Here is a 55,224-nt window from a genome sequence, read left to right on the forward strand (position 1 = left end):
ATCATTAATTGGAACGAAAGCGGGGACAGACCACATTTATCGAGGGGCTGGATAATGCTCCTTCAATTTAATCGTGGTCTGTCCCCGTTTTCCCAAACAAAATTCCTGATGGTCAGCATGGATTTAATGACATTATTGATAATTATGCTGGTGATGCTACTAAATTTGTAATACCCACCAAAGGCCCTGGTGGTGTGGTGATTAGAGAGTCTGAACTCAGTCAAATTGAAGGTAGTAATAATGGTGTTGAAGGGGTTTTCGAATGGATTGTTGATGAAGGAGATGTCACTCATCGACGTTTTATTCCGGGCGGAAAAGTCACTGGATTTCCTAACCAAATTCCGAAGAAGTAGGAGGGGATAATGAATCCATTAAAGTGCTTGATCAGTTTAGGTTTGATGGAGTGGTCAACCATTTTGTTAGGGTTTGGTAAAGGTTGGGTTGGGCGAGAAGATATTATTGAATATGCTTTCAGTCAGCTTCTGAACGGTAGTGAGAGTGAGGATGTTGCTGTTCTCGCAGGAGGAAGGTATCTAAGTGATGATGAGTTGCTTGGGGTTGTCTCAAAACAAATAAAAATATCAGATGATGTCGCTGATATGGATAAGTGGCGTTTGGCTTTTTTACTGTGTATTGATTTGTCAGGCGATAGTGATGAGCGCAAGATTGATAGACTTCAGGAGGTTTATGCGGATTTTGGTTATCCAGAAGATATGGCTTTATGTAGCATCTATTCTCAAGGTAGTGCTTGTCCGCTTGTCGTTATGCGTGAAGTTGTAGGGAAGTTGAAGGCGGAATTTTTTATTGATTAGTTTGCAGAGGTTGTAAAAAAGGGGGCACCCATTAGCCTTGAGTCGAGATCGGCTAGTGGACGTCCCCTTTTTTGTTCTGGCTCCTTTTTTGTTCCTATGAGTTCTCAAAGTGGTCGTGAAGTAAACTATATGATCTACAAAACATCCGAGGCGGCGATGAGTCGCGCACCAAGCATGGTGATTCCAAAATGACTAGTGTTTACGATTTATATGGTACAGAGACTCTAGATCTAAAATTTCTTAGGAGTAGGTTGGAGGTGGCTATAGTGGAAAACGTGGTCTGTCCCCGTTTATAAAAGAAAGCGGAGTTAGAATGGTTTGATAGTATTAAATGGGACTGATGAGATGATTGACTCAAAAACTGGTGAGCGAATTTTGGTCCAGTTGGATGAGATTTATGGTCCATATATTCGCGTGTCAACATTTCAAGATGGCGGCGCCTTGGAAGAAGTTTTGGATGATGTTTATTATGTGCTTTATTGGAAGGGAATTTCCGAGGACCTCAAGGGTTTTGGCGGTAATGAATACTACTTTGGTGGTGCTGCTGATCCGGTGAAGTTGCAAGTTATTCTGGATGCCATTGAACTTCGTTGGCGGTAGTGAGAAAAAAGGGTGGATATATTTATTTCCAAGAGAAAAGGAGGCGGATTTATTTGTCTGGTTTGTCCCATCCTGAACAAGGTTCACACCTTCCGATCTATTTTTCAGGGGAGCGTACTGGAATCAGGACCAGACACACTTGTGTGGCCGCAGTATGGCCTTGCCAGCCTGGACGTTGCATGAGCCTGTGTGAGGGTTTTTCGATGATTTCGGTGCCGTAATATTCCGGATTGCCACGATTGACAGTCCTCACAACTTGTAGGAATTTAGCCGCCCGCAGGTAAGGGATATCTGCTGATGGCCAAAAGATGGCCGTTGTTCACCACACAAAGGATTGTCTATGCAAGGTTCAAACACCGTTGCTCAACAGGTGTGCGGTCAGCTGGTGCACGAGCATCAGAACACCCCACACATGAACATTGCCGAGCAAATCCTTGAATGCCTGTTTCGCCGTCGTAGCCTCGCCCCGGGGCAGGATCACGAACTGTCGTCGCAGGTGCTGGAACCCCATCTGACCAAGGTCATGCAGGCGGTCGAGAGCGGTCGCAAGATTGAAATGGTCTTGCCAGCCTTTCCCGGCAAGTCGCCCAGCCGCAAGAAAACCCTCAGCCATCTGCCTGATCTTGCGGAACATCATGCCATCGACGAGTTACATCGCCTGTGCAAGGAGATCCAGGAGATCTACGCACCGGGCGCGCTGATTCATATCTGCTCCGATGGCTATGTGTTCTCTGACTTGGTGCATGTTCCCGATGCGGACGTTAAGGCCTACACCGACGCTATCCAGGACTACGCCGAACAGCACTATCCCGGCACGTTCGCCCATTTCGACCTCCAGGATGCCTACCCACAGCTGGATTGTCTGGACGCCATGCGTGAAGAGATGATGATCGAGCACGGTCAGTCATTGATCTTGTTGCAGCAGCGCTTCAAGGATGATCCGCACATGATGTTGATGTACTGCGGCATCCATCGCTTTCTTTCCGAGGATTACTCGGGACTGAAAGTATTCGCTGGCATGAGCCTCAACGCGGTGAAGAAGGTCGCCAAACCGGCCTCGCAGCGGGTGATCCAGCGCAGTGAAGCCTGGGGGGCGCTGTTGCAGGCGCGTTACCCGCATTGCCTGCGCTTGTCGATTCACCCGCAGTTGGCGGTCTCGACGAAGATCGGTATCCGGTTGGTGCCAACCAGTGACCTGTGGCGTACGCCCTGGCATTCGGTGGCCATCAAGCGACGGGGTGTGGTCACCCTCGAAAAACGCAGCAATGTCGATGAGCGCTATCACCGCCTGGTGTTCCGCAAGGGGCGTCCTTGTCACTACGCCAGTGCTCAATGATGACGTCTCGGTTACGGGTCGAAGCCGTACTCTTCGATTTGGACGGGACTCTGGTCGACACCTTGCCCGACATCACCTGGTGCTTGAACCAAGTGCTGCTCGAACACGGTTGCCCGGCGCTGACCACGGAAATAGTGTGCGGGTATATCGGCGGCGGCACCACGGCGATGATCGAGCGAGTTGCCACGCAGTTTGGTGTCGCTGATGCGCTCGCCATGCACCAGCGCTATGTAGCGCTCTACCAAAACAACCTGGTTCAATTTTCCCGGCCATTCAGCGGCGTATTGGAATTGCTCGAAGGCTGTCGCCGGTTGGAAGTGCCGCTAGCTATCGTCACCAACAAGGCTGACAAAATGGCCCGGCAAGTCGCCGATGCACTGCTTCCACAGAATACCTTCGGGACGATTCTGGGGCATCGCGCGGGCAGGGCGCTCAAGCCTCAGCCGGATGTGGCATGGGAAGCCGCCCGGCGGTTGTCGGTTGATCCGCACCACTGCTTGTTCGTCGGTGACACGGAGATCGATCTGCAAACCGCGCGTGCCGCAGGCATGCACTCGGCGGCGGTCACTTGGGGCTATGGCCTGACACCTGACTTGCAGGCCCAGGCCCCGAACCTGTGCTGTGAACACCCGGCCGAATTGCTGCGCAGTTTGCGGCAAGCCTGCGGGGCTGCGCATGCGTTCACCGAGCATGGCGACACCGTCAAATCCTATTGATACACACACCCTCAAGGAAGTTGTTCTATGGAACATAGAGACGTCTGGATCGCTGCCGTCAGCGATTTGCTGGCCGGTTATCTGCTCAAAGGCACGGATGATTGTTTCGACACACAAGGCAGGGCACACCTGGCGCTTCGATTGGGGCACTGCTTCGATCAGGGCTTGCCAGTGCGTCTGGTTTTGCCAGGCTTTCCCTGCAAGTCGCCAAACGCCAGCGACCAGACTTTCGGCGTGCTGCCGGACTACGGCGAGGTCATGGCCATCGAGCGCCTCGACCAACTCGGCCAAGCCATCGCCGCGTTGCACGCACCGGGCTGCGTGGTGTCGATCCTCAGCGACGGCACGACCTTCAATGACATCGTCGGCGTGGCCGACGACGTTCGCGCCGCCTACAACCGGGCGTTGCGTGAACTGTGCACCACCCACACGATTGAGTGGGTCAGCATGGAAGACCTGTTTCCCCAGGCCCAAAGTGCCGAGTCGGTTCGCGCCAGCCTGATCAAGCAGGCCCGTTTGCCGTGGAAAAACCTTGGCGAACTGATCGAGCAGAGCCGCGACGATGAATCCCTCAGCCGGGCGCATGACGACCTCTGCAGTCACCTCTACAACGACCTGCGTCTGTGCCGCGAAGAAGGGCAGAGCGAGGACGAGTACCTGCAACAAATCAACTTCAAAGCCTATCAAATGATGTATCGCGGGCAGGCATTGAACGCGGCAGTGGACCGTTTCTTCGGCGATGACATTCGCTTGTCGGTCCATCAATATAACAATGCCGGCCCCAAATTCACCTTCGGCCTGGCCGAAGGGCTGACCCGCGCGGACAGCCCTTGGCATGCCGTGCCGGTGTGCAACCTGGATGGCGGCCAAACCCTTCGCGCCCGCGCTCAGGTCGACCTCGACCACCATGTGCTGGTCACCTATGAGGGGCGGCCATGGCTCTACCATCAAGCAGAAAACCTGCAGGCCCAAGGCTTCGAGTACGAACTGCAAAAACTTCCGCTGTTTGGCCTGGTGGTGCGAGACCCGTTGGGGCTGGGTTTTGAACGACTGTCCACCGGCCTGCTGGAAGCCCTGGTGGAAACCTTCGGTTTCGTCTGCCTCAAAGGTTGCCGTTTCGACGACCAGGATAGCTTTGCTCGCAGCTGCGAACGCTTCGGCACGCTCTACGAATGGGCCTTCGGTGCCGTCCACGTGGTCAAGCCTGCGGACAAACCCCAAGGCGTGGTGCATTCGCTGGAGAAAACACCGTTGCACTGGGACCTGAACATGCTGCCCGACAGCGACGCACAAGTTCAACGCAACCCGAAATTCTGCGCCAGCAAATTCATGCTGTACTGCAAGACCGCGCCGCAGCCGGGCGAGGGCCAGACCACCATCGTCGACAGCCGCAACGTACTGCGCAAAGTCGGGCAGCAAGTCGCCCGACAATGGCAGGGCGTGAACATCACCTACTACACCAAAATGACCTACTTCGGCGGCTCGCCGCGCATGTACAGCCTGGTGGACCACCACCCCCGCAGCGGCGAGCTCATCCTGCGCTACCAAGAGGGCACCGACTCGACATTGCAGACCTTGAGCCAGTCAGTGCAGGACCATGACGAGCAGGCTCAACAGGCGTTGCTGGAACAGGTCAATGCGCTGGTTTATGACCCGGAGTGTTTGATTGCTCATCAATGGAGTGAGGGGGATCTGGTGCTGATTGATAACTATCGGACGTTGCATGGGCGGCTGCCGATGTCGGCGGGTTCTTCGTCGCGGGAGTTGTGGCGGGTACAGGTTTACTGATTGTTGTTGTCAGAGTCGGAGCAGGAAGCAGAAAAACCGCAGTAATGCGGTTTTTCTACGACTGAAATTTAATCACTGCCCCTTGGGCGTATCGAACCCACGCTGCTCAATCACCCGAAACACATCACTCACATCCTGGACCATGATCCGCGCGATGTTGGTGACGGTGTTGATGTCGTGTTCGGCGTAGTCGGGGAGGCTGGTGCAGGCCATGAGGTTGAGGTATTTGAGGACGGCGTTGAGGCGTTCGCTGAGGCAACTGTGGAGTTCGCGTATCGGAGCGTCGGCGTCGATGAGGAGGACGGGGTGGTCGGTGGCGAAGTGGGACATTGGGCTGTAGTGGCGGAGCGGGTTTTGCGTCGTCATGGTGTTAATCCTAATAAAAGTAGAATTGCCACCGTTCTGCTGCGAAACAAAATGGGTGGCAGCTATGCGCGGGTTCGCAGACCGGAGGATTAACACCAGGACCCGGCAGACCCGAAGGTCTCCCACGCACAACCGCCATAAAACGATACGCAGCCGGGAGTCGGCCGTGCCTGACGGAACAAGGTGTCAATCTTAAGGGCTGCGAAACCCTATCGCCAACTGATGTCAGCGACAGCCCCACTCTAGGCAGCGATTTTGGTAGCCGCAACCGGAGTGTAGGACGCTCGGACGGTCATTTCGCAAAGTGGTTTTCCCCCACTCTATGGCGCAAACGCAGTAAAGCCGGGTGGTGTGGTGTGTCTGAGGAAACGGGCTATCAGGGTTTGGGGTTGCTTCGCAGCCCAGCGGGAGCAAGCTCCCTCGCCACAAAGGGCAGATTCCTACATATTTTGCAGACTTCAAAATCCTGGCCGCGCCGTTACGGCATTTAACCCGAGGAGAATCCCATGAGTCAGTCACTGGAACGCGCCATTGCCATCGCCGCCGCGGCGCATGAAGGGCAGGTGGACAAGGGCGGGGCGCCTTACATCCTGCATCCGCTGAAAGTCATGCTGCGGGTGAACACGCTGGAAGAGCGCATCGTCGCGGTACTGCATGACGTGGTCGAGGACTGCGGCGTCAGCCTTGACGATCTGCGCAAGGAAGGCTTCAGCGAAGCGGTGCTGACGGCGATTGCGTCGGTGACCAAGGTGCCGGGCGAGTCCTACGAGGCGTTCGTCGAGCGCGCGGCGAAGAACCCGATCGGGCGGGTGGTGAAGCTGGCTGATCTGGAAGAGAACAGCGACTTGTCGCGGATTGCGCAGCCGTCCTGGGACGATCTGGAGCGCGTGGAGAAGTATCGGCGGGCGATGGGGGTGTTGCGTTCGTAGTGAATGCCGACCATTCCGGGACTTGGCGACAGGATCAAAAGATCGCAGCCATCGGCAGCTCCTACGCGGATCGAGTTTGCATTTGAATTTTGGACAGTCCACGATTTTTCCATTCAGGGGTTTCTGAAATCATGGTCTGCCTCATAATTTTTCATAAATCACTTCATACTCAGGTCCAAGTTCGGTTTGGATAATCGTGAGCAGAGCGTTCGCGGCAGAATCAAACCGTTCGTACTCTTCCATTTCCCAAGGGCCGGGATCTGGTGGGTAGTCCCAATTCAGGGACGTGTCATGCCAATGTGTCATTTCGTCCAGACACGTTCGGGTTTTGTCAGTAAGCGCCAGTCGATCTTCAATTGGGCCTACCGAAAACTGTTCGCGTGCGGCTTCGTTCCCGCACCACAGAACCCCGCCACCCCATTCGAACATCAAACGTATAAGGAATCGTTGTCTCATCAAGCTTTTCCAGTGGGGGGGATGTCCAAATTGTAGCCTTGATCGGACCACGGTCTTTCCGGTCAACGGTTTCTGAAATTGTGGTCTGCCCCAGTATTTCGGTGTTAGCTGATTTGGGCATCTACGACAGCAATTTCTGTCTCAGATAAACTCCGCCAGTCTCCTGGGCCAATCCCATAATCTGAACGGGTCGACTCGAACGCTTCTTCAAGTGAATGATAAATGTGATCACCCTCTACCACGCCTGTCTCGTAGTCGACGTATCTGATAAGCAGGTAGAGCGCATCACCCTCGGTGCTGACCAATCCAATCAAAACGACAGATGTCACACCAAACTCGCCCGGCTCTTTGCACCGTGCGAACGAATATTCAGGTTTACTCGCGCTGATCACATTACTTCTCCGAACGTGCGGTCCGCATACTTAAAGCTACGAGCTAGCTGAGCCCTGTCGATAAAACGATAACCGATGATGCCTGAATCCGGGGGGCGAGTATTCACGCTTTGCCCATCTGTTGGGCTGAGTCCGGCTTTCGGCGCTGAAGATCAAAAAATCGCAGCCTTCGGCAGCTCCAGAGGAATGGCTTGCCGGCGATGGCGTATTTGAGGATGTCTTCGCCGGCAAGCCTGGCTCCTACAGGGTTAGAGGCTGTTGGCCAGTTTTCCGGTAGACAGCCGACGTCTGTAAGCCGTGTCACGATTCGCCAACCACCAGTACAACGGCGAAGTCACCAACAACCCCACCACCCAGGACAAATCCGCCCCATTGATGTGCGCCGAGATCGGCCCGACGTACAGCGGTGTGTTCATGAACGGAATCTGCACCGCAATCCCTATCGCATACGCCAACAACGCCTGCGGGTTGTATCGGCCATAGATCCCGCCATCGACCTGGAAGATCGAATCAATGTCGTACTGACCTTTATGAATGGCATAGAAGTCGATCAGGTTGATCGCGGTCCAGGGCACCAGCACCACGAGCAACACCAACACCATGTCGACGAAGTGGCCGATGAAGTCGGCGGAGGCGCCGACGGCGGCGAAGCAGCAGCCGGCGAGGACGATGACCGAGAGGACGGCGCGGCTCTTGGCGGTGGGGATCCAGCGGTAGACGAAGGTTTGTACCAGGGTGATCAGCGACAGCACGGCGCCGTAGAGGTTGAGGGCGTTGTGGCTGATGACGCTGAGCAGGAACAGCACGAGCATCAATGGGCCGATGGAGCCGGTGGCGAGTTTGACCGCGTCCATGGTGTCCATGCCGACGGGAGTGGCGAGGACTGCGACGGCGCCGAAGATGAACGACAGGCTGGAGCCGAGTGCCGAGCCGAGGTAAGTGGTCCAGAACGTGGCGGCGACGGGCACGTCTTTCGGCAGGTAGCGCGAGTAGTCGGACACGTAAGGGGCGAAGGCGATTTGCCAGAGCGCGGCCAACGATACGGTGGCCAGCCAACCGGAGATGTTGAAGCTGCCACGGGTGAGGAAGTCGGCGGTCTGTACGTGGGTGAGGATGTAGCCGAAGCCCAGCACGATGCCGATGCCCAGCACCCAGGTGCCGATGCGGTTGAGCACGTGGATGAAGCGGTAGCCGATGATGCCGATGATGCCCGACCCGAGCGCGCCGATGACGATGCCCACTGGCACCGGCACGCTGTCGACCACGCCGTGCAGGGACTTGCCGGCGAGGACGATGTTGGAGGCGAAGAAGCCGATGTACATGATGCCGGCGATCAGCACCACCAGCAGGGCGCCGAGGGAGCCGAACTGGGCGCGGCTCTGGATCATTTGTGGAATGCCCATCTGCGGGCCTTGCGCCGAGTGCAGGGCCATCAGCACGCCGCCGACCAGGTGGCCGACCAGAATGGCGACGATGCCCCACACCAGGTTCAGTTGGAACAGCTGCACGCCGAGGGCGCCGGTGACGATGGGCAGCGGCGCGATGTTGCCGCCGAACCAGAGGGTGAACAGGTCTCTTACCTTTCCGTGGCGATCTTCCGGGGGGACGTATCCAATCGTGTGTTTTTCGATGAGCGGAGCGGAGGGTGTTGCTGCGGTGGACATGGTGAACTCCAAGGCAAGGATGAGTACGTGGACGTACTTCGGTGAGCGCCGCGCGAGCGACGCTTTTCTTGTTGGAGCGATGATGTGCAATGCGTCGGGATAGATAAATTAGTAAGTTTGTTGCTTCAAACCTTAAAAAATATATGCCCGGGGTTTGGGTGTGTCGGGTATGTTCAGCCTTGATCGTGTGCCCGGTTTTACGGCGGCTGCGCCGCCACAGAATCGCGCGTCGACCCGATACCTGTAGGAGCGAGGCTTGCCCGCGAAGGCGGCGTATCAGCCGACAACGATGTTGAATGTCAGCGCGTCTTCGCGGGCAAGCCTCGCTCCTACAATGTTGTGTTCTCTGGAGGTCTGCATGGCCGCTTACAACCTGCGACAGCTCAAGTATTTCGTCACCACCGCCGATTGCGGCAGCGTGGCGGAGGCTTCGCGCAAGCTTTATATCGCGCAGCCGTCGGTGTCGACGGCGATCAAGCACCTTGAAGAAAGTTTTGGCGTGCAGCTGTTTATCCGGCATCACGCCCAGGGTGTTTCGCTGACGCCGAGTGGGTCGCGGTTTTATCGCAAGGCGCTGGAGCTGCTGCGGGTCGCGCATGAGTTCGAGCAGAACGCGCTGGCGGACAACGACGTGGTCGCGGGGCAGATCGATATTGGCTGTTTTGAAACGGTGGCGCCGCTGTACCTGCCGCGTTTGATCGCTGGTTTCAAGGAGCGTTGGCCAGGTGTGGAGATCCGCATTCGCGATGGCGAACAGCAGGAACTGGTGCAGGCACTGACCGCCGGCAGCATCGACCTGGCGATGCTGTTCGAACACGATCTGGACAGCACGATTGAGACAGTGCCGCTGATGCCGCCGCAACAGCCTTACGCCTTGTTGCCGGCGGATCACCGCTTCGCGCAACAGGCGAAAGTGTCGCTGAATGACCTGGTGCTGGAGCCGATGATATTGCTGGACGTGGTGCCGAGCCGGACCTACTTCGTGAGCATTTTTGAAGAGCGCGGACTGACGCCACACATCGTGTTCAGCTCGCCTTCGATCGAGATGGTGCGAGGGATGGTCGGGCGCGGTTTTGGTTTTTCGATTCTGGTCACCAAACCGTTTTCCGAATACACCTATGACGGGCAGAAAGTCGTGTGCATACCGCTGGCCGAAACCGTGACCGGTTCGGGTCTGTCGGCGGCATGGTTGAGAAGGTCGCAGCTGACCAAACCGGTACAGCTGTTCGTGGATTACTGCCAGGAAGAACTGGCCCGACTGTATACCTGAGCGTCGGGCCAACCATCAGCGGCTGATTGATAACAGCATTCGTTGCAGCATTTGGTCGCAGCCGTTTAGTTGTTCGAGGCTGACAAATTCGTCCGGCTTATGACCCTGATCCATGCTGCCCGGACCGCACACCACTGTCGCAATTCCCGCCGCGTCAAACAGACCGCCCTCGGTGCCAAATGCCACCGTACCGAACTCCCCAGAACCGGAAAATGCCGTGATCAGCTCAGCGGCTTCGCTGTGCGCATCGGTCGCCAAACCGGGATAGGCCGACAATTCACTGAAGCGGATTTCACTCTGATCACTCACGGCGCGCATGCGCGGTAGCACTTGTTGCTCGGCGTAGGTCTGCAATTCCTGCGCAACGAGGCCAGGGTCTTGTGAGGGCAGGGCGCGGATTTCAAAGTCAAAGCGGCAATCGGCGGGGACGATGTTCAAGGCTTTGCCGCCGGAAATCATGCCGGTTTGCACGGTGCTGAACGGCGGATCGAAACGGGCGTCGTGATGCTCCGGTGCCTTGAGCCTGTGGCCAATCCGCCCCAGTTCGCCGATCAGTTCGGCGGCGTATTCAATCGCATTGACCCCGAGCGGCGCGTACGCCGAATGGCAGGCTTCGCCATGAATGTCGCAGCGCATCGCCAGCTTGCCCTTGTGGCCGAGCACCGGTTTGAGCTCGGTCGGTTCGCCAATGATGCAGAGCATCGGTTTGACCGGGCGCTGTTCGAGGGCTTTCAAAAGCGAACGAACGCCGAGACAGCCGACTTCCTCATCGTAGGACAGCGCGATGTGCACCGGCAGTCGCAACGAGGCCTTCACCAGTGACGGCACCAGGGCGAGTACACAGGCGATGTAGCCTTTCATGTCCGCGGTGCCGCGACCGTACAGGTTGCCGTCGCGTTCGGTGAGCTGGAATGGCGCGACGGTCCACGGCTGGCCGTCGACGGGCACCACATCGGTGTGCCCCGACAACACGATGCCCGGCTGATCCGCCGGGCCAATGGTGGCGAACAGATTGGCCTTGCTGCGCTCGTCGTTGTAGATCAGTTCGCAAGGCACCTCGAAGCGGGCGAGGTAGTCGCGGACGAACTCGATCAGCTGCAGATTTGATTCGCGGCTGGTGGTGTCGAACGCCACCAAGGCTTCAAGCAAATCGCGGCTGCTGCTCATCGGTCGTCTCCGGCGACACCGTAGCCAGGGGATTTGTCGGGGGTGAGGGCGCGGTCGATGTAGTCCTTGACCTGTGGGCGATAGGCGTCCCACAACTGCTCCAATTTACCTATCGGATCTTCATCGGCCCAATCGACCCGCAGGTTGATGATCGGCCAGGTCAGTTCGCCGACCACTATAACGGCAGCCGAATGCACCGGCCCGGCTTCACCGCCTGCGACCACCGCCGCTTTCATCGCGGTGAGCAAGCGGTCGGTCAGTTGGCCCTCGCCATGTTCGTACGCCTCGACCATGGCCTCGATCACGGCTCGGTCCGCGAGCATGTTGCCGGCGGCCACGCATTGCTCGCCCGACACGGCATTGTGGTTGCCCAGGGTTTCTGAACCGCTGAAATACGCGGTGCGGCCGAGGTGGTCAATCGCCGTGATTTGTCGGTATTGGCTGTAGCCGTTGCGGGTCAATGCCTTGTCCAGAGCCTCGGCAGGTGCGAGGCCTTGTTCCATGAGGGCGAGGGTTTCCGGGCCGAGGGATGGCAGGGTGATGTTTTGTGTGGAGACCGCGCCGACACCGGGCAATAGCCAGGGGCAGCGGGCGCCGACGGCGATGCTTGAGGAACTGATGGCAATGCCGAACTGACCGGTTTCGGGGCAACGGGCGGCGATGGAGAAGGTCATGGTTTTGCTCCTTGGTTGGCCTTGGCAAAGTTGTTGTCTGTGCGGGCGTCTTCGCGAGCAAGCTTCGCTCCTACAGATGATCAGGGTCGTTCATGAAACAGCGATCTACTGTAGGAGCGAAGCTTGCTCGCGAAAGCCGCGACTCGGTCTACCTGCTTACTCAGGAATCACCGCAATCACATCAATCTCCATCAGCCACTGCGGCTGCCCCAGTGCCGACACCACCAACCCGGTGGAAATCGGAAACACCCCTTTGAGCCACTTGCCCACTTCCCGATAAACCGGCTCGCGGTAACGCGGGTCAATCAAGTAAGTGGTGGTTTTGACGATGTGGCTGAGGTCGCTGCCAGCTTCTTCCAGCAACTGTTTGACGTTGCGCATGGCTTGCTCGGTTTGCGCGCGCGGGTCGCCGAGGCCCACCAGGTTGCCTTCGAAATCGGTGCCGACCTGACCGCGAACATAAACGGTGTTGCCGGCCCGCACGGCCTGGCACAGGTCATTGTCCAGGCTCTGGTTCGGGTAGGTTTCCTTGGTGTTGAACATGCGAATACGGGTATGGGTTGGCGTGGACATCTGAGGCTCCTGAAGAACTATTCGTTAAGCGCTGACGGTGGTTTTATGCGCGACGGGGGCGGTTTCAGCTTCGCGTTGCAGGGCATCGCGGTAGTCGTGGTATGAGCGCTGAATGGCGATCTGATCAGCCACGTACTTGGCGTCGTGCCAAACACCCCAGATGAACGAAGAGCCGCGACGGGACTGCCACGGCAGGCCGAGGAAATACACCCCAGGCTCGCTCGACACTCCGCGCTGATGCTGCGGCTTGCCGTTGTCGTCGAACGCGTTGACCTTCAGCCAGCTGTAATCCGTGGCAAACCCGGTGGCCCAGATGATCGACGTCACGCCAGCCTTGGCCAGGTCGAGTTCAAGAATCGGGTTAGTGACGCAATCCGGATCCGGGAAGGTATGCCGCGCCTCAGGTTCTTCCGGCAGGTCCAGGCCATTGCGCTCGACGTAGGCGTCGGCGGCATTGAGCAGCGCCAGATAGTTCTCATCGCCGCGTGCCAGGTTGTCGGCAAGGTTGGGCTGGAACGTCGCCACGCTGCCATTGAACGATTGGGTCAGACCCACCAGCGTCATTCCGCGATGGGCCAGCCCACGGAAGTCCACCGTGCGGCCGCCATGCGCGCCGCTCACCGCGATGGTCACGTGTTCCCGGCCGGGTTTCATCGCGGCCTGATCCCACTCGCCGAGCACGCCCAGCCACCAGCAGAAATCACGGTTGCGATAGGCGCGAGGAGGGCGATCGTGCGCACCCACCGAGAGGTAAACCTGCTTGCCGGCACTCTGTAATTCATCGGCGATCTGCACCCCGGACGAGCCGGCGCCCACCACCAGCACAGCGCCCTCTGGCAATTGCTGCGGGTTGCGGTATTCGGCGGAGTGGATCTGGGTGAATGGCTGATCTTTCGGCGCGATCGGCGGAATAACCGGGCGCTGGAAAGGTCCGGTGGCGGCCACTACGCGGTTGGCCTCGATCACGCCTTCGGAGGTTTCAATGGTGAAGCCTGGACGACCGACATTGCGCTCGACTTTCTTCACGTCCACGCCGGTGCGGATGGGGGCGTTGAACTTCTTCGCGTAGGCTTCGAAGTAATCCGCTACCCGTTCTTTCGGGGCAAAGCTGTCGGGGCTGAGATCGTCGAACTCAAGGCCCGGAAACCGATCGTGCCAGGCCGGGCCGTTGGCCACCAGCGAATCCCAACGACCGCTGCGCCAGCGCTCGGCGATGCGGCTGCGCTCCAGTACGAGGTGAGGCACGCCGAGTTTGCTCAGGTGTTCACTCATGGCCACGCCAGCCTGACCGGCGCCCACAATCAGCGTATCTATTTTTGTTTTTTCAGTGGTCATCTCTATACCCATCGAAGTTGGAATCAGGTCGGTTGTGGCCTGCCATTTCTTGGGTCAAGACTAGGGATCACCCCTGGATCGGTAAAATATTATAAAGCTGGCATTTGAATACAAATTACCGATGTAGCGCCTGCGAGTGTTTATGCCTTTGAGCTGCCACGACGCACTCCCGTAGCAGCTGCTACAAGAGCAATCGATGACCGGATTTAACAGAGCATGCCCTGAGCCAATGGGTGATATAAATCTGAATCGTTAAATGTTTACGTTCAGGAAAATTCACCTATGAGTCAGAAAATCCCCCTCAGCCAGGTCAGTGACTTTGACCTCAGATTGTTACGACTCTTCAAAACCGTGGTGCAGTGCGGGAGTTTCTCGGCGGCGGAAACCTCGCTCGGGATCAGCCGCTCTGCAATCAGCGTGCATATGGCCGATCTGGAAAAACGTCTGGGAGTCCGCTTGTGCCAGCGTGGACGTGCCGGCTTCGCGTTGACGGATGAGGGACGTGAGGTGCTTCGTTCCAGCGAGGCGGTGCTGGTGGCCATCGAGGGGTTTCGAACCGAGGTGAACCAGTTGCACAGCCAACTGCGGGGGGACTTGAATATCGGGATCATCAATAATTTGGTCACCCAGCCGAAGATGCGCATCACCCGGGCCTTGAAATCACTGCGCAGCCAAGGCGAGGGGGTGACGGTGAATTTGAGCATGAGCACGCCGGCCGAGATCGAACGCGGGGTATTGGACGGTCGTCTGCATGTCGGGGTAGTCCCTTTGATTACGCCGCTTTCAGGCCTTGAGTACAACCTGCTTTATGAAGAGCGGTCGTACTTGTATTGCAGCCATGAGCATCCGTTGTTCGCCTGCGCCGACACGGTGTCCACCGATGATTTGCGCCATGTGGATGCCGTGGTGCCGAGTTTTCGCATGACCGCCGAAGCCATCGGTTTGCACCACTTGCTCGATTGCGCCGCCACTGCCACCGACCGTGAAGGCATCGCTTTTTTGATCCTCACCGGGAGTTACATCGGCTTCCTCCCCGACCATTATGCGGCCGCGTGGGTGGAGAAGGGCATGATGAAAGCCATCGCGCCGCAACGGTTCCATTTCGATGCGCCCCTGGCCATTGTGACCGCCAAAAGCCGCCGCCAAAGCCTGATCCTCGATCACTTCCTGCAAGCCGTACAGCAAACCGCCTGACGGTTTCGACACTTCGAGCGGTCGTCCGACCGCTCAGTCACTTTCCTGAAAAAATCCGCGCAAGTCTGTTGACAGCTCAATTCGTTCAAAACTAATCTGCATACAGCGCTGCACACATGATGGCGCACATTGCTACACGCTTGTACCTTTCTGCCCAAGAACAACTACATAACGGTGAGGTTCAAAATGGCTCGGTTATTCTCTCGCTCCGCCCGCAACATGCTCCTCTGTGCCATCGCCATCGGTGCGCTATTGAGCCAGGCTCCAGCGCAGGCCGCTGATCCGTCACTTTGGCAAGGCGTGCAAAAGGCCGGCGTGCTGCGTTGCGGCGCTGCGGTGGCGGCGCCCTATGTGATGCGTGATGCCCGTTCCGGTCAGTACAGCGGCTACTTCGTGGATTTGTGTCGGGACTTCGGCGAGAAGGTGCTGAAGGTCAAGGTGGAGTTCGTTGACACCAACTGGGACAACCTGGTTGCGGGTCTGCAAGGTGGCAAATGGGATCTGGCGATGGCATTGAACCAGACCCCGGAACGGGCCATGGCCGTCAGCTTCTCGGTCCCGGCGACCGACTACCAGATCTCGTTGCTCACCCATAAAGACAATCCAAAACTGGCCACGGCGGGCAATGCCATCGCCGACTACGACAAGCCGGGCGTGTCGTTTGCAGTGATGTCCGGCACGGCCGCCGACAAGGCGATCAGTGCGGTGGTGAAGAATGGCTCGGTCATGCGTTTACCCGGGATGGACGAGACTCGACTGGCGGTGATGTCCCGCCGCGCCGACGTGCTGGTCGATGCCAGTGACACCAACCATTTGTTCGCCGTCGCCAACCCGGACTGGACCAAGGAAATAATGCCGGCCCCGGCCTTGGCCAAGCAGGGCGTCGCGTTCGGACTGAACCGTGACGCGTCGCAGTCAGACCTGCAAGTGCTGAACATCTACCTCACCCAGCGTCGCGAGACAGGCGAAATCGCCGCCCTGGTCGACAAGGCTTCCATCCTCGCGAACGCCGACGAAAAAACATCCAAGTAATTTCGCTGATTCCCGAGAGCGGCCGGTAACCGCCGCTCTCCTGGAGACCCCCTATGACAGCTCCTTTACTGGTGGCCGCCCAGCCACAGGCATCGTTCGTCCCCGATTCGGCTGGCGGCGACTTCATCCAGCTGCGCGATGTTTACAAATCCTATGGCGAAGGGTTGGTGGTCATGGACCATTTGAGCCTGGATATGCGCGCCGACGATCGGCTGGTAATCATCGGTCCCAGCGGCAGCGGCAAGAGTTCGTTGCTGCGGGTCATGATGGGGCTGGAAAGCATCCAGGGCGGGACGATCAACTTCCAGGGCCAGCCTTACATCGATGGCAACGCGAGAAACCAGGGCAAACCACTGGATGTGCGCTTGCAAACCCAGGTCGGCATGGTGTTCCAGCACTACACGCTGTTCCCGCATCTGTCGGTCTTGAGCAACCTGATTCTGGCGCCCATGAAAGTTCACGGGCTGTCCAAGGCCCAGGCTACCGAGAAAGCACGGATTTTCCTGGCGCGATTGGGTCTGGAAAGCAAGCTCAATGCGTATCCAAGCCAGCTCTCCGGCGGGCAAAAGCAGCGTGTCGCTATTGCCCGCGCCTTGATGCTTGAACCGAAGCTGATGCTGTTTGACGAGGTGACTTCGGCGCTCGACCCGGAAATGGTCACCGAAGTGCAGAACGTGATGATGCAATTGGCCGAGGAGAAGATGGCCATGATCATCGTCACCCACGACATGCATTTCGCCAAAAACATCGCCTCGCGGGTGGTGTTCTGCGCCAACGGAAAGGTTGTCGAACAGGGGCCTCCCGCGCAGATCTTCACTCAGCCGAAGGAGCCGCGCACCCGCGAATTCCTCGAAAAAGTCCTGCACCTGGGCTGAGGGGTACGACCATGAATTATCAATTTGATTTCCATTTTCTGACTGGAAACTTCGGTGCCCTGTGGGAGGGCCTCAAGGTCACCCTGCAGCTGGCGCTGGTGTCGAATGTGGAGGGGCTGATACTCGGTTTCGGCTTGTGCCTGCTGACCCTGAGCCGCTGGTTTTTCATCCGCTGGCCCGCCCAGTTGTTCATCGAGTTCTTCCGCTGCACGCCGGCGTTGTTGCAGATCGTCTGGTTCTTCTACTGCTTGCCGATGCTGTTCAACGTGTTCATCGACCCGATCACCATGGGCGTTTTGGCCCTGGGGCTGAACCTCACTGCGTTCAACGCCGAAGCCTATCGGGCCGGGGTGCAGGCAGTGCCGCGCGAACATCTGGATGCCTGTGTTGCGCTGGGCCTGCGCCCGTGGCAGCGCACGCTGTACGTGATTCTGCCGCAAGCCGTGCGCACCGCGCTGCCAGTACTGATGACCAACGGCATTTCGATTCTCCAGCAAAGCGCGTTGGTGGCCATCGTGGCGGTCGCAGACCTGATGTACGTCGGCAAAAGCATTGCCACCGAAGCGTATCGCCCACTCGAAACTTACTCGCTGATCGCCCTGATCTACTTCGCCCTCTCGCTGCCCATCGCGCAGCTGGTGCAGTGGCTCGAGCGGCGCCAGGACACTGCGCTCGCGCGCTGAGGAGAAGAAGATGCAGCTGGATTTCTGGGTGGTCCTTTCCTACTGGCAGGTGTTGGCCAAAGGCCTGGCGCTGACGCTGGCGTTCACCGTCAGTTGCGCGGTGCTGGGCAGCGTCTGCGGGTTTCTGTTGAGTCTGTTGCGGCTCTCGAAAAGCCCGTTGATCCGAATCCCTACCGGCCTGTACGTCGAGCTGTTCCGCGGCACGCCGTTGCTGATTCAACTGTTCTGGATCTTTTTCTGCCTGCCCGTCGTATTCGGCATCTCGGTGCCGCCTTACGTCTCGGTGGTGCTGGCGTTGACGCTGTACATGACTGCCATCACCAGCGAGACCTTTCGTGGCGCGCTCAAGTCGATTCCGAGCGAGCAACACGATGCCTGTACCGCCCTGGGCGTGGCGTCGTGGAACAAAGTGTTCTACGTGATTTTCCCCCAGGCATTGTTGCGTGCCGTCCCGCCGCTGCTGTCCAACGTGGTCAGCCTGTTCAAGGAAAGCGCACTCATTTCGTCGGTGGGGATCGCCGACCTCATGTTCGTCGGCCAGAACATTTCCAACAGCACCGCGCGCCCGGTCGAGTTCCTGTCGGCGGTGGCGGTGATTTATTTCCTGGTGGCGTTCCCCCTGACCCGACTGGTTGGCGTGATCGAAACCCGGATGCTCAGACGCTACGCGTACTAACTCAACCCACTGGAGACATTCCCATGCAGCAACTCAAAGGCATCCTGCCGGCCCTGGTGACCCCCTTCGATCAATCCGGTGCCATTGATTACGACGTCCTGACATCGATTATCGAATATCAACTCAAGCAGGGCGTAAGCGGGTTCGTGCCGCTGGGCTCAACGGGCGAATACTACGCGCTGACCAACGACGAACGTCGTCAGGTCATGGCGACCGTGCGCGAGGTGGTCGGCGATCGCGGCATGCTGATCGCCGGTGCCAACGGCTCATGTACCCGTGAGGTGATCGAGCAGGTCAAACAGGCCCGTGACATTGGTTATCGCAACCTGCTGATTGCGCCGCCGTACTACGCCATTCCAACCCAGGAAGAGCTGATCGGTCACTACGAAGCGATTCTCGATGCCGTGCCGGACGTGAACATCGTGCTCTACAACTACCCGATCCGCACTAATGTTGAAGTGGGTTATAGCGTGCTGGATGCGCTCAAGGATCATGAACGGGTAATCGGCATCAAGGAAAGTGCGGGCAACCTGCTGCGCGCCGTCGAGATCGGTGAAAACTACAAGGGCAAGATTCAGTTGTCCTGCGGTTCCGATGACCAGGCGCTGGACTTTTTCCTGTGGGGCGCTACCAGCTGGATCTGTGCGCCGGCGAATTTCCTGTCGCCGCACATCGTTTCGTTCTACAACAAGTACACCTCGGGTGACTTGGCCGGTGCGCAACAAATCGTGCGTTCGTTGTTCCCGTTGATGGCCAATCTGGAAAGCGGCAAGTTCATTCAGAAGGTCAAATACGGTTGCGAACTGGCTGGCTTTGAAGTGGGTGTGGCGCGCATGCCGTTGTTGCCGCTGACGGCTGAGGAAAAAACCGAATTCCGCAAGGAGTTCGAGAAGCTGCAAGGCTGATACGTTTCCCGCATCGGCCTCCACGTGGGACGGTGCGGGCTCAGCTTCCTAGAGAGAGACGGTGTATATGATCCCTATGCAATCACCCATCCAGCAGCAAGCCGAGCGCCAGACCGCGGTGGTCATCGGCGCGGGTATCGTCGGCGTCTGCTGCGCCCTGTATCTGCAGCGCGAGGGCTATCGCGTCACGATGATCGACCCCCAGGCGCCGGGCGACAGCACGGCCAAGTGGAGCTGCGGGCAAATGGCGGTGAGTGAAGTCATCCCGTTGTCCAAGCCGGGAATACTGAAAAAGATTCCGGCCTGGTTGCTGGATCAGAAAGGGCCACTGGCGTTGCGACCCAGCGCCTTGCCGGGAATCCTGCCGTGGTTTTTGCGGTTTGTGGCCTGTGCGCGGCATTCCAGGATCGTCGAGATTTCCAATGAAATGGCGACGCTCACGCATCATGTCTACGAAGACTATGCGCCGCTGCTGAATGCCTGTGCCGACAAGACCTTGATGGGCGAACGTCCGATCATCGAGGTGTTCGACACGGCTGAAGGGCTTGAGCAGGAAGAGCCACACATGGACCTGCGCAGGTCGCTGGGTTTCAAGTCGCAGGTTCTGGATCGGGGTGCCATTGCCGATCTTGAACCCGCATTGGCCGGCAAATTCAGCCACGGTTTGCTGTTTCCCGATTGGCGTGCGGTCAGTGATACCAAAGGATTTATTGCGGCTCTGACGCAAAGCTTCATCGATCAAGGCGGCGCCCGGGTGCGTGCTGAAGTGAAGAGCATTGATGAAGTCGCCGACCGTGCCAGCGGCGTGACCCTTACAAGCGGTGCGCGTTACGCTGCCGATCATGTGGTGATCGCAGCCGGAATCGGCTCACGACAATTCTTCGGGCAAATCGGCGGCAGCGTGCCTCTGGCGGGCATTGCCGGTTATCAAGTGCTGCTTCCTCATTCCGGTGTCGAGGTGCGTCATTCGGTGATTTATGCCGATGGCGGTTTTTGCTTCGCACCGATGACCCGAGGCTTGCAAATAGGCGGAACGATCGAGTTCGCCGGCCCCAATGCGGAACCCAACTACAAACGCGCGGACATCATTCTGGAGAAGGCCCGCAGGATCCTTCCTCAGTTGAACATCGACGGCCTTGAATATGGCGTCGGTTATCGCCCGTTTCTGCCGGACACCAAGCCGATCATCGATGGTTGCGATCGGCTCAAAAACGTATTCCTTGCGTTCGGTCACGGGCAACTGGGGCTGACCCTCGGGGCAACGACCGGGCGACTGATTGCCGATATGGTCGCCGGACGCAAACCTGCCCAGGACCTGAGCCCATTCAGTGCCAAACGTTTTGCTTTCAATTGAGGCCCTTCATGAATTTCTACGACCTGCTTTACATCGACGGCCAATGGGTCAGCCCCGTCAAAGGCGGCAGCTTCGAGACCATCGACCCGAGCAATGAGTGTGTAATCACCCGCGTAGCCGCTGCGACCGCGCCGGACATCGACCGGGCGGTAAACGCCGCACGCCGTGCGTTTGATGAGGGCCCGTGGCCGCAGATGAGCGGGGCTGAGCGTGCCATTGTGCTGCGCCGGATCGCCGCCGGAATCCGCGAGCGTCAGCAAGCCCTGGCCGAGCTTGAGGTGCGGGACAACGGCAAGCCTTTGCCCGAAGCGCTGTGGGACATCGGCGACACGGCCGGTTGTTTCGAATTCTATGCCGATCTGGCCGAAGACCTCGACGGACATCGGGAGCAAGCGATTTTCCTCGCGGATGAACGCTTCAGCTCAATCGCCCGTAAAGAGCCCATGGGGGTCGCGGGCGCGATCATTCCCTGGAACTTTCCGATGCTGATGGCGGCCTGGAAAGTCGCTCCGGCGTTGGCGGCGGGTTGCTGCATGGTGTTGAAGCCCTCCGAACTCACGCCGCTGACCGCATTGGAACTGGCCGACATTGCCCATCAAGCAGGGTTGCCCGCCGGTGTGTTGAACGTCGTGACCGGCCTGGGCAACGAGGCCGGCGCACCGTTGAGTGAGCATCCGGGCATCGACAAGCTGGCCTTCACCGGCAGTGTGCCGACCGGGACGAAGATCATGCAGTCGGCGGCTCGCGACATCAAAAACATCAGCCTGGAATTGGGCGGCAAGTCACCGTTCATCATTTTCAATGACAGCGACATCGACGCGGCCGTCGAATGGATCATGTTCGGGATTTTCTGGAACCAGGGCGAAGTGTGCTCCGCGACGTCCCGCGTGCTGGTCCAGCGGGATCTGTACGAGCCGTTGCTCAAGCGCCTGGTCGAACAGAGCCGAAGCTTGAGCATCGGCAATGGTTTGAAAGAGGGGGTGTTGCTCGGGCCGCTGGTGAGCCGTGGCCAATACGACAAAGTGCTGCAAGCCATCGCCAAAGGCCAGGAGGAGGGTGCAACCTTGTTGTACGGCGGCACGCGTCCGGCCGACTGCGAAAAAGGCTACTTCCTGACGCCGGCGATTTTTGCCGATGTGCCCGAAGAGAGCTGGATCTGGAAAGAAGAAATCTTCGGCCCGGTAGTGTGCGTGCGTCCATTCGACGATGAGGCCGAGGCGCTGCGTAGCGCCAACGATTCACGCTTCGGCCTCGCGGCGGCGGTGATGTCTGCGGATATGCAACGGGCGGAGCGGGTCGCGCGCCGACTGCAGGCTGGTATTGTCTGGATCAACTGTTCGCAACCCACCTTCACCGAAGCACCCTGGGGTGGCTACAAACAAAGCGGGATCGGCCGTGAGCTGGGTGAGTGGGGCTTGAACAATTACCTGGAAACCAAGCAGATCACCCGTTATGACAGCCAGCAGCCTTGGGGCTGGTACATCAAATAGAGGAGGCCGAGATGCGCTGGAAGAAAACCCTGCAAATGGCCGACGTGCACTGCGAAGGCGAGATCGGCAAAGTCATTACCGGTGGTGTGCTCGACATCCCCGGCAAGACCATGCTCGACAAGATGAACTACATCAACGAAGTGGACGACAGCCTGCGTCGGCTGGTGGTGCTGGAGCCTCGCGGCTGCCTGCAAATGTCCGTCAACCTGCTGTTGCCATCCACCCGGCCGGAGGCGCAGGCCGGGTTCATCGTATTACAGGCAGACAAGGCTCACCCGATGTCCGGCAGCAATTGCATTTGCGTGGTCACCGCGTTGCTGGAACTGGGCATTTTGCCGATGCAGGAGCCGTCCACCACCGTGGTGCTCGACACGCCGGCCGGTCTGGTCACGGCGCGTGCCCAGTGTGCGGATGGGCGTTGTCTCAGCGTTTCGCTGGATATGGTGCCCTCGTTCGTCGAGCATTTGGGCGTGGTCATTGAAACCGCCGAGTATGGCCCGATCAAGGCTGACATCGCCTTTGGCGGGGTCTATTACGCGCTGGTGGATGTCGATCAGATCGGCTTGAGCATCGCTCCGGAAAACGCCCGTACGCTGGCCAGCGAAGGGGTGCGTTTGCGGCGGTTGATCAACGAGCAGGTGGTGGTCCGCCATCCGTTGATCAAAGAGCTGAATGAAGTCGCGTATGTGATGTTCCGCCATCGCCTCGACGACAAAGCCTGGCAAACCTGCACCACGTTGCCGCCCGGCCGGGTGGACCGCTCGCCGTGCGGAACTGGCAGCTCGGCGAACCTGGCGACCCTGAGCGCGCGCGGTCTGGTGCAGCCAGGCGACCAGTTCACTTCGCGCTCCACCATTGGCGGTGAATTCAAGGTCGAGTTGCTGGGCCTGACCGAGGTGGGGGATCGGCCTGCGGTGTTGCCGAGAATCACCGGGCGGGCCTGGGTGTATGGTCTGCATCAGATTGGTGTAGACCCGGACGACCCGCTCCGCGAAGGGTTCATGTTGAGCGACACCTGGGGCGAAGGTTTCTAACCGAGCCTTGGCTGATGCTAAAGTTGCGGGCCGGACAGACGTCCGGCCTGTATCGCTGAGAGCTGCCTGATGAGCAAAGACACCGCTGAAACCAACGCAAGCGTCAAGCGCCATGGTGGGCGCTACATTTACGAGGAGCTGCGCAAACAGATCCTGACGTTGAAGCTCAAGCCTGGCACGCCGCTGGATGAAGTGTCGTTGGCGGCGCAGTTCGGCTTGTCGCGTTCGCCTGTGCGCGACGCCCTGGCAAGGCTGATCAGCGAAGGGCTGGTGACGATTCTGCCCAATCGCACCACGTTGGTGACGCCGTTCGAGATCGAAGAGTTCCCTAACTACATCTCCGCCCTGGACCTGATTCAGCGTGCCGTCACAAGGCTTGCGGCGCTACAGCGTACTGACGAGGATCTGGCGCGTATCCGCGCCGCCGATGCCGCTTATCTGGAGGCCGTCAGTACCGGGGATTTCCAGGCGATGTCGGAAATGAACAAAGCTTTTCACATGACCATTGCCGAGGCCGGCAAGAACCCTTACTTCATCAGCTATTACGAGAAGCTTTTGGGAGAGGGGCAGCGACTGCTGCATCTGCATTTCGACTACATCATCAGCGCCGCCAGCACGAGTACGCGGTTGGGGCGTGACCATGACGAAATGATTGACGCCATCGCCGCGCGCAATCCGGATGAGGCCGAACAGGCCGCGCACGAGCACACCATGCTGTTTCAGCGGCGCTTCCTGGCCTACATGCAGCAGAACCTCACGGGAAGCATGTCGGTGAATTAGTTCGGGTGTTGGAGGCGGCATGGACGTCCGTCTTGCGGCGTTAGTATTTTTCCATTTACCCATCATTTCCCTTGAAAAAAATCAGTCTAAAAACCCCGACCCAGGCTTCGAATGGTTTGCTATTCTGAGGTTGTAGGTGAAGACGCAGACTGATGCGCAAAGGGATAGCGAGGAGGCGTGGGGCGCGCTCCCAAGGGTACACGGTTAGAAAGATCTCCGCGCTGAGATCCAGCCCTTATGCCGTGTGAGGCAGAACAGCCCAAAGCTAAAAATCCTGTTCTGTGAGAGGCCCGATAAACCTTGTAAGCCAGAGACCAGCGCTGGCCACCTACTCGATTTCCAAAGCCCGCCTTGTGCGGGCTTTTTCGTGTTCGCTGTAGCAGCTGCCGAGCTGGCGAGGCTGCGTTCGGCTGCGTAGCAGTCGTGAATCCGGCTGACGCGGTCTGCCTGACACACCGCGAGTTCTGGTTTGACGACTGCTGCGCAGCCGAACGCAGCCTCGCAAGCTCGACAGCTGCTACGGCGAACGCAGCCTCGCAAGCTGCTACAACGAGTGTGTTGCCTGTTTGATGTGAGCGGTAAAGCCCGACTGATCCGCAGCAATCTCATCACGCAACGTGAGTTGCGGAATGTCATACGCCCCTGAATTTTGCGGTCGGAACGCAATCGGCGCGGTTTCCCACAGGTCATCCAACCGTTGGCCGAGCGCCTCACAAGTTGCTGAAAATCTCGCCTCATCCATTCGGCTGGTCCGATAGATCACGAACGGTGGCAGCACGTCGAAGCCGGGGTAGAACAGTACGCCATGCTGGATCGGGAATAGCACATCGTCGATCGGCCCATTGATGCCCCGTGGGCTGTAATGAGATTCCCAGCCACCGGTGGTGACGATCAGCATCGCCCGTTTGCCCGCCAGCGTGCCTTCCCCGTAACGATCGCCCCAGCGTGCATCGGAATGCTCCCCTACGCCGTAGGCAAAACCATAGGCATAGACGCGTTCCACCCAGCCTTTGAGGATCGCCGGCATCGAGAACCACCACAGCGGAAACTGCAGGATGACGGTATCGGCCCAGAGCAGTTTTTCCTGTTCGAGAACGATGTCCTGTCGTTGCCGGCCTTCTTTGAAGGCACGCTTGGAGTCTTGCGACGGATCGAACCGTGCGTCGGCAGGCCGGCCGAAACTGTCATCGGCGTCCAGCGAGGCTTTCCAGTCCATCGCATACAAGTCGGAAACCTGTACCTGATGGCCGGCAGCTTCCAGGCGTTTGACGGCAAAGTCCTTGAGCGAACCGTTTAACGATTTGGGTTCGGGATGGGCGTAAACGAGCAGAACATTCATGGGCTGAGTCTCCGTTGTCAGTAGCCAGCAGGATCAGGCCTTACCCGGTATATTGGAAATGAATAACCAATATGCCAGGTATTGTCATGAATAATCTTCGTCGTCTGGACATCAACCTGCTGCTGACCCTTGATGTCTTGCTCTCGGAACACAACGTGACCCGTGCGGCGCAACGCCTGAATCTGTCGCAACCTTCGGTGAGCGTTCATCTCGCCAAACTGAGGGATATTTTCAACGATCCACTATTGCTGCCGGGGCCACGGGGCATGCGGCCCACGGCTCGGGCCGATGAGTTGCGCGAGCCGTTGCGCCAGGCCCTGGAAGCCCTGGAGCGCGCGGTGTCGCCTGCCAGCCCTTTCAACCCGGCCGAGGCACGGCAGACGTGGAATGTCATGGCGTCGGACTACGGCGAGTCGACCATTATCTTGCCCGCGTTGGCCGGGCTGCGTTCGGCGGCACCCGGCACGCGTCTGGCGGTGTTTGACCTGATGCCGTCACAACTGGCCAAACAAGCGGAGCAGGGGGCAATCGACCTGGCGTTTCATACCACCGAGGATGCTCCCCCAGGCTTGCGACGTCGTGCATTGTTTACCGAACGCTATGTGTTGGTGGGGCGTACTGGCCATCCGCTGTTGAGAAAGCGACCGACACTCGCGCAGTTCTGCGAACTCGACCACGTCATCGTATCCCGGGATGGCGGAGGCTTTCAGGGTGTCACCGATCAGGCGCTTTCCCAGCTGGGCATGACGCGCCGAGTGGTGCTTTCGCTCCCCCATTTTCTGTTTGTCCCGTCGGTGGTGGAGAGCACCGACATGGTCGCGATGCTGCCAGCTCGCCTGGTTCGCGATACGCACGCTTTGACCATGGTCGAGCCTCCCCTTGAAGTGCCGGGATACGAGATGTCGATGCTCTGGCCCGAGCGCTGTCACCGCGACCCTGGGCATCAATGGTTGCGTGAGTTCATCGTGAGTGCCTTGTGATGGGTATCAATCAAACACAATCCCTTGTGGGAGCGCCTTGTGTTCATTGAGGTGTTTGGCTAATCTCGCACAAACACGCAATAACAGGCATAACCATGCAAGCCGAGCATTCCTCCGCCGAACTCCCCCAACTGCGCCGCCAAAAAATCCTGCTGATCCTCGAACGTGATGGCAAGGTCATGGCTTCCGAGCTGAGCCAGCATTTCGCCGTGTCCGAGGACACCATTCGCCGAGACCTGTCGGAGCTGGCAAGTGCCGGGCTGGTGCAGCGGGTGCACGGCGGGGCGTTGCCGCGTCCCAAGGACACGGGCAAGGATTACTTCACTCGGGTCAGCGAAACCGACGAGGTGAAAACCCGGTTGGCGCAGCTCGCCGCGCGCCGGGTCAAGGACGGCCAGATCGTGATGTTCGATTCCGGGAGCACCACGCTGCAGATCGCACGCTCGCTGCCCGCTGACATTGTCATCACGGCCATCACCGCGTCGCCGATGATTGCGATCACGCTGGCCGAATACAAAGGCATCACGGTGATCGTCGCCGGTGGTCAGCTCAACCCGGCGACGATGTCTTCCAGCGGGCATGAAACCCTGCGGTTGATCGAGGGCATCAAGGCCGACCTGGTGTTCACCGGGGTCTGTGCCATTCATCCGGAAGTCGGCCTCAGCTCGCTGCATTTCGATGAAGTGCCGGTGAAGCAGGCGATGCTCGCCAGCGCCTCCCACGTGATTGCCGTGACCACCGCGGACAAACTGGGTGCCGTGGAGCCCTTTGTGGTTGCGCCTTGTGCCCGTGTGCACACGCTGATCACCGAACGTCATGTGGCCTCGGGCAATCTTGAGGACTATCAAAGACTGGGGATCGAGGTGGTGCAGGCAGACGCCTGAGCGTCATCGCGCCCGGCGCTGCATGGGTTACGCTGATAGCAACGACGGGAGGAATGCAGTCATGACTGAGCGTCATATAACCCACTCGGAAACGCTGTCGAACGGATGCACGATTGAGGTCAAAGCCGAGATATTGAGAGACGGTTCGCTGAAGATGTTCATGGGGGTCTATTGGCCGGACGGCTCGGCCATTGTCGAGGACAAGCACCCCTCGCCGCATCTGCTGGACATGGAAGCGGCGATGGAGTGGGCCATCGAAAAAGCCAAAACCATCGGTAACAGCCAGAGAACGCTGTAAGGCCCGGTGATAACGGAATCATTGACCGGCTTGAGGGTCGTAATTATGGGTTTGAACGCACTGCGATCGATTCGCCGCTAGCGTCACCTCATCCCCGTAGTTCTGACCTTTTAGGACGTTAAAATGAAGCGCACCGCGATAATGACTCTGGCCATTGCAAGTACTCTCCTGCTGGGAGGTTGCTTTCCTTACTGGGAAGAGGGAGACAGGTACGATCGGGATCACCGTGAATACCGTCGCGACCATGACCGTGGCTATTATTACCGTGATGATCGTGGGTATGACCGGGATTATGATCGTCGTGATGATCGCCGTCGGCACCGCGACCATGACGACCGAGACGATTGACCTGTCTGCGCCCAGCTCCAGAGCGGCCATCACCGCTCTGATCTCCTGAGGAATAATCATGCGAAGGCTGACTGGGCATATTGTTGCACCCCTCACTCAATGGCTGACGGCGGCAGGTATCGGCCTGACTGCCGTGGTGTTCAATGCACAGGCACAAATCCCACCTCAAGCCACTCAGGAAATAAACAGCTTGCTGGACTTTGTCGAGCACAGTGAATGCCGGTTTGTGCGCAACGGAAGCGAATACGGCGGCCCTCAAGCCCGGGCGCATCTGGAGAAGAAGCTGGAGTACCTTGAAGAACAGGACAGGGTGAACAGCGCCGAAGACTTTATTGAGCTGGCGGCCACCCAAAGCAGCATGAGTGGCCGCGCCTATGAAGTGCGCTGTCCGGCAGGCATACAACCGGCCAACCTCTGGTTGAAGACCGAGCTACAGCGGCAGCGGCAACGTCATTGATGGTGTCTTGATGCGCTAGCGCAGCACAATCAAGCAGCCGCCTTTACGGCGTGCCAAACATCGCCGTCCAGTAAATACCCGCGTCACTCTTCGGGTCCACCGCATAGGCTGCACCCAATTCGCGAAATTGTGGGTTCATCAGGTTGGCGCAATGCCCCGGGCTGGCCAGCCAGCCATCGACCACCTTGCGCACTGTGTCCTGCCCGGCGGCGATGTTCTCACCGACCTGCTGGCCGGCGTACCCCGCCAGTTCAGCCCGATCACCCGGCGTGCGGCCGTCGCGGTCCTTGTGATCGAAAAAGTTTTGGTTGGCCATGGCCCGGCTATGGCCCTCGGCGGCTGATCCCAGCGTGGCGTTCCAGACCATCGGCGTGGTGGCGGCGAAGGATTGGGTACCGCACTGGCGCGCTTGCGTGCGGGCGCTGTTCATCGCTTCAAGGAGTTTCTGTCCCTCCGCCTGCCAGTCGCCCAAGCGCCCCGTCAACAGCGGGCGCGCCAGCACGATGCGCCACTCGCGGCCCTCCCGGCTGACGCCTATATCGACAAATTGCGGGTCCAGCACCACCCGGCAGAAGCTCTCCTGAATCGCCTTCATCGCGGCGGGCGCATCACGCGGGCCGGACAAGCTGATTGCCTGCACATTAACCATCGGGTACGCCGCGCGGGCCAGTGCCTGCTGCAGGTCGCCGATGCTGTTGGCGGACAGCACCAGGCGCGGATCGCTGGCCAGCGGTGGTAACTCCGAAGACGCCTGTCCGGCACACCGCTGCACCTGGCTGCGGTAAACGTTGATCGACTCTACCAGCTGTTGTTCATCGGCCGCCGACGCGATGACGCTGAACACCAACCCGAATGACAACACGCCAAGATGCAAAACGGATGACAGGCTGCGCATGAAAATCTCCCTTGAACGGACTGCGCTCATGATGCGCGAATACACCCCTCCCGATGCAATGCCTTTTCGCGCCCAAATGCAGTTTATTGCCTGCCTGTCGGTATGAATTCCGGCTACTACAATCAACCCAGGTCTGCGATCGTTTCGTTGCTCACGAAGGTTTCAATCAGAAGGGTCGGAACATGCGATTCAAAGGGGTAGCCACCTGCTTCGCAATCAGCCTTCTGTGCGGCCAGGTGTGGGCAACCGACCAAGAGCAAAAAAAGGAAGTGGCCGAAGAAAAGGCGCAGGTTCTGGAGCAGAAAGCGGCAGAGAAGGGTAGCGAAGCTCCGGTGCCCAAATCCGAGGTCATCACCCCCTCCGAAGCGCAGGCGGTCGATCCGGCGGGCACGGCGCCACTGGAGGATGCCATTACGTGCCTTGCACGCAGTATCTACTGGGAAGCCAAAGGGGTAACTGCTGCCGACATGGAAGGCGTCGCCAGCGTGGTCATGAACCGGCTGGGTCACGAAGGTTTTCCGGATACGGTGTGCGCCGTGGTCAAGCAAGGTTCCGAAAAGCATGCCTGCCAGTTTTCCTGGTGGTGCGACGGGCGTGCGGATCAGGTAAAGGAAGACGACGAATATGCCATCGCCAAGGAGATCGCGCGCAAGGCACTCAACAAGCAACTGACGGACCGCACCCACGGTGCCTTGTATTTCCACGACAGAACGGTGAAACCCGACTGGGCGAAGCAGTACATCAAGACGGGCGAGACCCGGAAGTTTCTGTTCTATAAACCTGGTGGCGGAACGGCAAAGTAGGTGCGAATCGCTTCGCACCATCTGGAGCCAACCCTCTACTGGCCGCTTATGCTACGGGAGGGAAACGCTACGGTGATGGTCAGCCCCTCGCGCTTCCAGTCACGGCGGATTTCGCCGTGAAGCTGGCCATGCACGGTCGCTTTGGCGAGAAGGGTGCCGAACCCGGTGCTGTCGGGCTCCCGGTCAATGAGCGGGCCATTCCTTTCGCTCCAGACCACGGTGAATACCTCCTCACTCTTGCTACAGGCAATATCCAAAAGCCCTTCAGGCAAAGAGAGCGCCCCATATTTCGCGGCGTTGGTTGCAAACTCATGCAACAGCAGAGCGAAGCTGGTGACTGATGCACCGTCAATCGTTATGTCAGGGCCGGTCACGACGGCGCGTGACTGGCTGGTATCCCCGCTATCGGCATAAGGCGCGAGAATGGTTTGAATGAGGGCATGCAATGTCGTTGGCTGCTCGTTACTCAAACCGTGCGGTATGGTCAGGGTATGGGCTCGCGCCAATGCGTTCAGCCGTGCGCAAACGGCGGAGGCGAGTTCACCGGGGGTCGTTGCCGAACGGGCGCTCAGTGAGACCACGCTGTTTGCCAGGGTGAACAGGTTTTTCACCCGGTGATCCATCTCTCTGATGAGCAGGCTCTTTTGTTCTTCCGCCTGTCGTCGCTCAGTGATATCGCGAGCGATTTTGGCCGCTCCGACAATACGGCCTTGCCGATTTCTGATAGGGGAGACGGCGAGAGAGATCTCGACCAGGCTGCCGTCTTTGCGCCGCCGGAGGGTTTCATAGTGTTCGATGCGCTCGCCTCGACGGATGCGCGCCAAAATGCCGGGTTCCTCATCCCGCCGATCCAGGGGGATGAGCATATCAATGGGTTGGCCGACCGCTTCCTCGGCCGTGTAACCGAAGAGTCGCTGGGCGCCAGCGTTCCAGTTGGTAATCGTGCCGTTCAGGTCTTTGGCGATGATCGCGTCGGCGGACGATTCGACCAGCGCGTCATGGATCAGCGCGGATTTGTCGGCGACGGTCTGGTCAGTCAGATCGATCAGCATGTTAACGGCGCCTATCAGGCTGCCTTCTGCATCGAAGATCGGCGAGGGGCACGCCAGAAAACGAACGCGTGTGCCATCCGGACGCTCGGCGATGGCTTCAATCCCTCTGACAGGACGTTGTTCCTTCAATGCCATGGACATGGGGCATTCATCGTGGGGCAGCGGCGTGCCGTCAGGCCAATAGAGCTTCCAGGAGCCGCAAAAGGCGCTCTCCCCAAGCGCCGGGGTCATTCCCCACAGCGCCACCGCTGCACGGTTGTAAAAGGTGATCAGACCCTTGGCATCGGTGGTGTAGATGGCCTCGGGCAGTGCCTCAAGGACATCGCTCAACCCCAGGTCGTGAAGGAACGGGGAGGTTTGCTCGCTACCTTCTGAGGGTGTACAGGTAGGTCCAATAGCGGTGTCGTCCTCATGGACAGGCCCTTGGCTCATTCGCAAACTCCATGCTGGTGGTGCCTTGGCACTCGATTCAGGTGATTCGGGTTGAAACACAGGATATAGCGATGTGGCGAGGTCCCGGAAAGAACCTTGCCTCTAATTAAGGACTATTTTTGGTCGCGCACAAGAAGCTTGATCGAAATTCGCTCGCTGCTGCCCGTACATTTTTACGCTTTCTTTACGGTAGGTGTTTTCCCTTGCGAGGATACTTGCCGCGTTTTTTTGAACGTCGACAGGCCTGCAAACTCTCCAGGTCACCTGAACGAACGGCATGACACCCATGGACTAATCTCATTATCAAGCCGTGGGGTTTCATGGCTGAGTTCCAATGTTTACCCGGTAGCCCCGCAAACCCTCTTGCTCGAAGGTGGCATGCCATTTATTTCCTTCAATCTCAGAGAAGCTACCCGTGAGCGAAACAGCGATCCCCGCCCATGAAAACTCCCACGCCAAAACATCAGGAGTGGGCTTGCTCGTCGCCGCGGTCGGCGTGGTTTATGGGGACATTGGTACCAGCCCGCTTTACACCCTCAAGGAAGTGTTCGCCGGCCACTATGGCGTCCAGGCCAATCAGGACGGTGTACTGGGCATTCTGTCGTTGATTTTCTGGTCGCTGATCTGGGTCGTCTCGATCAAGTACGTGCTGTTTATACTGCGCGCCAACAACCAGGGCGAGGGCGGCATCATGGCCTTGACGGCACTGGCACGCCGGGCCTCGGCGCCTTATCCGAAAATGAGCCGGAACCTGGTGTTGCTCGGGCTGTTTGGCGCGGCACTGTTTTACGGGGACAGTATGATCACCCCGGCCATTTCGGTGCTCTCCGCGGTTGAAGGTCTGCAACTTGCGTTCGAGGGCATCGGGCATTGGGTCGTTCCGCTGTCCGTTATCGTTCTGGTAGCACTGTTCCTGATCCAGAAACATGGCACGGCGCGTATCGGCATCCTGTTCGGCCCGGTCATGGTGCTGTGGTTCGTGGTGTTGGGCATTCTCGGTACATTCGGCATTCTGCAACGCCCGGAAGTGCTGCAAGCGCTCAATCCTGCTTGGGCGGTGCGATTCTTCGTGGTTCATCCGGGCATTGGCATCGCCATTTTGGGCGCCGTGGTATTGGCATTGACCGGTGCTGAAGCGCTGTATGCCGACATGGGCCATTTCGGTCGCAAACCGATTGCCCGTGCCTGGTTCATGCTGGTGCTGCCTGGCCTGGTGCTCAATTACTTTGGCCAGGGGGCGTTGATCCTCGGGAACCCGGAAGCGGTACGCAACCCATTCTATCTATTGGCACCCGACTGGGCGCTGCTGCCGATGGTCGCGCTGTCGACACTGGCCACCATCATCGCCTCCCAGGCGGTGATTTCCGGGGCGTTCTCACTGACTCGCCAGGCTATTCAGCTGGGTTACGTGCCGCGTATGTTTATCCAGCACACCTCCAGTCAGGAGCAGGGGCAGATTTACATCGGCCTCGTGAACTGGGCGCTGATGGTCGGCGTCGTGTTGCTGGTCATCGGCTTCGAGTCGTCCAGTGCGCTGGCGGCGGCGTATGGCGTGGCGGTGACGGGGACCATGTTGATCACGACCATCCTGTCCTCGGCCGTGGTCCTGCTGCTGTGGAAAACACCGCGCTGGTTGGCGATTCCGATGCTGTTGGGTTTTCTCGTGGTCGACAGTCTGTACTTCGCCGCCAACATATCGAAGATCTTCCAGGGTGGTGCGTTCCCGGTAATCGCCGGTATTGCCCTGTTCATTTTGATGACCACCTGGAAGCGCGGCCGCAAGATCATTGTCGAGCGACTGGACGAAACTGCTCTGCCGCTGCCGTTGTTCATCAGCAGCATTCGCGCGCAACCACCCCATCGTGTGCAGGGTACGGCGGTATTTCTGACGGCCAGATCCGATGCTGTCCCCCATGCCCTGTTGCACAACCTGTTGCATAACCAGGTGCTGCACGAGCAGGTGGTGTTGCTCACCGTGGTGTCTGAAGACCGCCCGCGTGTGCCTGCGGATCAGCGGTTCGAGATCGAGTCTTTTGGCGAAGGGTTCTTCCGGGTCAGTCTGCACTTCGGCTTTATAGAGGAGCCCGATGTGCCGCTGGCGTTGAGTCTGTGCCATTTGAAAGAGCTGGATTTCAGTCCGATGCGCACCACCTATTTCCTCAGCCGCGAGACGGTCGTCCCGACCAAGCGTATCGGCATGGCCCGTTGGCGCGAGACCCTGTTCGCGTTCTTGCTGAAGAACGCCAACAGCAACCTCAAATACTTCAATTTGCCGCTCAATCGTGTGATTGAGCTGGGTACGCAGGTTGAGATGTAGCGACTCATCCCTGTGGGAGCGGCGGTGCGCTGCTCCCACAGGTAGACCTCGCCGATGGCACGCTGCGCAGAGTCTTGCCGCTGTGGCAGGCTCCGCCCGTCTCGGTTTATGCCCTCACCGAGACGCGACTGTTACCGGCGAAAACCCAACGGTTCATCGAGTTTCTGCGTGAGAAATTGCAGGATGCTTAGCGGGTGGTGACTGCCTTCCACTAGGCAAGACCCGCGGGAAAGCGGACGTTCAGCCTTCTCTCTAAAAGACCGCGAACAGAGTTAACGATGAAATTTATGCCCGTGGATTCGATTGTGGGCTTTAATGTCCATGCTCACTATGCAGCCACGTTAGCTTCGACTCCGTACGAAGGTGGATGCGCCTGACGGCGGATTCAGGTTGCTGTGCACTTGTCCAATCAAGGAAGAAACGACATTGAAAATAGCTTTTGGCGCCCTGTTGTTGATCTGCCTGACTCCTCTCGCACTCGCTGACGAGAACCCTGTCGGCTTCCAATCTTCCACACTGGCGGACCCGCACAGTGACCGCTCACTGGAGATGGTCGTTTGGTACCCCAGTGCGACTACCGCCGCCACGCAATTGATCGGCGATGATGTGGTGTTTGTCGGTGCTTCTGCCGTTCGTAACGCGCCGCCCGCTGCTGGCAAGCATCCCTTGTTGGTGCTCTCCCACGGATACAGGGGGAACTGGAGCAACCAGATCTGGCTTGCCAGTGCTCTGGCTCATAGGGGGTACATCGTCGCCGCAATCAATCACCCTGGCACCACCACTCATGACCGTAGCCCTCAAGCGGCGGCGCAGTTATGGCAGCGCCCGGTTGATTTACGCCGAGCCATAGATGCGGTCACGACTCAACCAGAAAAATTCGGCTTGGTCGCCAATGACCGAATTGCAGTAGTGGGCCATTCACTCGGCGGCTGGACCGCCCTGGAGATAGCCGGCGCTCGTTTCGATCCAGACCGCTTCGCCCTTGACTGCAAAGCTCACCCGCAGTTAGCGAGTTGCACCGTCTACGAAACGATAAACCCTGCAAGCACCTCAAAATCAAAGGCCGCGTTGGCCGCCGATTTGCGCGATAAACGCGTCACTGCTGTGGTCACATTGGACCTGGGCCTTTCACGGGGCCTGACCGATGAAAGCCTGGCGGCGCTGCCGGTACCAACGCTGGTGATCGCTGCCGGTGTACCGTCGCGCGAGCTTCCTGCTGAGTTGGAGTCTGCCAACCTGGCCAAACGCTTGCCTGCGGCGACAAGCCGTTACGTCGAAATCAGCGACGCAAGCCATTTCAGCTTCTTGTCGATGTGCAAACCTGGCGCGCAGAAACTGCTCGAAGACGATGTACCAGGCGATGGCATCATTTGCCTGGATGGCGACGGCGGTCGCTCACGTGGGGTGATTCAGCAGCAGATCACATCGCTGATAGCAGAGTTTCTTCAGTCATCCTACAAAGAAGCAAGTTTGTAAACTCGTGGTGCGGGAACTGCTGCAGCTCAACAAAAAACCGCTGTAGCAGTTTTGGCGTCCGCGCGATCTGTCAGATCGGTTGGGCAGGGAAGTGGGCTCTGGGGCGGAAGCGGTCGGTCGCGAAGGCTAGGTAGATCAGCTCTCAGCGCAAGTGATTGAGTCCTGACCGGCTTCAGCCGCCAGCTTCAATCGGTCAGCTTTACTAATGTATTTAGTCTTGCTTTTCGGTGCCAGTTTGGCGCTGGCCTTTTTGGCGTTAGCCTTTAATAACTGATTTATTTTTTTACGACGATTCATATTTTCTGCTCGGTTTGTCAGTGCTTGAATGATACCAGCTTAAAATTTCAGGTAAAAATTGATACCGGTTGCGGTGGCCCGCGGATTCCACTCCGTCTGCAGTGGCGGTTGCGGCGGGAACTTCAGGGTACTGGTCAGGTCAATGGGGGCCCTGTGTCGCAGATGCCGAGCAGTGCTGGTGGCCTGTTTTACGACAGTGCCGTCCGAGATCAGCTGAGTCCGCCCCCTGATGCCAACCAAGATTTCTCTGCCGAGCCTCCTCCTGGCGTTCTGCGTCGTCACGTCGCTTTGTTCGGTTGCTGCCGAGCGAAGGGCTCCCTCGCAAAGCAACAGCGCATCAACCACCCTGATCGAAACCGCATCGCGGCAGTATGGAGATGGCCAGTTGGACCAAGCCGCTGCCACGCTGGAGCGTGCTCTGCATATCCAGCCGAACAATCCCGCGACGCTGCATTATCTCGGTGTGTTGCGTCTTCAGCAGGGGCAGTACCAACAGGCTGAAACGTTGGCGGTGCGCTCGAACATGAGAGTTGGTAGCAACGTAGCGTTACGCAACCGCAACTTCCAATTGATCCAGGCGGCGCAGCAGGCCACCGCATCGAGCACCTCACCCAACGCCAAAGAGGACCAGGTCGCAGTACAGAAGGGGCTTGAAGAGGAGGCCCAAAGGCTGCGCGAAGCAGAAATGGCCGCTGCTGAACAAGCCGCTCCGGATACTGGGCGCGATGCTGGCAACTTCGCTCGCGCAATGCCCGAAGGAGAATTGCAATCGGCTTCCGCCGAGCCAGCGCCCGCGTACGATGGTGTTGAGATTCCCCGTGGCCATTGGCCGCCTCCGGGTAAATGCCGAATCTGGTTTCCTGATCGTCCGCCCGGGCATCAGCCCCCACCGGGCAAATGCAAGAAGCTACGGCATCGGGTTCCGTTGGGAGCCTATCTGGTACACGGATGAGTTTCTGAGTGTCTTCTGGCGGGTCGGCGACGGTCCAGCTTCGACCGTCGCGTCACATCAATTGTCAGACTTCCGTCTGTTCCGCCATTCCCAAGGCATCATCGATATCTATTCTCAGGCTAGCGACGATAGTAGCGGTGATCGTCCTCGTAGCGGTGCCGCATGGGCCGATCATCGTGGCGCTCCCAATAACGATGGCGTTCAGCTTCTCGACGGGCTTGCTCTCTGCGCCACTGTTCTCTACGCCATTCGTCTCGGCGCCAATCGTCTCTACGATCGTGCCAACGGCCGTCATGCCAGTATCGGTCGTCATGGGCCAGCAAGGGGCCTGGCTGTTTGCCGGCCGTACTGGCCAAGGTTGGCCAAGGGTTACCGGCGGCCTCGACCGGAGCCTGAACGGCTGCCACTTCAGTTGCGAAAACAGGGGTTGAGGTCTTCATTTGTGTTGCTGATGCGGAGCCCATTGCCGCGAACGCGAACAGGCCGAAGAGCACCATCCGTGGGTCATGGAATTTCATGAGCGAAGACAACCTCTGATTGACAATGGACGTGTGGCCATCTGACTGCGGGAAGCCTGCGAGGTCGCGCTTACCGAGGATGTGCCTGTCCACATAGACCGATAAAAAGAGAAAAGTTCTAGGACCCCGCGGCTTAAATAGCCGACGACCTCATTGTTCGGCCTCTTTGAGGTTTGTTATCTAGTGGATTGGGTCAATTTGAGATTTATTACTTGGTGCAGGCGCACCTATCCCGTGACCGGTGGCCCTTGCGGTAAAAGTTTGGCCAGCCGGCGCAGGTTCTGCACTGCGGCGGCCAGCGTGAACTCATCGGTTGCGCCACTCATGCCACGTAGTCGTAAACGATCCACTTTCAAGATGCGCTTGAGGTGGGCAAACAACATTTCAAGATTCTTGCGTTCGTGGCGAGAGCGCATGTACTCCGGTGTCGCTGCAATATGCCGAGCCACATCCCGCTAGGGCAGCGTGTCGCGCTTGGCGAAGATGCTTGCCACTTCCGCCATGTTCTCGGTTCCCCAGGTGCACAGCGGGATGATCGCGTCAGCCAGGCTGCGACCGAGCGGGGTCAGCGTGTAATCCACGCGCGGCGGCACTTCCTTGTAGTCGGTCCGCGCCAGCACGTGATCGGCCTCCAAATCCTTCAATTGCTGGATCAGCACCTTGTCACTGACGCCAGGGATCAAACGCTTGAGTTCGCCATAGCGCTTTGGGCCGTCGCGCAGGAAAAACAGGACCAGCGGTTTCCACTTGCCCGAGATGATGCGCAGCGTGGCGTTTAGCCCGCAGCCGGGGTCGCAGGTTTCAGAAGGTGTGGTCATATTGGGTACTTACCTAAAAGTGCATACTTGTCGTTAGGTTATTAGATCCTCATAGTCGTTCTCAAGCAAGCAGCTCCCTGCTTCCATACAACGCTTAGGAAGGATGTACGACATGACCAGACTGAATGGAAAGACCGCTGTGATCACCGGTGGCGCTACGGGCATCGGCCTCGCCGCTGCAAAACGCTTCATCGAGGAGGGCGCCTTCGTCTTCATCTTTGGCCGCCGGCAGGAAGCGCTTGACGCCGCTGTGGCCGAACTTGGGCCCAATGCCCGCGCGGTGAAGGGCTCGGTCTCCGATGAGGCCGACCTCGACCGACTCTACGCGGCGGTGAAGGCCGAGCGCGGAACCCTCGACATCGTTTTCGCCAATGCCGGGGCGGGAGGCCCGCTTCCGCTCGGCAAGCTCACTGCCGAGCACATTGACGAAACCTTCGAAACCAATGTGAAGGGGACGATCTTCACGGTCCAGAAGGCGCTGCCGCTGATGGGCCAGGGCGGTTCGATCATCCTGACCGGGTCGAGCGCCGGCACCACGGGCGCCCCGGCATTCAGCGTCTACAGCGCGAGCAAGGCGGCAGTGCGCAACCTCGCGCGGACCTGGGCGGAGGACTTGAAGGGCACCGGCATCCGGGTAAACGTGCTGTCGCCCGGGCCGACGGCGACCGAACTCGCGAAGGCCGCGCTAGGCGAGGAGGGCATGAAGGTCTTCGCCTCGATGAATCCGCTCCAGCGCATGGCCGATCCAGCGGAGATCGGAGCGGTGGCTGCCTTTCTCGCGTCGCAGGACAGCAGCTTCATGACCGCCAGCGAGGTCGCCGTCGACGGCGGCCTGGCGCAAATCTGACTCGCCACGCCCGGTCCGCTATTTGGCGCCGCCGGGCGTGGTAAACCTGAGGAGAATATATGAGCTACGCAATCATCGGTTTCGGCAATATCGGCCAGGCCCTGGCCAAGGCGTTTGCCCGCAACGGCATCGAAGTAGCCGTTGCAACCACGCGCGCCCCGGAAAGCTTTGCATCCGTCGCAGCAGCGATCGGACCTCAGATCATTCCCAAAAAACTGGCGGACGCGGTCAAGGCGGACATCGTCTTTCTGGCTGTCCGTTTCGAGTCGCACCCGGATGTCGCTAAGGCGTTGCCGACCTGGAAGGGGAAGACCATCATCGATGTGACCAATGCCTACGGCGTGTCCCCTGAAGAACTGGGAGGAGAGCCATCTTCCAGAGTCGTCGCGCAGGCCTTTACTGGTGGACGACTGGTCAAGGGCTTCAACCATTTGGGCGCCGCCGTCCTTGGCCAGGATCCGGCCGTACAGGGTGGCAGGAGAGTCGTGTTCCTGGCGAGCGACGATGACGGCGCCGCAACGGAAGTGGGTGCGCTTGCAGAAAATCTCGGTTTCTCGCCGATCAAACTGGGCGGGCTTTCGGAAGGTGGACTGCTTGTGCAGGCGCGCGGAAATACCTGGGGTCAACTGATCTTCAAGGACTTGGTCAAGTTCGGCTGATGAATCGCGATCGTAAATGTTGGTGCGGTCCTGGCCACAACTTATACGAGTTGGTAAGTGCTCAATAATGAAGGAGAGGAATGATGATGCTTGATAATGAAAGAATAATCAGAGAACTCTGCGCCGCCGCGGAAGGGCAGGGAACGGATATCGAGAAGTTTGTTTCCATGTTCTCTGAGGAAGGCTACATGTGGGATATGGCATCCGGCATGAAGTTTCGCGGCAAGGCCATTGGTGAGTCTATCGCGGGTATGGTCAGTGCGTTCCCCGATGTCCACCGTGAGATATTCAACGTCCATGTCGCGGGAGACGTCGTCGTTGTCGAACTCGCGATTCGGGGAACGCACAAGGGTGATCTGCCACTTGCTTCAGGGACGCTAGCTCCCACGGGCAAGAAGATAGATGTCCCGTCATGCGATGTTTTCCACCTCGAAGGCGGGAAGGTCAAATCTTTCCATTGCTACAACGAGGCTTCTGCGATGCAGCAACAACTCGGCCTCGTCCCCCGCTGAATGACGGACACTACGCGATCCTTTGTAAGAGCAAGGGAGAAGTCTTTATGAGCAATCAAGAGAATATCCAGATTGTGAAGGACTTTTTTGCAGCAATGGGCAGCGGCGATAGGCAAGGTCTGCTGGCGTTGTCTGCCGAAGATATCGAGTGGATCATTCCGGGAGAGGGGTGGCCGCTGGCCGGCACGCACCGCGGGCACGCGGGATTGGCAAACGTGCTTCAGAAGGCTTGCGCAGAGATGGAAGTTTCCTCCCCGCAGCCCCCCGAGTTCGTAGCGCAGGGAGACCGGGTCCTGGTCGTCGGCTTTGCTACGGGGAAAGTCAAAACCACGAACAGGACGTTTGAGGACCATTTTGTCTTCGCCATCACTGTTCGCAATGGCAAGCTGACGAACATCCGGGAGTACGTCGACACGCAAGCATTGGCGCGGGCCTCGGAAATGGTCGCGAGCCCTCGGACCTGAGTCATCGGAACCGATACCAACTCATTTGCGCGCTGTGACAGGGCGCGTTCGCTGCCTTGTTCATCCCCCGCTCTCAGGAAAGAGGCACCCGCCATTGCGGACCAGCGCCTTCACTTCCTCGCTCACCTGCATGGGGTTTTGACTTAATCGAGCAACTAAGTCCTCGTGGCGCCGCACGTACGACTTCGAATCATGCTTCGCGCTCCAGAGCACAATGTTGATCACGATGGGAATGAGGTCCAGGCCCTTCTCGGTCAACGTGTAAAAGTCCTTGCGTCTGTCGTCGGGGCTGGGCGCCTTCGAGAGAACGCCTTGCTCCTCAAGAAAGGCAAGTCGGGAAGCAAGAACATTGGTCGCGATTCCCTCTTCCGATTTCAGAAACTGGCCATACGTCTTCTTTCCAACAAAAACGATGTCGCGAATGATCAAGAGCGACCACCGGTCGCCAAAAATCTCCACGCCGTAGTTCACCGCGCAATGGGATCGAAAGTCTTCTTTAAGAGTTGTCTTCATGGCTGGATCTTAGCATCGCTTGCATGTCGCAAGTAAAATTCCATAGATCACTTGCAATTTGCAAGTAAAGCGACCAGCATGGATCGCACGTTGAATGAGTTCGCCGGATCGCACCAGCAGCCATGGAATGATCAACCCCCATACCTGCAAGGAAACTGCGCATGAGCACTATCAGCATCATCGGCTCAGGTGGAATGGCCGCAGCGATCGGCGGCCTTGCCGCCCAAGCCGGACACACCGTCGAGGTGATGAGTCGTGACGCCACCAAGGCGCGGGCGCTGGCCGAGCAGATCGGAGCCGGCGCGACGACAGGAACGTTCGGCGCCGCGCCGGCCGGGGATATTGTCATTCTGGCGGTTCCCTATTCAGTCGTTCTCGACGTGGTGAAGCAGTACGGCGAAGAATTGGCAGGCAAGCTTCTTGTCGACATCACCAACCCCGTCGCCCCCGACTTCACAAGCTTTGTGACTCCTGAGAATAGTTTCGGCGCGCAGGAAATCGCCAAAGCAGCCCCAGCCGACGCCGAAGTCATCAAGGCGTTCAACACCCATTTCTCCCACGTCCTGGCTGCCGCTCCTGTCGAGGGCCACCCGTTGGACGTGTTCATCGCTGGAGACGACGCGCAGGCGAAGGCACGCGTCTCGGCATTCATCGAGAGCCTCGGATTACGCCCGATGGACACCGGGCCGTTACTCATGGCGCGAACGTTGGAGCACGCCTGCCTGCTTTCGCTGGGCCTCATTGCCCACTCCGTCAAGCACACGCACTTCTCAATCGGCGTCAGCCTTCTCGGCTGACCGCACCCGCAGCACCATTTTTTATCCCACTTACAAGGAACACCAACATGCGCGTTTTCGTAACTGGCGGGACCGGCCATTCCGGTCCATACATCATCTCCGACCTCATCGCTGCCGGCCACGAGGTCACCGCTTTGGCCCGGTCAGACAGCGCGGCGGAGGCGATCACTGCGCTCGGAGCAAAGGTGCGTCGCGGTGATCTCGATGATCTCGAGGGGCTCAAGGAGGCGGCTGCAGCCGCCGACGGCGTAATCCACGTCGCGCACCGACAAGACCTGCTTCCGGTCGGCGGGATCGACGCTGTTGCCGCAGCGGAGGTCCAGATCATGCTCGCATACGGTGATGCACTGGCTGGAACGGGAAAGCCGCTGGTCGTGTCGGGCAGCATCGGTTCGCCGACTAACGAGGGCTGGCCGGTTCCTGGGCCGCTCCAGAGCCGACCGGCGACCGAGGAGGATCCGGCTCTTTCTCCGGCTGGCGATCAATATAAGGGCTCCCTGCGGGTTCGTAACATCGTGGAGCTGACTGTAATCGGTCTCGCTGAGCGGGGCGTGCGGTCTTCGGTCGTGCGCATTTCTGAAATCATGCACAGCTCAACCGACAAGGCCGGTTTCCTTCAGGTCCTAATCGGGCAAGCAAAGGAAAAGGGCGTCGTTGGCTTCCCCGGCGACGGCTCCAACCGGTGGGCGGCAGTGCATGCCCGCGACCTCGCTACCCTGTTCCGCCTGGCGCTGGAGAAGGGGCCCGCTGGCAGATCCTGGCATGCGGTTGCCGAAGGGGCTATCCCGTACCGCGAGATCGCGCAGGCCATTGGCAGCCGTCTGAACCTTCCCGTCGTGCCCATTCCTGCGGACGTAATGATGGGGCCGGGTTTCTTCGGCTTCCTCGCGAACTTGGTGACGCTGGATACCCCGGCGTCGAGCGATATCACGCGCCGGATGCTCGGCTGGACACCAATGCAGCCGGGCCTGTTTGCCGATATGGACAATGGCCATTACTTCCCTGCCGCCTGAGTGAGCTGAGGCTGTTCGCCGGGTCGCAACGAGCCCGGCACAACACGGGATACCAACCGGGGGAAGCCCGTTCAGAGATTGCGGGCAATACCCCAACTCATTTGGAGATTACACATGAGCACTATCAGCATCATCGGTTCAGGAGGCATGGCTGCGGCCATTGCCGGTCGTGCCGCCAAAGCTGGACACACCGTCGAGGTGGTCAGCCGCGACCCCACCAAGGCGCAGGCGCTGGTTGACAAGCTCGCAGCAGGAGCGACCACAGGAACCTATGGAGCCGCGCCCGCCGGCGACATCGTCATCCTCGCCGTGCCTTACACCGGTGCGGCCTCGGTGGTGGCCGATTACGGGGACGCGCTCGACGGCAAGGTGATCATCGACATCACCAACACGGCCTCGCCGGACCTCACGGGTCTCGTCTCTCCCGCCGGCAGTTCTGGTGCGCAGGAGATCGCCAGGATCGCCCCCGCCAGCGCGCATGTCGTGAAGGCATTCAACACCCTTTTCGGCCACGTCCTTGCCAAGGGAGGCCCCCTCGATGCGTTCATCGCCGCCGACGACCCGCAGGCCAAGGCGCGCGTCTCGACGTTCATCGAAAGTCTCGGGCTGCGTCCGTTGGATGTTGGTGGCCTGCACATGGCCCAGACGCTCGAGGCGCTCGGCCTGATGATGATCGGCCTGGCGAAAAACGGCGCCGGCACTTGGGACATCGCCTTGAAAGTCGATATCGGCTGAGTCTCCGACACCACGCCCCTCACCGGCAGGTCCACAAGGTATCTGATTAGAACGGACGCGAGCAGATGCGAGAGAAGCGGAGAGATTTTGATGAACACACAAAAGAATGTTCAGGTTGTTAAGGACTTCTTTACTGCAATGGGCCGCAGCGATAGGCGAGGTCTAATGGCGCTGACTTCCGAAGATATTGAATGGATCATTCCGGGCGAGGACTGGCCGCTGGCTGGCACGCATCGCGGGCACGCGGGATTGGAAGATCTGCTTCAGAAGGCTTCCGAAAAGATGGAAACCTCTGTCATGGAGTTCCATGAATACGTGGCGCAGGGTGACCGGGTTCTGGTCGTCGGCTTCGCCAAGGGGAGAATCAAGGCCACGAATAAAACGTGGGAGGACGATTGGGTCTTCGCCATTACCGTGCGAAATGGAAAGCTGACGAACATCCGGGAGTATATCGATACGCAAGCACTGTCGCGGGCCTGCGAAATGGACGTGGGCTCCAGGCCCTGACCCATCGAGAAGAACTGTACGCAGCCGGGGAGGGGAGCGGGGAAGACATCGCGAAGTGTGTCTCCTTCTTCTCGGATAAAGGAGAGGATTGCTAAACCAGTTGGCGAATCCCCAAAGACAAAATCAACCCACCGCACAGTCGATCAATTGCTTTTTTCCTCCCTTGATACCCGGCAGCGATCTTGGGTTGCGAAAGAGCGATTGCGACCATTCCATACCAGGTCATTGAAACCACCACGACAACTGCCAGCATCGACAAAAACGTGCCTGGCGAAACGTGGGCGGGGGCTGCGGCTGAAAAGACAGCGGCATAGAAAGCCATGGACTTGGGGTTGCCAATATTGGTAACCACACCCTGAATGAAGGACTGCCGGCAGCTGCCGGCGACGGCATCATTTAGCGGGCCAAGCGCATTCTTCCCTGCGTTGATCAGCAGTCGGAATCCGAACCACATCAGGTAGGCGGCGCCCAGAACCTTTACAACAAGCGCAGCCCAAGGGAGCGCAGCAAATACAACCCCGAGACCTGCAATTGCACAGGTGGACCAGAACAAGTTGACCAGTACGATGCCCGCGACCAAAGCCAGAGCTTCTGACCGCGTAGCAGCCACCGCTTTATGGACCACCGCAACGAAATTTGGCCCGGGGATAACGACGCCGGCCAAGTAGACCAAAAAGACTGTCAAAACGGCGGAACCATCGATCATGTGCTTCCTCGCGAGTCCAGTGGACGGTGATCGTCACGGGTGAGATGTACTAAGAGCTAAGGTCGTTTGTGACCTCAACGTCCATCGAAATAAGAGTCTTGCACAGCGTTATCGAGATCAGGGGCTTTTTACACACTTTGGACCACTGGCTGCCAGTCAATTGTGTCCAAAGAATCAGGGACAATTCATAATGCTGTCCATCTCCACTAACACCTCCAAGATCGACACCCATGCCTGAAGAGTTCGAAGTCCCCAGCCCTCACGAGCAACACATTGAGCACACCACCCATCATGCGCATGCACAAGGCGACAGCTTTGCCAGCAAGATTGCGGTGATGACAGCCATCATGGCGACCGTCGGCGCCCTGATGAGCTATCAGGCCGGCTCAACGGAGAATGAGGCGGCCATGGACAAAAACAACGCCGCTATCCAGAAAACCGAAGCCGCCAACGAGTGGAATTATTACCAGGCCAAGTCCAGCCGGCAGAACCTGTCGGATCTGGCAAGCCATCTCCCTGGGCTGGATTCCGCCCATTATGTTGCTGAGGCGCGGCGGTACGGGGAACAGAAGGAGGAGGCGCGCAAGAAGGCTGAAGCATTCGAACAACGGGCAAGGGAGTGGGACGAGAAGTCAGAGCAGGCGTTGCATCAGCATCACCGCTGGGCCCAGGCAATGACAGCGATTCAAATAGCAATTTCACTGGCGGCCATTACCTTGCTGACGCGTAAGGAATGGCTCAAGCGGCTCTCGTTTGGGGCCGCGGGTGTTGGCGTCATGTTGGGTTCGCTGGCTTGGCTGCATATCTAAGCGAGGCGCTCAGAAGTTCGCCTGTCGAATGCGACCGCTACTGGTCGATTTCTGCCCTTCACGAACGGCAGAAATCGACCCAGGCTGTGTAAAAACGTTTTAGAGCAGGTTTGAAGGTTCGAATCGGAACGAAAACCGCGTTCCTACGCACATTTCAGGACCACTGATCTGCCAATCACGGTCAGATTTTACGTAGCGACACAGACTTCAAAACGAGGCCTGCGTTTTTACACAGCCTGGACCCATAGCGGACACTCCAGCAGCCAGTCAGATGTGTCTGCGAGACCAGAGGGCCATTCAACTTACTGGAAATTGTCTGCCCCCGACCTAGGCAACCTCATTGCGCACTTGACGGCAACTCTTATCCGGTATGGCGTGGCTTACAACCTCCTAACATCAGGCATTAGGTACTTTAAGGTCGAACAACAGCTCATCGGTTGCGCGATCAAAATGGTCGGTAAGGAAATCCAGCAATACACGCACGCGGGGAATCCGGTAACGATTGCCGTGTAATACCGCGTAGACGCCGGCCTCTCGGACACAAAAGTCAGGTAACAGGACCTTCAGTCGTCCAGCACGGATATCGGCTGCCGCATCCCAAATAGTCTTGCGTGCGATGCCATGTCCAGCCAACGCCCATGCGCGCGCGAGGGCGCCGTCGTTGGTTTCCCATGCCTGGCTCATGGGAACGGTGTGGTTCCATTCCTGACCATCCACCACAAAGTGAAAGGTGTTCAATGGACCTGCAGACGTCACCAGCACGATGAACTTGTGGCTAGGCAAGTCAGTAGGGGTTTGGGGTTCACCGTATCGCGCCAGATAATCAGGCGAAGCGCACAGTACTCGCCAGTTGGGAGCCAACTGCCTGGCGATCATCGAGCTGTCATGCGGCTGTCCAAACCGGATTGCCAGATCGACATCGTCCTGCACCAGATTTGACACCGAGTCCGACAACGTCAGTGCGACGTACAGTTCCGGGTGCAATGTACTGAATGTCTCAAGCCAGTCATTTAAAAGATTGCGGCCAAAATCGGCGGATGCGGATATCCGGACCTTGCCACGCACCTCTGTTTGACTGGCTTGAAGCCCAGCTTCCGCCTCATCGATAGCCCGCAATGCGACCCAGCATTGCTGCAAATAAAACCGACCTTCTTCCGTGAGGCGCAACTGACGCGTTGTGCGATCAAACAACTTGGTGCGCAGCGCCGCCTCAAGCTTGATAAGTCGCGCGCTGGCCGCGGCCGGCGACAGCGCCAGTTTGCGCCCTGCGGCAGACAAGCTGCCGAGTGCTGCCGCTTCGACAAACAAACGCATGTCGCCCAATCGGTCAGTAGCCATATTCAATTCAAATTTGATGGTTAATCAAATGGTAGACCAATTATCAAATCCGTAGCAATTCATCACACTCACGTCTCCCATTCCTCTGAGCACAGGTCATGACCAGCAAATCGCAATTTGAAAATGGCTCTTTCACGACATCGGGCAATACCGAATACCTCACTACTGGGCGTCTCCCATTGGCGGCCCTGTTGGCGCTGACAATGGGGAGCTTTATCGCCACCGCCAACGAAACGGTGCCAGCAGGACTTTTGCCGCAAATCGCCGAGGCATTTGGTGTGTCGCAAGCGTGGGCTGGTCAGATGGTGACCCTATGTGCGCTGGGCTCAGGGTTAGCGGCTATTCCATTGACTCTCGCGTTGCAGGGCTGGCGTCGGCGCTTGGTGCTATTACTGGCTGTCGGGGTGTTTTGCGCCTGTAATGCGGTGACCGCCCTGTCGCCCTGGTTTTCATTGACGCTGGCTGCCCGCTTCGTGGTGGGTATCGCAACCGGTCTGGCCTGGAGCCTGCTGGCCGGCTATGCCAGACGATTGGTCGCCCCACAGCAGCACGGTCGCGCAATGGCGCTGGCCATGCTCGGCATCCCTTTGGCACTTGCCCTAGGCGTACCGCTAGGTGCCTGGCTCGGCAAGCTGCTGGGATGGCGTTGTGTGTTCGGGACTCTCTCAGGACTCAGCCTTTTGCTGATGGCCTGGATATATCTGAAAGTGCCTGATTATCCCGGACAACGCTCCGATCGACGCTTGCCGCTACGCAGGGTCCTGCAAACCCCAGGCGTGCGGCCCGTGCTGGCGGTGGTCATGCTCTGGATCCTGGCTCACTACACCCTCTATACCTATATTGCTGCGTTCCTGGCTTCTGTTGGATTGGCCGATCAGATAGATCGGGGCCTTCTTTCATTCGGTATTGCGGCCTTGTTCGGTCTATGGATGATCGGCACGCTGATTGATGACAGGCTTCGGAGTCTGGTACTGCTCAGCCTGACAGCATTCATCCTGGTTTCGTTTGCCCTGGGCCTGGGTGAGCTGCCCGTCAGTGCGATCTATATCGGCATCGTCCTGTGGGGGATGAGCTTCGGTGGTGCGCCAACCTTATTGCAAACCTCCTTGGCTGATGTTGCCAGTGACGGCGCTGATATTGCGCAATCAATGTTGGTGACCGTCTTCAATCTGGCGTTTGCAGGCAGTGGTGTGATCGGCGGCATTTTCCTGGAAACATGGGGGGCAGGTGCTATTCCCTGGGTAGCGCTGGCATTGTTACTACCAGCGCTGTTGATTGTTTCGATAGCCAAGGGGCATGCTTTCAGGCGTTAACTACTGCCGAGGTGTTGAGGATTTATCAACCCTAAGAGGGTGGGCAGAGGTGATCATTGAGGCTTCATTTGATTTGGCCTTGATACACCCTTGGTTTAAGGGCGATCCCTTCAATGAGCCTCCGTAGTTGTGCTCGCGATCGCCCTCGTGATGAGCAAGTGACCGATCTCTACCTATAAACGCGGTCGGCTGCTGGTCGATTTCTATCCGCGAAAGGCTGTTTCTGGTCGCTTTCTGCCTATCACGACTGACGGAGATCGACCCGTTTTCTGCCTTTCAGCATAGGCAGCTATGGCTCAGCATCAAACCGCACAAATCTTCTAAACGTTCTTTTCAAAAGCGCGGTAATTTAGTCGCCCGCACAGTTCAAAGCTGAACCATACCTCTGGAGCCTTCCGTGGATAAACGCAACTGGATTGAGCTGTCCCAGGATGCCGATACCGGGATTGAATCGATTCGTGCCCATTTTCAGGGGCATGCCTACGATCCGCACTGGCATGACAGTTTTCTGGTGGGGGTCACCGAACAGGGGGTGCAGCAGTTCAATTGCCGACGCGTTCGCCATCTTAGTACGCCGGGCAAGGTATTCATGCTGGAGCCGGGGGAAATCCACGATGGGCATGCGCCGACCGAGGAAGGGTTTACCTATTCCATGCTCTACCTCGATCCGCACTGGCTTGAACGGGAGTTGCATGCGTTGTTTGAGCACGCGCCGGCCGATAGTCAGCCGGGCTTTGCCGACACCCTGAGCCAGGATCCGGGCCTGGCCACTGCCATTTATCAAGCCTTCCACGTGCTCCATGAGGGTGACTTGCGCATCGTGCGCCAGAGCGCCATCGATACCTTGTTGGGGTCGCTCACTTGCCACCTTGATTGGCGCAAGCGGCAGGCCTTTGATCCGCGTCTGCCGTTGGTGGCCCAGGTTGCGCGTGACTATCTGCATGCCCATGTCTACGAGGACATCGGGTTGGATGATCTGGCTCAAGCCTGTGGTGTTGATCGCTTTCGCTTGACGCGGGCCTTCAAGGCAGCCTTTGGGCTGGCGCCTCATGCTTATCTGATCCAGCTGCGCCTGGCCAAGGCGCGGCAGCTACTGGCGCGGGGCGAGTCGCCGGCGCAGGTGGCCAGTGCTCTCGGGTTCTCCGATCAAAGCCATATGGGGCGCTGGTTCCGCCGTGCCTACCAGCTCACGCCAGCGGACTACCGCAAGCGCTGCTCAAACCTTCCAGACTGAATCCCGCTGACCCGCGACCATGGCTTCCTATCTGATCAAGGAGTCCATGCCATGTCTTTTTCGCTGTTCCTTTCTGCGCCTTCGATGTGTCCTCAGGGAGTCTGAGCCATGGAATCGTTGTTGCCTTTCCTGCTGTTTGCGTTCGTTGCCTCGATCACCCCGGGGCCGACCAATATTCTGGTGCTGAGCCACAGTTCGCGGTGGGGGCTGGGCGCTACGCTGCCGATCATTTTTGGCGCATGCGTGGCGGCGGCGCTGATTGTGTTTGCCGTCGGGCTCGGCGTGGGGGAGACGCTGCTGCGGTTTCCGCGAGTGCAGCAGGCGATGGTCTGGATCGGGGTGTTCTGGTTGAGTTGGCTGGCCTGGCAGATCTTTCAAAGCGCACCGCCGTCCCTGAACCCGACTACCCCGCGCGACGAGGGCCTGAGCGTGTTCGGTGCCGCCACCCTGCAATTGCTCAACCCCAAAGTCTGGATGATGGCGGTGGCGGTGGTGAGCGTGTTTGCCGGTGGCGGCGACAAGACCATGCGGTTGGTGTTGTTGTCGCTGGTGTTCCTGTTGGTCTCTTTGCCGTGCATGACTCTGTGGGCGTTGCTCGGCGTGGGTAGTGCTCGGTTTTTTGGTTCGCCACAGGCGTTCAAACGCGTGAACCATGCACTGGCTTTTTTGCTGCTGGTGTCGGCCTGGTTGACCGTGCTGGTGTAGGTCGAACATACCTGGGCAGGGCGTTTTAATCAGCAGCCAGACCCCGCCAAGCTTAGGGTGATGATGAAGGCCTGTATGGAGAAATAGGCAGGCAGAATGCGTATTACCAGGCCGACTATAGTCTCGATTGTCCAGTAACGTTCTGGTTCTGACCGTTTAACTTGCTCTAAATCATTCTTACACAGCTTCGGCCGATTGCTGCCTGTCACGACAGGCAGAAAACGACCCAGGCTGTGTGAAAACACCGCCGAGCAGTTCAAGACCTGCGGTTTAAAACAGTATGAGTCGATAGTGGACTTACACGACCGGCAGCCTTCGTTCGGTCGTTGTCCTTCGAACAGCAATGGCTGGGCTCACTCATAAAATTTACCAGCCAGCAAAATGGCCGCACAGCGTTGCCATACGTTTGATCTACTGGCACTCACAGGGGAACTGCGTGAGTTGGCAGTCGCCCACGCTGCGGCAGCATCAAGAAAGGTATCAATAGAGCCGTTTTCCCACCCCAACGCCCCCGGTCCATAGGGAGACGACGGAGAGGTCTCCTCCAGCAAACGCTCCTCGGCGAAATCCATACCTAGAGCTTCAATGAAGCCGATGAATGATTGTTCGTCGTCTACGGTTTTCAGTAGCTCATCAAGATTTATGGACATGGTGACCTTGGAGGTGCGTGATAGGTGATAGCGAAGGAGTAAATTCTCACTATGCTGCTATGCCACGAGATTAGGGGCAAGCTTACGTCCTCTTTGGGGCCAGGCTGTGAGAAAGAGCCAGTAATCGTCTAACCTTTTCATCGTCGAGATCGCCCCCAATACGATCTAGACGATCAGAAGGTTAGACAAACACTGGCGTTTTCACACAGTCTGGGTCAGCGACTTGCTGCTTGGCCATGGCAGAGTTCAATTACGTGTTGACGACCTCCGCCCCAGAATGTTAGAGACCTCAAATAAAACCAGCACCCAAAACGACAAAGAGAGCACAAAATACGCAACGCTCGCCCCGATTATCAACAATCTACTTTCCCACATTGCCTTAAGCACATGATATGAGAACTGCAACTCACTATTTGGCAACTCTTGAAAAATTGGTAGCAACAAGAATACTAGTATGACCCCGACAGTCAAAACTCTTGATAAATAGCTTTTTTCCTCGACAGCCCGAAAGGCATGCATATTAATACGAGTCAACGACAGCACAATGGCAGCAACCAAAGACAGAATAACCGCCATAGAAAAACCAACTATTACTACCAACCTATAGCTTGACCCTTCACTAAGACTCCCAATATCCTTGTATCCAACCAAGATCATCTGCTGGACCAGCAACCAACTTCCTCCCTCAGCTGTATCGGGCACAAGGGCGCTGACCGCAACCAGTAAAACGAGAAGCAACACAATCACCAGCTTTGCCTGCCCTATACTGAAAACCGGAAAAAAAATACTTGCTCTGCTGCGCCCATAGCCGTCATCGGACATAACCTATCCTCAGTTGATACCTGTGTGTTGTGATCGAGATATCGGGTGCTAGAGCATAGACAAGAAAATTCCGGTAAGCTAAAAACGCTTAGATCAAAATGCTATCACGCATGTCGGGACGAAGAACTGTCGCTGGCAAAATTGTAGGGGGCATGAGTTGCACCATTGGGTGTATCGAGAGTTCGAATCGTAAGTAAGCGAGCAAACTTGCAAGAGATACCCTACGAATGACCGCTTCGGGCCCAGAGTGTGTAAAAACGCTTCGCCAAAATTGAAGTGTGCACGTCTAAGTTAAGTCTGAAGTTTATCGGCACGTCAGCAGATGTGGATTTCGCGTAGAAGCACGATTTCCAGTTCGGTTTTGAGTACCTGTTGCGCTCAAAAACGTTTTTACACAGCCTCGGTCGATTGCAGCCCTTCATGACAGGCAGTTATCGGCCAGAAGCTGCCCTTCATAGGCGGCTGCGTTCGTCCCCTGTAAACGGCATCTCCAGAGTCTTTGCGATTCGGGCCAATATCTTTGTGCATTTTTCAGAAACAATGAGTGGTGGCTCATTAATCATGTAAAGCAGGTGTTCGAACGCTATTCCAGCCTCGTTGTGATCGATATAATCCAGAACGATTTCACCACCATTCTCTAAACCTGCCTGAGCTAACGCATGGTCATCCGGTACTGGGCCGGTTTGTTCGTATGCAATGGACATCAGCGCGGTGATTTCCTTGAGCGCCTCTATGAAGTCGTTTCTCAAGTCGTGGTTATGGCCGCTCACTAAAAACACTCCTTCGATTAAGATAACTTGCGGTCGGCGTGCTTCTGGTCGATAGCGGCGCATCAAGATCGACTGCCAACGACCAAAAACAGTCAATCACCGAGAGCAACCAAGATCAATCAGGCGTCTTTCGCAGTCATGTACTTGCTGAAGTTGTTGATATGGTCGTCGAGATTATCCTCGAGCATCATCCGGTACTGCTCACAAAAATACTTCAACATCGCTTCGCGAGCCTGCGCCATTTCCTCGCCTGATTTGAAGTTGCGAGCGCTCACCCAAGCATTGAATCGAGTGGTGCCAAACATCATCGACGCGCTTACCTTGCCAAGGTCTCTGAACTCTCTAAGCTGCTTGTTCGACAGGTTTATATGCGCGTCTGCACGATCATAGAATGCTTCATCGGTCGCATCTGGCATTGCTGATTACCTTTCAATCATTTTCGGAAATTCCGTAATTGGAACACTTCCCGCATCGGCTAGCTACGACACGTAAACGATAAATACCAAGGTTTGACGTCCGCTATTGGCACGAGCCGTTTATCGCGCGGTTGCCCTTCAGCAAGCGTTGAACCTGGCGATAACCTGTTCGGCGACTCACGCGGACTCGGGCGTTTTCCCACCGAGTGATCCCCTAGCCCTCTATCGTTGAATGGACTTCCTATGCATCACCGCATCCATGCCGCTTACCATCAAGCGAAGTTTAGCCGTAGCCGCTGTGCCTGGCTGTTTATCGACGATGTACCTATCGAGGAGTGGCTATACAGTCACCTCGAATACCCCGATCTAGACCTGAATGGTCTTTCATTGATGTGGTTGTTGGACGAGGAAGAAGACGCGCTCGCCCAACGGCGTTTCGCGCCTGCAGAAGACGGCACATCGACGCCGGTTCCGCTGCTGGTCTGCGGCGATGACATGGACTTCGATTGCTTTGTGCTGATGACCGAACAGGTGATTGACGGAGATACTCTGCACTGGCGCCGTTTTGGGTTGAGCGTGTCCAGCGGCCTGGAAGTCGGTATTACCACTCGATGGGACGTCGAGAATCGCCCGATCAGTTTTTCCCTGGCGGACTTTCGCGAGGCGCTGGAGGACTTTTACAGGCTGATGAAAGCCTGAGGGGCTGAGTGAATTACTCCTGCCCAAGTCGAAAGTTTTGCCAAAGAGTTGTCCGCCATTTAACGAAATGATCGAACGCCAGGGTGATGAACCGCAAATGAGCAAACTGGGTTGCAAGTGTGGCCATGTGATTACCGATCAGACCGACAGCTCGCCCTTTAAGGCTAGCCTGCTTCGCGACGAGGTAGAAAATGAATTCTGGAATGAAGTGCACCGTGAGCTCAAACCTCTGATAGAGGCTGCGGAGTCCGGAGACAAGGCTGCGATAGCTGAGGCATTTGGCGAGTTCGCACCCTGGATCAGCGCTACTGACGAACTGCAAGGCCGGATATCCAGCATCTACATCCATCGAATGTCGACTGTCTACGAATGCCAGAACTGTGGACGCCTTTGGGTGCAAAAGGATGCCAGTGACAGATTTGTTTCCTATGTCCCTGAGGAAGGCGCATATGGGGCGATCCTGGCAGTGGCATCAGGAGAGTCTGAAAATCGAAATTGAGCGCGCGTGATTGGCCGAAAGCTACAGTTGAAATTGGCTGCACTCGGCCAAAAGCAGACCATGGACACGCTGCTAATACGCCAGTAATGTGTGCCCAAGTCATGTCGCTTTACATCCTCACCTCATGTTGCGTTTCTGGCGCGACACTCAAGCCGAACAAGGGTTACACATGGACAAGGAACGTTATCAGACACAAACAGCGGAAAATATTATGCCACTTGTGTCGTCTACTTATAGTCAGGCATAGCCATGAATACCTTCGAAACGCATGAAAAGTTAATTGCCGAAGGCTGCAGCACTCAAAACTTCGCAATCAACAGCATTGGAAGTGACATGTATTGCCTATGCAATACAAATGGTTTTTGGTCAGTTTTTTATACGGAGCGCGGGATAGATCACCCTCCAATATTCAGTTCGATATCCGAAGAAGCAGCCTGTAAATTCTTCTATGACCACATTATGAAAATGGAGCATTGGCACATCGTAGGCTTTTACAAAGACAACAACTTGGCAGAAGCCATGGAATCTAAGCTTTCTAACCTTGGAATCCGATTTGTGCGCAATGACATACCTGCATATCAAGCACAAAATGACCCAAGATTTCGGATATTTATAGTGGGTAAAGATATTTTCAGATTCAAGGATGTATTCGGTGAGCCGTATATCAGTTACGCCTAACAAGGCGCTGAAATCGCTCATTTCATTCGCTGGGACGGCGCGCCGCCGCCCCTTAGCTTACTCGTTGGTCAGCGTCCGCTATGGGTCGTTTTCAGCCCTCCGCGGCGGGCAGAAATCGGCCAGAAGCAGGTTTTTACCTGACCGGTATGAGGCATTAAAGACAGTTATGACACTTTCCAAAGGCGACTTCATAAAACTAACCCACGTCGATTCTACGAAGGCGGTGTATGTTGATTGGATAAATGCTCGTGATGCGGCGCCTGGAGATATCGCAGTCGTCAAAGAAACTTTTAGTACGGAGTCTGGACTCATCGTCCGTCTATTGTGCGAGCCCCGGTCGGGCTTTCAAGAGTGGTGCACCACATTTTATGAAGCAGATTTGACCTACGAACTGTTGCTCATAAAACCAATTCACGATGACTAAACTTGAAAGTCCGCTTCGGGTTGTGGATTCCTGGCTCTCGCGGAAGGCAGGAGTCGACCCAGGCTGTGTAAAAACGCAGACACGGTTTTGAAGTCTGCGTCGCTACGTAAAATCTGCCAATGGTTGGTGGGTCAGCGGACCTGAAAT

Annotated in this window: 63 protein-coding genes and 2 pseudogenes; 43 read left to right on the forward strand and 22 right to left on the reverse strand. The window is 57.6% G+C overall.

From position 1 onward, the window contains the following. Nucleotides 1–362: 362 nt before the first annotated feature. From F475_RS05920 to F475_RS05935, 5 genes are all read left to right on the forward strand, one after another. Nucleotides 363–812 carry a DUF2247 family protein gene (locus F475_RS05920; protein WP_111453410.1) on the forward strand — a complete coding sequence of 150 codons (450 nt, stop codon included), beginning with the start codon at nt 363–365 and terminating at the stop codon, nt 810–812. A gap of 345 nt (nt 813–1,157) precedes the next feature. Next, the gene (locus tag F475_RS30315) at nt 1,158–1,412 is read left to right on the forward strand and encodes a hypothetical protein (protein WP_158538456.1); all 255 of its coding nucleotides are present in this window, start codon (nt 1,158–1,160) and stop codon (nt 1,410–1,412) included. A 340-nt stretch (nt 1,413–1,752) separates the two neighbouring features. Continuing rightward, a complete protein-coding gene (locus F475_RS05925; RefSeq protein ID WP_111453411.1) occupies nt 1,753–2,748 on the forward strand; it encodes an isocyanide synthase family protein in 996 nt (331 codons plus the stop codon). Next, nucleotides 2,748–3,464, forward strand: a complete 717-nt coding sequence (locus F475_RS05930) for an HAD family hydrolase (RefSeq protein WP_111453412.1) — start codon at nt 2,748–2,750, stop codon at nt 3,462–3,464. The genes F475_RS05925 and F475_RS05930 overlap by 1 nt, the downstream gene beginning before the upstream one ends. 27 nt (nt 3,465–3,491) lie before the next feature. After that, the gene (locus tag F475_RS05935; protein WP_111453413.1) at nt 3,492–5,252 is read left to right on the forward strand and encodes an L-tyrosine/L-tryptophan isonitrile synthase family protein; all 1,761 of its coding nucleotides are present in this window, start codon (nt 3,492–3,494) and stop codon (nt 5,250–5,252) included. 72 nt (nt 5,253–5,324) lie between these two features. On the opposite strand, the gene F475_RS05940 is transcribed toward F475_RS05935, so the two are convergent. After that, complete coding sequence (locus tag F475_RS05940) at nt 5,325–5,618, reverse strand: fructose-bisphosphate aldolase (protein ID WP_026331719.1); 294 nt, start codon at nt 5,616–5,618, stop codon at nt 5,325–5,327. 506 nt (nt 5,619–6,124) lie between these two features. Between F475_RS05940 and F475_RS05945 the strand changes: the two genes are divergently transcribed. Continuing rightward, complete coding sequence (locus F475_RS05945; protein ID WP_111453414.1) at nt 6,125–6,547, forward strand: HD domain-containing protein; 423 nt, start codon at nt 6,125–6,127, stop codon at nt 6,545–6,547. Nucleotides 6,548–6,688: 141 nt separating this feature from the next. Here the strand turns inward: F475_RS05945 and F475_RS05950 are convergent, their stop codons facing one another. The 3 genes from F475_RS05950 to F475_RS05960 form a co-directional block, all read right to left on the reverse strand. Beyond that, nucleotides 6,689–7,003, reverse strand: coding sequence for a hypothetical protein (locus F475_RS05950; RefSeq protein WP_177431090.1), 315 nt, complete (start codon nt 7,001–7,003; stop codon nt 6,689–6,691). Between the two features lie 104 nt (nt 7,004–7,107). Further along, nucleotides 7,108–7,395, reverse strand: a complete 288-nt coding sequence (locus F475_RS05955) for a hypothetical protein (protein ID WP_111453416.1) — start codon at nt 7,393–7,395, stop codon at nt 7,108–7,110. A 248-nt stretch (nt 7,396–7,643) separates the two neighbouring features. Then, the gene (locus F475_RS05960; protein WP_111453417.1) at nt 7,644–9,059 is read right to left on the reverse strand and encodes a cytosine permease; all 1,416 of its coding nucleotides are present in this window, start codon (nt 9,057–9,059) and stop codon (nt 7,644–7,646) included. Between the two features lie 358 nt (nt 9,060–9,417). Here F475_RS05960 and F475_RS05965 point away from each other — a divergent pair, with 358 nt between their 5' ends. Then, on the forward strand, nt 9,418–10,329 hold the full coding sequence (locus F475_RS05965) for a LysR family transcriptional regulator (protein WP_019648652.1): 912 nt from the start codon (nt 9,418–9,420) through the stop codon (nt 10,327–10,329). A gap of 15 nt (nt 10,330–10,344) precedes the next feature. Here the strand turns inward: F475_RS05965 and argE are convergent, their stop codons facing one another. From argE to F475_RS05985, 4 genes are all read right to left on the reverse strand, one after another. Next, nucleotides 10,345–11,496 carry an acetylornithine deacetylase gene (gene argE, locus F475_RS05970; protein WP_111453418.1) on the reverse strand — a complete coding sequence of 384 codons (1,152 nt, stop codon included), beginning with the start codon at nt 11,494–11,496 and terminating at the stop codon, nt 10,345–10,347. Next, complete coding sequence (locus F475_RS05975) at nt 11,493–12,170, reverse strand: DUF1028 domain-containing protein (RefSeq protein ID WP_111453419.1); 678 nt, start codon at nt 12,168–12,170, stop codon at nt 11,493–11,495. The genes argE and F475_RS05975 overlap by 4 nt, the downstream gene beginning before the upstream one ends. 156 nt (nt 12,171–12,326) lie before the next feature. After that, nucleotides 12,327–12,743 (reverse strand): RidA family protein, encoded by a 417-nt coding sequence (locus tag F475_RS05980; protein ID WP_018930235.1) that lies wholly within the window; start codon nt 12,741–12,743, stop codon nt 12,327–12,329. Nucleotides 12,744–12,767: 24 nt separating this feature from the next. After that, nucleotides 12,768–14,078, reverse strand: a complete 1,311-nt coding sequence (locus F475_RS05985) for an NAD(P)/FAD-dependent oxidoreductase (protein WP_086946176.1) — start codon at nt 14,076–14,078, stop codon at nt 12,768–12,770. A gap of 282 nt (nt 14,079–14,360) precedes the next feature. Here F475_RS05985 and F475_RS05990 point away from each other — a divergent pair, with 282 nt between their 5' ends. From F475_RS05990 to F475_RS06035, 10 genes are all read left to right on the forward strand, one after another. Next, the gene (locus tag F475_RS05990; protein WP_111453420.1) at nt 14,361–15,272 is read left to right on the forward strand and encodes a LysR family transcriptional regulator; all 912 of its coding nucleotides are present in this window, start codon (nt 14,361–14,363) and stop codon (nt 15,270–15,272) included. Between the two features lie 186 nt (nt 15,273–15,458). Continuing rightward, on the forward strand, nt 15,459–16,304 hold the full coding sequence (locus F475_RS05995; protein ID WP_111453421.1) for a transporter substrate-binding domain-containing protein: 846 nt from the start codon (nt 15,459–15,461) through the stop codon (nt 16,302–16,304). Between the two features lie 53 nt (nt 16,305–16,357). Continuing rightward, nucleotides 16,358–17,179, forward strand: a complete 822-nt coding sequence (locus F475_RS06000) for an amino acid ABC transporter ATP-binding protein (protein ID WP_111453422.1) — start codon at nt 16,358–16,360, stop codon at nt 17,177–17,179. 11 nt (nt 17,180–17,190) lie between these two features. Beyond that, entirely contained in the window at nt 17,191–17,862 is a 672-nt protein-coding gene (locus tag F475_RS06005) for an amino acid ABC transporter permease (RefSeq protein ID WP_111453423.1), read from the forward strand. A gap of 10 nt (nt 17,863–17,872) precedes the next feature. After that, nucleotides 17,873–18,538 carry an amino acid ABC transporter permease gene (locus tag F475_RS06010; protein WP_111453424.1) on the forward strand — a complete coding sequence of 222 codons (666 nt, stop codon included), beginning with the start codon at nt 17,873–17,875 and terminating at the stop codon, nt 18,536–18,538. A gap of 23 nt (nt 18,539–18,561) precedes the next feature. After that, nucleotides 18,562–19,443 (forward strand): 4-hydroxy-tetrahydrodipicolinate synthase, encoded by an 882-nt coding sequence (gene dapA / locus F475_RS06015; RefSeq protein WP_111453425.1) that lies wholly within the window; start codon nt 18,562–18,564, stop codon nt 19,441–19,443. A 76-nt stretch (nt 19,444–19,519) separates the two neighbouring features. Then, the gene (locus F475_RS06020) at nt 19,520–20,797 is read left to right on the forward strand and encodes an FAD-binding oxidoreductase (protein WP_218281479.1); all 1,278 of its coding nucleotides are present in this window, start codon (nt 19,520–19,522) and stop codon (nt 20,795–20,797) included. 8 nt (nt 20,798–20,805) lie between these two features. Further along, nucleotides 20,806–22,287, forward strand: coding sequence for an aldehyde dehydrogenase family protein (locus F475_RS06025; protein ID WP_111453427.1), 1,482 nt, complete (start codon nt 20,806–20,808; stop codon nt 22,285–22,287). Between the two features lie 11 nt (nt 22,288–22,298). Then, entirely contained in the window at nt 22,299–23,321 is a 1,023-nt protein-coding gene (locus tag F475_RS06030) for a proline racemase family protein (protein WP_111453428.1), read from the forward strand. 69 nt (nt 23,322–23,390) lie between these two features. Further along, nucleotides 23,391–24,101: a GntR family transcriptional regulator gene (locus F475_RS06035; RefSeq protein ID WP_111453429.1), complete on the forward strand. Its 711-nt coding sequence runs from the start codon at nt 23,391–23,393 to the stop codon at nt 24,099–24,101. 544 nt (nt 24,102–24,645) lie between these two features. Here F475_RS06035 and F475_RS06045 read toward each other — a convergent pair. Further along, the gene (locus F475_RS06045; RefSeq protein WP_111453430.1) at nt 24,646–25,440 is read right to left on the reverse strand and encodes an NAD(P)H-dependent oxidoreductase; all 795 of its coding nucleotides are present in this window, start codon (nt 25,438–25,440) and stop codon (nt 24,646–24,648) included. 86 nt (nt 25,441–25,526) lie between these two features. On the opposite strand from F475_RS06045, the gene F475_RS06050 reads away from it, so the two are divergent. The 5 genes from F475_RS06050 (at nt 25,527) to F475_RS06070 (ending at nt 28,407) form a co-directional block, all read left to right on the forward strand. Beyond that, the gene (locus F475_RS06050; protein WP_111453640.1) at nt 25,527–26,420 is read left to right on the forward strand and encodes a LysR family transcriptional regulator; all 894 of its coding nucleotides are present in this window, start codon (nt 25,527–25,529) and stop codon (nt 26,418–26,420) included. A gap of 95 nt (nt 26,421–26,515) precedes the next feature. Then, a complete protein-coding gene (locus F475_RS06055; protein WP_111453431.1) occupies nt 26,516–27,304 on the forward strand; it encodes a DeoR/GlpR family DNA-binding transcription regulator in 789 nt (262 codons plus the stop codon). A 61-nt stretch (nt 27,305–27,365) separates the two neighbouring features. After that, nucleotides 27,366–27,602: a hypothetical protein gene (locus tag F475_RS06060; protein ID WP_007942075.1), complete on the forward strand. Its 237-nt coding sequence runs from the start codon at nt 27,366–27,368 to the stop codon at nt 27,600–27,602. Nucleotides 27,603–27,725: 123 nt separating this feature from the next. Next, entirely contained in the window at nt 27,726–27,950 is a 225-nt protein-coding gene (locus tag F475_RS30970) for a hypothetical protein (RefSeq protein ID WP_081626573.1), read from the forward strand. A gap of 58 nt (nt 27,951–28,008) precedes the next feature. Next, nucleotides 28,009–28,407, forward strand: coding sequence for a DUF5329 domain-containing protein (locus tag F475_RS06070; RefSeq protein WP_064618435.1), 399 nt, complete (start codon nt 28,009–28,011; stop codon nt 28,405–28,407). 43 nt (nt 28,408–28,450) lie between these two features. Here the strand turns inward: F475_RS06070 and F475_RS06075 are convergent, their stop codons facing one another. After that, nucleotides 28,451–29,302: a CAP domain-containing protein gene (locus F475_RS06075; protein WP_111453432.1), complete on the reverse strand. Its 852-nt coding sequence runs from the start codon at nt 29,300–29,302 to the stop codon at nt 28,451–28,453. Between the two features lie 182 nt (nt 29,303–29,484). On the opposite strand from F475_RS06075, the gene F475_RS06080 reads away from it, so the two are divergent. Then, complete coding sequence (locus tag F475_RS06080; protein ID WP_064618431.1) at nt 29,485–30,105, forward strand: cell wall hydrolase; 621 nt, start codon at nt 29,485–29,487, stop codon at nt 30,103–30,105. 35 nt (nt 30,106–30,140) lie between these two features. On the opposite strand, the gene F475_RS06085 is transcribed toward F475_RS06080, so the two are convergent. Next, nucleotides 30,141–31,487, reverse strand: a complete 1,347-nt coding sequence (locus F475_RS06085; protein WP_177431091.1) for a PAS domain S-box protein — start codon at nt 31,485–31,487, stop codon at nt 30,141–30,143. 517 nt (nt 31,488–32,004) lie between these two features. On the opposite strand from F475_RS06085, the gene F475_RS06095 reads away from it, so the two are divergent. From F475_RS06095 to F475_RS06105, 3 genes and pseudogenes are all read left to right on the forward strand, one after another. Continuing rightward, complete coding sequence (locus tag F475_RS06095) at nt 32,005–33,906, forward strand: potassium transporter Kup (RefSeq protein WP_050563969.1); 1,902 nt, start codon at nt 32,005–32,007, stop codon at nt 33,904–33,906. A gap of 20 nt (nt 33,907–33,926) precedes the next feature. Further along, a pseudogene (locus F475_RS30635) lies at nt 33,927–34,097 on the forward strand (LysR family transcriptional regulator); the annotation flags it as partial. 235 nt (nt 34,098–34,332) lie between these two features. Then, the gene (locus F475_RS06105) at nt 34,333–35,382 is read left to right on the forward strand and encodes an alpha/beta fold hydrolase (RefSeq protein ID WP_111453435.1); all 1,050 of its coding nucleotides are present in this window, start codon (nt 34,333–34,335) and stop codon (nt 35,380–35,382) included. A 135-nt stretch (nt 35,383–35,517) separates the two neighbouring features. Here F475_RS06105 and F475_RS06110 read toward each other — a convergent pair whose 3' ends face one another. After that, on the reverse strand, nt 35,518–35,679 hold the full coding sequence (locus tag F475_RS06110; RefSeq protein ID WP_018930247.1) for a DUF2986 domain-containing protein: 162 nt from the start codon (nt 35,677–35,679) through the stop codon (nt 35,518–35,520). A gap of 229 nt (nt 35,680–35,908) precedes the next feature. Here F475_RS06110 and F475_RS06120 point away from each other — a divergent pair, with 229 nt between their 5' ends. Further along, the gene (locus tag F475_RS06120) at nt 35,909–36,631 is read left to right on the forward strand and encodes a tetratricopeptide repeat protein (RefSeq protein WP_177431092.1); all 723 of its coding nucleotides are present in this window, start codon (nt 35,909–35,911) and stop codon (nt 36,629–36,631) included. Nucleotides 36,632–36,750: 119 nt separating this feature from the next. On the opposite strand, the gene F475_RS30640 is transcribed toward F475_RS06120, so the two are convergent. From F475_RS30640 to F475_RS06135, 3 genes and pseudogenes are all read right to left on the reverse strand, one after another. Then, a complete protein-coding gene (locus F475_RS30640; protein WP_245220381.1) occupies nt 36,751–37,149 on the reverse strand; it encodes a hypothetical protein in 399 nt (132 codons plus the stop codon). 227 nt (nt 37,150–37,376) lie between these two features. After that, nucleotides 37,377–37,604 (reverse strand): annotated as a pseudogene (locus F475_RS06130) (transposase); the annotation flags it as partial. Beyond that, nucleotides 37,605–37,967, reverse strand: a complete 363-nt coding sequence (locus F475_RS06135) for a helix-turn-helix domain-containing protein (RefSeq protein WP_018930252.1) — start codon at nt 37,965–37,967, stop codon at nt 37,605–37,607. 112 nt (nt 37,968–38,079) lie between these two features. On the opposite strand from F475_RS06135, the gene F475_RS06140 reads away from it, so the two are divergent. The 4 genes from F475_RS06140 to F475_RS06155 all read left to right on the forward strand — a co-directional run bounded on the left by F475_RS06140 (nt 38,080) and on the right by F475_RS06155 (nt 40,449). Next, nucleotides 38,080–38,814: an SDR family NAD(P)-dependent oxidoreductase gene (locus F475_RS06140; protein WP_018930253.1), complete on the forward strand. Its 735-nt coding sequence runs from the start codon at nt 38,080–38,082 to the stop codon at nt 38,812–38,814. A gap of 59 nt (nt 38,815–38,873) precedes the next feature. Next, nucleotides 38,874–39,473, forward strand: coding sequence for an NADPH-dependent F420 reductase (locus F475_RS06145; RefSeq protein ID WP_018930254.1), 600 nt, complete (start codon nt 38,874–38,876; stop codon nt 39,471–39,473). Between the two features lie 83 nt (nt 39,474–39,556). Further along, a complete protein-coding gene (locus tag F475_RS06150) occupies nt 39,557–39,985 on the forward strand; it encodes an ester cyclase (protein WP_230139440.1) in 429 nt (142 codons plus the stop codon). 47 nt (nt 39,986–40,032) lie between these two features. Continuing rightward, entirely contained in the window at nt 40,033–40,449 is a 417-nt protein-coding gene (locus F475_RS06155; protein ID WP_111453437.1) for a nuclear transport factor 2 family protein, read from the forward strand. Nucleotides 40,450–40,509: 60 nt separating this feature from the next. Here the strand turns inward: F475_RS06155 and F475_RS06160 are convergent, their stop codons facing one another. Then, a complete protein-coding gene (locus F475_RS06160) occupies nt 40,510–40,962 on the reverse strand; it encodes a helix-turn-helix domain-containing protein (RefSeq protein WP_018930255.1) in 453 nt (150 codons plus the stop codon). Nucleotides 40,963–41,123: 161 nt separating this feature from the next. Between F475_RS06160 and F475_RS06165 the strand changes: the two genes are divergently transcribed. From F475_RS06165 to F475_RS06180, 4 genes are all read left to right on the forward strand, one after another. Beyond that, the gene (locus tag F475_RS06165; RefSeq protein WP_018930256.1) at nt 41,124–41,759 is read left to right on the forward strand and encodes an NADPH-dependent F420 reductase; all 636 of its coding nucleotides are present in this window, start codon (nt 41,124–41,126) and stop codon (nt 41,757–41,759) included. 47 nt (nt 41,760–41,806) lie between these two features. Further along, a complete protein-coding gene (locus F475_RS06170) occupies nt 41,807–42,772 on the forward strand; it encodes an SDR family oxidoreductase (protein WP_018930257.1) in 966 nt (321 codons plus the stop codon). A gap of 114 nt (nt 42,773–42,886) precedes the next feature. Further along, on the forward strand, nt 42,887–43,507 hold the full coding sequence (locus F475_RS06175; protein ID WP_111453438.1) for an NADPH-dependent F420 reductase: 621 nt from the start codon (nt 42,887–42,889) through the stop codon (nt 43,505–43,507). 90 nt (nt 43,508–43,597) lie between these two features. Further along, nucleotides 43,598–44,014: a nuclear transport factor 2 family protein gene (locus F475_RS06180; RefSeq protein ID WP_086946188.1), complete on the forward strand. Its 417-nt coding sequence runs from the start codon at nt 43,598–43,600 to the stop codon at nt 44,012–44,014. 91 nt (nt 44,015–44,105) lie between these two features. Here F475_RS06180 and F475_RS06185 read toward each other — a convergent pair whose 3' ends face one another. Next, nucleotides 44,106–44,720, reverse strand: a complete 615-nt coding sequence (locus tag F475_RS06185; RefSeq protein ID WP_111453439.1) for a LysE family translocator — start codon at nt 44,718–44,720, stop codon at nt 44,106–44,108. Between the two features lie 230 nt (nt 44,721–44,950). On the opposite strand from F475_RS06185, the gene F475_RS06190 reads away from it, so the two are divergent. After that, nucleotides 44,951–45,529, forward strand: a complete 579-nt coding sequence (locus F475_RS06190) for a DUF4337 domain-containing protein (protein WP_018930261.1) — start codon at nt 44,951–44,953, stop codon at nt 45,527–45,529. A gap of 396 nt (nt 45,530–45,925) precedes the next feature. Here the strand turns inward: F475_RS06190 and F475_RS06195 are convergent, their stop codons facing one another. Beyond that, a complete protein-coding gene (locus F475_RS06195) occupies nt 45,926–46,867 on the reverse strand; it encodes a LysR family transcriptional regulator (RefSeq protein WP_064618400.1) in 942 nt (313 codons plus the stop codon). Nucleotides 46,868–46,965: 98 nt separating this feature from the next. Between F475_RS06195 and F475_RS06200 the strand changes: the two genes are divergently transcribed. The 3 genes from F475_RS06200 (at nt 46,966) to F475_RS06210 (ending at nt 50,119) form a co-directional block, all read left to right on the forward strand. After that, complete coding sequence (locus tag F475_RS06200; protein WP_064618398.1) at nt 46,966–48,180, forward strand: MFS transporter; 1,215 nt, start codon at nt 46,966–46,968, stop codon at nt 48,178–48,180. 397 nt (nt 48,181–48,577) lie between these two features. Beyond that, nucleotides 48,578–49,414: an AraC family transcriptional regulator gene (locus F475_RS06205; RefSeq protein WP_019579480.1), complete on the forward strand. Its 837-nt coding sequence runs from the start codon at nt 48,578–48,580 to the stop codon at nt 49,412–49,414. A gap of 108 nt (nt 49,415–49,522) precedes the next feature. Continuing rightward, nucleotides 49,523–50,119 (forward strand): LysE family translocator, encoded by a 597-nt coding sequence (locus F475_RS06210; RefSeq protein WP_111453440.1) that lies wholly within the window; start codon nt 49,523–49,525, stop codon nt 50,117–50,119. A gap of 353 nt (nt 50,120–50,472) precedes the next feature. Here F475_RS06210 and F475_RS06215 read toward each other — a convergent pair whose 3' ends face one another. From F475_RS06215 to F475_RS06230, 4 genes are all read right to left on the reverse strand, one after another. Then, complete coding sequence (locus F475_RS06215) at nt 50,473–50,769, reverse strand: hypothetical protein (protein WP_111453441.1); 297 nt, start codon at nt 50,767–50,769, stop codon at nt 50,473–50,475. A gap of 246 nt (nt 50,770–51,015) precedes the next feature. Next, nucleotides 51,016–51,591 (reverse strand): hypothetical protein, encoded by a 576-nt coding sequence (locus tag F475_RS06220; protein WP_111453442.1) that lies wholly within the window; start codon nt 51,589–51,591, stop codon nt 51,016–51,018. 452 nt (nt 51,592–52,043) lie between these two features. After that, nucleotides 52,044–52,361: a hypothetical protein gene (locus F475_RS06225; protein ID WP_111453443.1), complete on the reverse strand. Its 318-nt coding sequence runs from the start codon at nt 52,359–52,361 to the stop codon at nt 52,044–52,046. Between the two features lie 119 nt (nt 52,362–52,480). Beyond that, complete coding sequence (locus F475_RS06230) at nt 52,481–52,777, reverse strand: DUF3144 domain-containing protein (RefSeq protein ID WP_111453444.1); 297 nt, start codon at nt 52,775–52,777, stop codon at nt 52,481–52,483. Between the two features lie 243 nt (nt 52,778–53,020). Here F475_RS06230 and F475_RS06235 point away from each other — a divergent pair, with 243 nt between their 5' ends. From F475_RS06235 to F475_RS30645, 4 genes are all read left to right on the forward strand, one after another. Then, nucleotides 53,021–53,476 (forward strand): hypothetical protein, encoded by a 456-nt coding sequence (locus F475_RS06235; protein ID WP_111453445.1) that lies wholly within the window; start codon nt 53,021–53,023, stop codon nt 53,474–53,476. Between the two features lie 97 nt (nt 53,477–53,573). Beyond that, the gene (locus F475_RS06240; protein WP_256597073.1) at nt 53,574–53,975 is read left to right on the forward strand and encodes a hypothetical protein; all 402 of its coding nucleotides are present in this window, start codon (nt 53,574–53,576) and stop codon (nt 53,973–53,975) included. Nucleotides 53,976–54,224: 249 nt separating this feature from the next. Further along, nucleotides 54,225–54,653, forward strand: a complete 429-nt coding sequence (locus tag F475_RS06245) for an SPOR domain-containing protein (protein ID WP_111453447.1) — start codon at nt 54,225–54,227, stop codon at nt 54,651–54,653. Next, nucleotides 54,628–55,077, forward strand: a complete 450-nt coding sequence (locus F475_RS30645) for a hypothetical protein (RefSeq protein WP_256597074.1) — start codon at nt 54,628–54,630, stop codon at nt 55,075–55,077. The genes F475_RS06245 and F475_RS30645 overlap by 26 nt, the downstream gene beginning before the upstream one ends. Nucleotides 55,078–55,224 lie beyond the last annotated feature (147 nt).

The organism is Pseudomonas sp. URMO17WK12:I6 (assembly GCF_003253625.1).
In the GTDB taxonomy this organism is placed as follows: domain Bacteria; phylum Pseudomonadota; class Gammaproteobacteria; order Pseudomonadales; family Pseudomonadaceae; genus Aquipseudomonas.

Coding starts and splice junctions, on each gene's coding strand:
- F475_RS05920 (WP_111453410.1), top strand. CDS start 363: ATGAATCCATTAAAGTGCTTGATCAGTTTAGGTTTGATGGAGTGGTCA.
- F475_RS30315 (WP_158538456.1), top strand. CDS start 1,158: ATGATTGACTCAAAAACTGGTGAGCGAATTTTGGTCCAGTTGGATGAG.
- F475_RS05925 (WP_111453411.1), top strand. CDS start 1,753: ATGCAAGGTTCAAACACCGTTGCTCAACAGGTGTGCGGTCAGCTGGTG.
- F475_RS05930 (WP_111453412.1), top strand. CDS start 2,748: ATGACGTCTCGGTTACGGGTCGAAGCCGTACTCTTCGATTTGGACGGG.
- F475_RS05935 (WP_111453413.1), top strand. CDS start 3,492: ATGGAACATAGAGACGTCTGGATCGCTGCCGTCAGCGATTTGCTGGCC.
- F475_RS05940 (WP_026331719.1), bottom strand. CDS start 5,618: ATGACGACGCAAAACCCGCTCCGCCACTACAGCCCAATGTCCCACTTC.
- F475_RS05945 (WP_111453414.1), top strand. CDS start 6,125: ATGAGTCAGTCACTGGAACGCGCCATTGCCATCGCCGCCGCGGCGCAT.
- F475_RS05950 (WP_177431090.1), bottom strand. CDS start 7,003: ATGAGACAACGATTCCTTATACGTTTGATGTTCGAATGGGGTGGCGGG.
- F475_RS05960 (WP_111453417.1), bottom strand. CDS start 9,059: ATGTCCACCGCAGCAACACCCTCCGCTCCGCTCATCGAAAAACACACG.
- F475_RS05965 (WP_019648652.1), top strand. CDS start 9,418: ATGGCCGCTTACAACCTGCGACAGCTCAAGTATTTCGTCACCACCGCC.
- argE (WP_111453418.1), bottom strand. CDS start 11,496: ATGAGCAGCAGCCGCGATTTGCTTGAAGCCTTGGTGGCGTTCGACACC.
- F475_RS05975 (WP_111453419.1), bottom strand. CDS start 12,170: ATGACCTTCTCCATCGCCGCCCGTTGCCCCGAAACCGGTCAGTTCGGC.
- F475_RS05980 (WP_018930235.1), bottom strand. CDS start 12,743: ATGTCCACGCCAACCCATACCCGTATTCGCATGTTCAACACCAAGGAA.
- F475_RS05985 (WP_086946176.1), bottom strand. CDS start 14,078: ATGACCACTGAAAAAACAAAAATAGATACGCTGATTGTGGGCGCCGGT.
- F475_RS05990 (WP_111453420.1), top strand. CDS start 14,361: ATGAGTCAGAAAATCCCCCTCAGCCAGGTCAGTGACTTTGACCTCAGA.
- F475_RS05995 (WP_111453421.1), top strand. CDS start 15,459: ATGGCTCGGTTATTCTCTCGCTCCGCCCGCAACATGCTCCTCTGTGCC.
- F475_RS06000 (WP_111453422.1), top strand. CDS start 16,358: ATGACAGCTCCTTTACTGGTGGCCGCCCAGCCACAGGCATCGTTCGTC.
- F475_RS06005 (WP_111453423.1), top strand. CDS start 17,191: ATGAATTATCAATTTGATTTCCATTTTCTGACTGGAAACTTCGGTGCC.
- F475_RS06010 (WP_111453424.1), top strand. CDS start 17,873: ATGCAGCTGGATTTCTGGGTGGTCCTTTCCTACTGGCAGGTGTTGGCC.
- dapA (WP_111453425.1), top strand. CDS start 18,562: ATGCAGCAACTCAAAGGCATCCTGCCGGCCCTGGTGACCCCCTTCGAT.
- F475_RS06020 (WP_218281479.1), top strand. CDS start 19,520: ATGCAATCACCCATCCAGCAGCAAGCCGAGCGCCAGACCGCGGTGGTC.
- F475_RS06025 (WP_111453427.1), top strand. CDS start 20,806: ATGAATTTCTACGACCTGCTTTACATCGACGGCCAATGGGTCAGCCCC.
- F475_RS06030 (WP_111453428.1), top strand. CDS start 22,299: ATGCGCTGGAAGAAAACCCTGCAAATGGCCGACGTGCACTGCGAAGGC.
- F475_RS06035 (WP_111453429.1), top strand. CDS start 23,391: ATGAGCAAAGACACCGCTGAAACCAACGCAAGCGTCAAGCGCCATGGT.
- F475_RS06045 (WP_111453430.1), bottom strand. CDS start 25,440: ATGAATGTTCTGCTCGTTTACGCCCATCCCGAACCCAAATCGTTAAAC.
- F475_RS06050 (WP_111453640.1), top strand. CDS start 25,527: ATGAATAATCTTCGTCGTCTGGACATCAACCTGCTGCTGACCCTTGAT.
- F475_RS06055 (WP_111453431.1), top strand. CDS start 26,516: ATGCAAGCCGAGCATTCCTCCGCCGAACTCCCCCAACTGCGCCGCCAA.
- F475_RS06060 (WP_007942075.1), top strand. CDS start 27,366: ATGACTGAGCGTCATATAACCCACTCGGAAACGCTGTCGAACGGATGC.
- F475_RS30970 (WP_081626573.1), top strand. CDS start 27,726: ATGAAGCGCACCGCGATAATGACTCTGGCCATTGCAAGTACTCTCCTG.
- F475_RS06070 (WP_064618435.1), top strand. CDS start 28,009: ATGCGAAGGCTGACTGGGCATATTGTTGCACCCCTCACTCAATGGCTG.
- F475_RS06075 (WP_111453432.1), bottom strand. CDS start 29,302: ATGCGCAGCCTGTCATCCGTTTTGCATCTTGGCGTGTTGTCATTCGGG.
- F475_RS06080 (WP_064618431.1), top strand. CDS start 29,485: ATGCGATTCAAAGGGGTAGCCACCTGCTTCGCAATCAGCCTTCTGTGC.
- F475_RS06110 (WP_018930247.1), bottom strand. CDS start 35,679: ATGAATCGTCGTAAAAAAATAAATCAGTTATTAAAGGCTAACGCCAAA.
- F475_RS06120 (WP_177431092.1), top strand. CDS start 35,909: ATGCCAACCAAGATTTCTCTGCCGAGCCTCCTCCTGGCGTTCTGCGTC.
- F475_RS30640 (WP_245220381.1), bottom strand. CDS start 37,149: ATGAAATTCCATGACCCACGGATGGTGCTCTTCGGCCTGTTCGCGTTC.
- F475_RS06135 (WP_018930252.1), bottom strand. CDS start 37,967: ATGACCACACCTTCTGAAACCTGCGACCCCGGCTGCGGGCTAAACGCC.
- F475_RS06140 (WP_018930253.1), top strand. CDS start 38,080: ATGACCAGACTGAATGGAAAGACCGCTGTGATCACCGGTGGCGCTACG.
- F475_RS06145 (WP_018930254.1), top strand. CDS start 38,874: ATGAGCTACGCAATCATCGGTTTCGGCAATATCGGCCAGGCCCTGGCC.
- F475_RS06150 (WP_230139440.1), top strand. CDS start 39,557: ATGATGCTTGATAATGAAAGAATAATCAGAGAACTCTGCGCCGCCGCG.
- F475_RS06155 (WP_111453437.1), top strand. CDS start 40,033: ATGAGCAATCAAGAGAATATCCAGATTGTGAAGGACTTTTTTGCAGCA.
- F475_RS06160 (WP_018930255.1), bottom strand. CDS start 40,962: ATGAAGACAACTCTTAAAGAAGACTTTCGATCCCATTGCGCGGTGAAC.
- F475_RS06165 (WP_018930256.1), top strand. CDS start 41,124: ATGAGCACTATCAGCATCATCGGCTCAGGTGGAATGGCCGCAGCGATC.
- F475_RS06170 (WP_018930257.1), top strand. CDS start 41,807: ATGCGCGTTTTCGTAACTGGCGGGACCGGCCATTCCGGTCCATACATC.
- F475_RS06175 (WP_111453438.1), top strand. CDS start 42,887: ATGAGCACTATCAGCATCATCGGTTCAGGAGGCATGGCTGCGGCCATT.
- F475_RS06180 (WP_086946188.1), top strand. CDS start 43,598: ATGAACACACAAAAGAATGTTCAGGTTGTTAAGGACTTCTTTACTGCA.
- F475_RS06185 (WP_111453439.1), bottom strand. CDS start 44,720: ATGATCGATGGTTCCGCCGTTTTGACAGTCTTTTTGGTCTACTTGGCC.
- F475_RS06190 (WP_018930261.1), top strand. CDS start 44,951: ATGCCTGAAGAGTTCGAAGTCCCCAGCCCTCACGAGCAACACATTGAG.
- F475_RS06195 (WP_064618400.1), bottom strand. CDS start 46,867: ATGGCTACTGACCGATTGGGCGACATGCGTTTGTTTGTCGAAGCGGCA.
- F475_RS06200 (WP_064618398.1), top strand. CDS start 46,966: ATGACCAGCAAATCGCAATTTGAAAATGGCTCTTTCACGACATCGGGC.
- F475_RS06210 (WP_111453440.1), top strand. CDS start 49,523: ATGGAATCGTTGTTGCCTTTCCTGCTGTTTGCGTTCGTTGCCTCGATC.
- F475_RS06215 (WP_111453441.1), bottom strand. CDS start 50,769: ATGTCCATAAATCTTGATGAGCTACTGAAAACCGTAGACGACGAACAA.
- F475_RS06220 (WP_111453442.1), bottom strand. CDS start 51,591: ATGTCCGATGACGGCTATGGGCGCAGCAGAGCAAGTATTTTTTTTCCG.
- F475_RS06230 (WP_111453444.1), bottom strand. CDS start 52,777: ATGCCAGATGCGACCGATGAAGCATTCTATGATCGTGCAGACGCGCAT.
- F475_RS06235 (WP_111453445.1), top strand. CDS start 53,021: ATGCATCACCGCATCCATGCCGCTTACCATCAAGCGAAGTTTAGCCGT.
- F475_RS06240 (WP_256597073.1), top strand. CDS start 53,574: ATGAGCAAACTGGGTTGCAAGTGTGGCCATGTGATTACCGATCAGACC.
- F475_RS06245 (WP_111453447.1), top strand. CDS start 54,225: ATGAATACCTTCGAAACGCATGAAAAGTTAATTGCCGAAGGCTGCAGC.